The sequence below is a fragment of the Celeribacter ethanolicus genome, assembly GCF_001550095.1.
Taxonomy (GTDB): domain Bacteria; phylum Pseudomonadota; class Alphaproteobacteria; order Rhodobacterales; family Rhodobacteraceae; genus Celeribacter; species Celeribacter ethanolicus.
Map to the genome: position 1 here is coordinate 1 of NZ_LRUC01000041.1, position 57026 is coordinate 57026.

At 59.5% G+C, this 57026-nt stretch carries 53 protein-coding genes and 6 pseudogenes (1 of these 59 running past the window's edge); 39 read left to right on the forward strand and 20 right to left on the reverse strand.

What is annotated here, in order from left to right; translation table 11 throughout:
• Both NH195_RS20930 and NH195_RS15130 read right to left on the reverse strand, forming a co-directional pair.
• Positions 1–509, reverse strand: a pseudogene (locus tag NH195_RS20930) (transposase); the annotation flags it as partial.
• Between the two features lie 69 nt (positions 510–578).
• Positions 579–920, reverse strand: a pseudogene (locus NH195_RS15130) (helix-turn-helix domain-containing protein); the annotation flags it as partial.
• Between NH195_RS15130 and NH195_RS15135 the strand changes: the two are divergent.
• The 3 genes from NH195_RS15135 to NH195_RS15145 are packed head-to-tail and all read left to right on the forward strand — an operon-like array spanning position 913 to position 3426.
• A complete protein-coding gene (locus NH195_RS15135) occupies positions 913–1347 on the forward strand; it encodes a HoxN/HupN/NixA family nickel/cobalt transporter (RefSeq protein ID WP_066708721.1) in 435 nt (144 codons plus the stop codon). The pseudogene NH195_RS15130 and the gene NH195_RS15135 overlap by 8 nt on opposite strands.
• On the forward strand, positions 1334–2098 hold the full coding sequence (locus tag NH195_RS15140) for a tyrosine-type recombinase/integrase (RefSeq protein WP_081423961.1): 765 nt from the start codon (positions 1334–1336) through the stop codon (positions 2096–2098). The genes NH195_RS15135 and NH195_RS15140 overlap by 14 nt, the downstream gene beginning before the upstream one ends.
• Positions 2095–3426 carry a plasmid recombination protein gene (locus NH195_RS15145; protein WP_066708724.1) on the forward strand — a complete coding sequence of 444 codons (1332 nt, stop codon included), beginning with the start codon at positions 2095–2097 and terminating at the stop codon, positions 3424–3426. The genes NH195_RS15140 and NH195_RS15145 overlap by 4 nt, the downstream gene beginning before the upstream one ends.
• A 74-nt stretch (positions 3427–3500) precedes the next feature.
• On the opposite strand, the gene NH195_RS21280 is transcribed toward NH195_RS15145, so the two are convergent.
• From NH195_RS21280 to NH195_RS15165, 6 genes are all read right to left on the reverse strand, one after another.
• Complete coding sequence (locus tag NH195_RS21280; RefSeq protein WP_155846196.1) at positions 3501–3899, reverse strand: hypothetical protein; 399 nt, start codon at positions 3897–3899, stop codon at positions 3501–3503.
• A 363-nt stretch (positions 3900–4262) separates the two neighbouring features.
• A complete protein-coding gene (locus tag NH195_RS15150) occupies positions 4263–5066 on the reverse strand; it encodes a metallophosphoesterase (protein WP_066708727.1) in 804 nt (267 codons plus the stop codon).
• A gap of 57 nt (positions 5067–5123) precedes the next feature.
• The gene (locus NH195_RS15155) at positions 5124–5621 is read right to left on the reverse strand and encodes a hypothetical protein (protein ID WP_066708729.1); all 498 of its coding nucleotides are present in this window, start codon (positions 5619–5621) and stop codon (positions 5124–5126) included.
• The gene (locus NH195_RS21560; protein ID WP_202906513.1) at positions 5618–5785 is read right to left on the reverse strand and encodes a hypothetical protein; all 168 of its coding nucleotides are present in this window, start codon (positions 5783–5785) and stop codon (positions 5618–5620) included. Before NH195_RS21560 ends, NH195_RS15155 begins: the two co-directional genes overlap by 4 nt.
• Complete coding sequence (locus NH195_RS15160; protein ID WP_066708731.1) at positions 5782–6198, reverse strand: hypothetical protein; 417 nt, start codon at positions 6196–6198, stop codon at positions 5782–5784. The genes NH195_RS21560 and NH195_RS15160 overlap by 4 nt, the downstream gene beginning before the upstream one ends.
• Positions 6186–6443 carry a hypothetical protein gene (locus tag NH195_RS15165; protein ID WP_155846197.1) on the reverse strand — a complete coding sequence of 86 codons (258 nt, stop codon included), beginning with the start codon at positions 6441–6443 and terminating at the stop codon, positions 6186–6188. The genes NH195_RS15160 and NH195_RS15165 overlap by 13 nt, the downstream gene beginning before the upstream one ends.
• A 95-nt stretch (positions 6444–6538) precedes the next feature.
• On the opposite strand from NH195_RS15165, the gene NH195_RS15170 reads away from it, so the two are divergent.
• Entirely contained in the window at positions 6539–6763 is a 225-nt protein-coding gene (locus NH195_RS15170) for a helix-turn-helix domain-containing protein (RefSeq protein WP_066708733.1), read from the forward strand.
• A gap of 134 nt (positions 6764–6897) precedes the next feature.
• Complete coding sequence (locus NH195_RS15175; RefSeq protein ID WP_066708734.1) at positions 6898–7146, forward strand: helix-turn-helix domain-containing protein; 249 nt, start codon at positions 6898–6900, stop codon at positions 7144–7146.
• Positions 7147–7480: 334 nt separating this feature from the next.
• Here NH195_RS15175 and NH195_RS21715 read toward each other — a convergent pair.
• Positions 7481–7636, reverse strand: a pseudogene (locus tag NH195_RS21715) (integrase core domain-containing protein); the annotation flags it as partial.
• On the opposite strand from NH195_RS21715, the pseudogene NH195_RS20935 reads away from it, so the two are divergent.
• A pseudogene (locus NH195_RS20935) lies at positions 7630–8272 on the forward strand (tyrosine-type recombinase/integrase); the annotation flags it as partial. The pseudogenes NH195_RS21715 and NH195_RS20935 sit on opposite strands and share 7 nt — an antisense overlap.
• A gap of 9 nt (positions 8273–8281) precedes the next feature.
• On the opposite strand, the gene NH195_RS15185 reads toward NH195_RS20935, so the two are convergent.
• Positions 8282–9298, reverse strand: a complete 1017-nt coding sequence (locus NH195_RS15185; protein WP_066708741.1) for a nucleotidyltransferase family protein — start codon at positions 9296–9298, stop codon at positions 8282–8284.
• Positions 9299–10044: 746 nt separating this feature from the next.
• On the opposite strand from NH195_RS15185, the pseudogene NH195_RS21905 reads away from it, so the two are divergent.
• From NH195_RS21905 to NH195_RS21575, 4 genes and pseudogenes are all read left to right on the forward strand, one after another.
• Positions 10045–10746 (forward strand): annotated as a pseudogene (locus NH195_RS21905) (IS6 family transposase).
• 262 nt (positions 10747–11008) lie between these two features.
• The gene (locus tag NH195_RS21565) at positions 11009–11245 is read left to right on the forward strand and encodes a hypothetical protein (RefSeq protein ID WP_202906514.1); all 237 of its coding nucleotides are present in this window, start codon (positions 11009–11011) and stop codon (positions 11243–11245) included.
• Entirely contained in the window at positions 11239–11544 is a 306-nt protein-coding gene (locus tag NH195_RS21910; RefSeq protein ID WP_202906515.1) for an arginase family protein, read from the forward strand. The genes NH195_RS21565 and NH195_RS21910 overlap by 7 nt, the downstream gene beginning before the upstream one ends.
• A gap of 4 nt (positions 11545–11548) precedes the next feature.
• Positions 11549–11854, forward strand: a complete 306-nt coding sequence (locus NH195_RS21575; RefSeq protein WP_202906516.1) for an arginase family protein — start codon at positions 11549–11551, stop codon at positions 11852–11854.
• A gap of 405 nt (positions 11855–12259) precedes the next feature.
• Here NH195_RS21575 and repC read toward each other — a convergent pair whose 3' ends face one another.
• The 4 genes from repC to NH195_RS15215 all read right to left on the reverse strand — a co-directional run bounded on the left by repC (position 12260) and on the right by NH195_RS15215 (position 17549).
• Positions 12260–13504, reverse strand: a complete 1245-nt coding sequence (repC, locus tag NH195_RS15200; protein WP_066708742.1) for a plasmid replication protein RepC — start codon at positions 13502–13504, stop codon at positions 12260–12262.
• A gap of 175 nt (positions 13505–13679) precedes the next feature.
• Entirely contained in the window at positions 13680–14687 is a 1008-nt protein-coding gene (gene repB, locus NH195_RS15205) for a plasmid partitioning protein RepB (protein WP_066708745.1), read from the reverse strand.
• A complete protein-coding gene (gene repA, locus NH195_RS15210; RefSeq protein WP_066708748.1) occupies positions 14684–15874 on the reverse strand; it encodes a plasmid partitioning protein RepA in 1191 nt (396 codons plus the stop codon). Before repA ends, repB begins: the two co-directional genes overlap by 4 nt.
• A 277-nt stretch (positions 15875–16151) precedes the next feature.
• Complete coding sequence (locus NH195_RS15215) at positions 16152–17549, reverse strand: short-chain fatty acyl-CoA regulator family protein (RefSeq protein ID WP_066708751.1); 1398 nt, start codon at positions 17547–17549, stop codon at positions 16152–16154.
• A 152-nt stretch (positions 17550–17701) separates the two neighbouring features.
• On the opposite strand from NH195_RS15215, the gene NH195_RS15220 reads away from it, so the two are divergent.
• The 9 genes from NH195_RS15220 (at position 17702) to NH195_RS15255 (ending at position 25654) form a co-directional block, all read left to right on the forward strand.
• The gene (locus NH195_RS15220) at positions 17702–18097 is read left to right on the forward strand and encodes an acyl-CoA thioesterase (RefSeq protein ID WP_066708935.1); all 396 of its coding nucleotides are present in this window, start codon (positions 17702–17704) and stop codon (positions 18095–18097) included.
• A gap of 16 nt (positions 18098–18113) precedes the next feature.
• Entirely contained in the window at positions 18114–19631 is a 1518-nt protein-coding gene (locus tag NH195_RS15225) for an MmgE/PrpD family protein (RefSeq protein WP_066708754.1), read from the forward strand.
• Positions 19628–20797, forward strand: coding sequence for a bifunctional 2-methylcitrate synthase/citrate synthase (gene prpC / locus NH195_RS15230; protein ID WP_066708757.1), 1170 nt, complete (start codon positions 19628–19630; stop codon positions 20795–20797). The genes NH195_RS15225 and prpC overlap by 4 nt, the downstream gene beginning before the upstream one ends.
• Before the next feature lie 4 nt (positions 20798–20801).
• Positions 20802–21716 carry a methylisocitrate lyase gene (gene prpB / locus NH195_RS15235; RefSeq protein ID WP_066708759.1) on the forward strand — a complete coding sequence of 305 codons (915 nt, stop codon included), beginning with the start codon at positions 20802–20804 and terminating at the stop codon, positions 21714–21716.
• Positions 21717–21827: 111 nt separating this feature from the next.
• Positions 21828–22700 carry a LysR family transcriptional regulator gene (locus NH195_RS15240; RefSeq protein WP_066708762.1) on the forward strand — a complete coding sequence of 291 codons (873 nt, stop codon included), beginning with the start codon at positions 21828–21830 and terminating at the stop codon, positions 22698–22700.
• Positions 22701–22978: 278 nt separating this feature from the next.
• Positions 22979–23959 (forward strand): DUF1852 domain-containing protein, encoded by a 981-nt coding sequence (locus tag NH195_RS15245; RefSeq protein ID WP_066708765.1) that lies wholly within the window; start codon positions 22979–22981, stop codon positions 23957–23959.
• Positions 23960–24054: 95 nt separating this feature from the next.
• A complete protein-coding gene (locus NH195_RS15250; RefSeq protein WP_066708768.1) occupies positions 24055–25083 on the forward strand; it encodes a methionine synthase in 1029 nt (342 codons plus the stop codon).
• 68 nt (positions 25084–25151) lie between these two features.
• Positions 25152–25313, forward strand: a complete 162-nt coding sequence (locus NH195_RS21725; RefSeq protein WP_238379775.1) for a hypothetical protein — start codon at positions 25152–25154, stop codon at positions 25311–25313.
• The gene (locus NH195_RS15255) at positions 25286–25654 is read left to right on the forward strand and encodes a flavin reductase family protein (RefSeq protein ID WP_238379776.1); all 369 of its coding nucleotides are present in this window, start codon (positions 25286–25288) and stop codon (positions 25652–25654) included. Before NH195_RS21725 ends, NH195_RS15255 begins: the two co-directional genes overlap by 28 nt.
• 93 nt (positions 25655–25747) lie before the next feature.
• Here the strand turns inward: NH195_RS15255 and NH195_RS15260 are convergent, their stop codons facing one another.
• Positions 25748–27184 carry a helix-turn-helix domain-containing protein gene (locus NH195_RS15260; RefSeq protein ID WP_066708771.1) on the reverse strand — a complete coding sequence of 479 codons (1437 nt, stop codon included), beginning with the start codon at positions 27182–27184 and terminating at the stop codon, positions 25748–25750.
• A gap of 201 nt (positions 27185–27385) precedes the next feature.
• Between NH195_RS15260 and aceB the strand changes: the two genes are divergently transcribed.
• Both aceB and NH195_RS15270 read left to right on the forward strand, forming a co-directional pair.
• A complete protein-coding gene (gene aceB, locus NH195_RS15265; protein ID WP_066708774.1) occupies positions 27386–29002 on the forward strand; it encodes a malate synthase A in 1617 nt (538 codons plus the stop codon).
• Between the two features lie 92 nt (positions 29003–29094).
• The gene (locus tag NH195_RS15270; RefSeq protein WP_066708777.1) at positions 29095–30705 is read left to right on the forward strand and encodes an isocitrate lyase; all 1611 of its coding nucleotides are present in this window, start codon (positions 29095–29097) and stop codon (positions 30703–30705) included.
• A gap of 228 nt (positions 30706–30933) precedes the next feature.
• On the opposite strand, the gene hisI is transcribed toward NH195_RS15270, so the two are convergent.
• Complete coding sequence (gene hisI / locus NH195_RS15275; RefSeq protein ID WP_066708779.1) at positions 30934–31407, reverse strand: phosphoribosyl-AMP cyclohydrolase; 474 nt, start codon at positions 31405–31407, stop codon at positions 30934–30936.
• 88 nt (positions 31408–31495) lie between these two features.
• On the opposite strand from hisI, the gene NH195_RS15280 reads away from it, so the two are divergent.
• Genes NH195_RS15280 through NH195_RS15305 form a run of 6 tightly spaced genes read left to right on the forward strand, consistent with a single transcriptional unit; the run spans position 31496 to position 37413 of the window.
• On the forward strand, positions 31496–32644 hold the full coding sequence (locus NH195_RS15280) for a CobW family GTP-binding protein (protein WP_066708781.1): 1149 nt from the start codon (positions 31496–31498) through the stop codon (positions 32642–32644).
• Between the two features lie 57 nt (positions 32645–32701).
• Positions 32702–34648, forward strand: coding sequence for a threonine--tRNA ligase (gene thrS / locus NH195_RS15285; RefSeq protein WP_066708783.1), 1947 nt, complete (start codon positions 32702–32704; stop codon positions 34646–34648).
• Positions 34645–35823 (forward strand): thiolase domain-containing protein, encoded by a 1179-nt coding sequence (locus NH195_RS15290; protein WP_066708785.1) that lies wholly within the window; start codon positions 34645–34647, stop codon positions 35821–35823. Before thrS ends, NH195_RS15290 begins: the two co-directional genes overlap by 4 nt.
• A 1-nt stretch (position 35824) precedes the next feature.
• Positions 35825–36235, forward strand: a complete 411-nt coding sequence (locus NH195_RS15295; RefSeq protein WP_202906517.1) for a Zn-ribbon domain-containing OB-fold protein — start codon at positions 35825–35827, stop codon at positions 36233–36235.
• A 26-nt stretch (positions 36236–36261) separates the two neighbouring features.
• Positions 36262–36735, forward strand: coding sequence for a phosphoribosyl-AMP cyclohydrolase (locus tag NH195_RS15300; protein WP_066708787.1), 474 nt, complete (start codon positions 36262–36264; stop codon positions 36733–36735).
• A 30-nt stretch (positions 36736–36765) separates the two neighbouring features.
• On the forward strand, positions 36766–37413 hold the full coding sequence (locus NH195_RS15305) for a DUF1826 domain-containing protein (RefSeq protein WP_066708790.1): 648 nt from the start codon (positions 36766–36768) through the stop codon (positions 37411–37413).
• Between the two features lie 10 nt (positions 37414–37423).
• Here NH195_RS15305 and NH195_RS15310 read toward each other — a convergent pair whose 3' ends face one another.
• Positions 37424–38440 carry a GlxA family transcriptional regulator gene (locus NH195_RS15310; RefSeq protein ID WP_066708793.1) on the reverse strand — a complete coding sequence of 339 codons (1017 nt, stop codon included), beginning with the start codon at positions 38438–38440 and terminating at the stop codon, positions 37424–37426.
• Between the two features lie 128 nt (positions 38441–38568).
• Here NH195_RS15310 and NH195_RS15315 point away from each other — a divergent pair, with 128 nt between their 5' ends.
• Positions 38569–39732: an S-(hydroxymethyl)glutathione dehydrogenase/class III alcohol dehydrogenase gene (locus tag NH195_RS15315; RefSeq protein WP_066708796.1), complete on the forward strand. Its 1164-nt coding sequence runs from the start codon at positions 38569–38571 to the stop codon at positions 39730–39732.
• A 379-nt stretch (positions 39733–40111) separates the two neighbouring features.
• Positions 40112–40821 (forward strand): annotated as a pseudogene (locus NH195_RS20940) (IS6 family transposase).
• A 424-nt stretch (positions 40822–41245) separates the two neighbouring features.
• Here NH195_RS20940 and NH195_RS15325 read toward each other — a convergent pair.
• Positions 41246–42151, reverse strand: a complete 906-nt coding sequence (locus NH195_RS15325; RefSeq protein ID WP_066708802.1) for a LysR family transcriptional regulator — start codon at positions 42149–42151, stop codon at positions 41246–41248.
• Between the two features lie 138 nt (positions 42152–42289).
• On the opposite strand from NH195_RS15325, the gene NH195_RS15330 reads away from it, so the two are divergent.
• The 3 genes from NH195_RS15330 to NH195_RS15340 all read left to right on the forward strand — a co-directional run bounded on the left by NH195_RS15330 (position 42290) and on the right by NH195_RS15340 (position 45109).
• Positions 42290–43468, forward strand: a complete 1179-nt coding sequence (locus tag NH195_RS15330) for a cytochrome P450 (protein WP_066708805.1) — start codon at positions 42290–42292, stop codon at positions 43466–43468.
• Between the two features lie 12 nt (positions 43469–43480).
• Positions 43481–44659 carry an NAD(P)/FAD-dependent oxidoreductase gene (locus tag NH195_RS15335; protein WP_081423963.1) on the forward strand — a complete coding sequence of 393 codons (1179 nt, stop codon included), beginning with the start codon at positions 43481–43483 and terminating at the stop codon, positions 44657–44659.
• A 126-nt stretch (positions 44660–44785) separates the two neighbouring features.
• Positions 44786–45109 (forward strand): 2Fe-2S iron-sulfur cluster-binding protein, encoded by a 324-nt coding sequence (locus NH195_RS15340; protein ID WP_066708808.1) that lies wholly within the window; start codon positions 44786–44788, stop codon positions 45107–45109.
• Positions 45110–45114: 5 nt separating this feature from the next.
• On the opposite strand, the gene NH195_RS15345 is transcribed toward NH195_RS15340, so the two are convergent.
• Entirely contained in the window at positions 45115–45615 is a 501-nt protein-coding gene (locus tag NH195_RS15345; RefSeq protein WP_066708811.1) for a MarR family winged helix-turn-helix transcriptional regulator, read from the reverse strand.
• Between the two features lie 94 nt (positions 45616–45709).
• On the opposite strand from NH195_RS15345, the gene NH195_RS15350 reads away from it, so the two are divergent.
• From NH195_RS15350 to NH195_RS15380, 7 genes are all read left to right on the forward strand, one after another.
• Positions 45710–47392 (forward strand): dihydroxyacetone kinase family protein, encoded by a 1683-nt coding sequence (locus NH195_RS15350; RefSeq protein WP_238379777.1) that lies wholly within the window; start codon positions 45710–45712, stop codon positions 47390–47392.
• Between the two features lie 72 nt (positions 47393–47464).
• The gene (locus NH195_RS15355; protein WP_202906518.1) at positions 47465–48685 is read left to right on the forward strand and encodes a cytochrome P450; all 1221 of its coding nucleotides are present in this window, start codon (positions 47465–47467) and stop codon (positions 48683–48685) included.
• Between the two features lie 78 nt (positions 48686–48763).
• Complete coding sequence (locus tag NH195_RS15360; protein ID WP_066708815.1) at positions 48764–49876, forward strand: type 2 periplasmic-binding domain-containing protein; 1113 nt, start codon at positions 48764–48766, stop codon at positions 49874–49876.
• Positions 49877–49964: 88 nt separating this feature from the next.
• Entirely contained in the window at positions 49965–50498 is a 534-nt protein-coding gene (locus NH195_RS15365; RefSeq protein WP_162265881.1) for a TRAP transporter small permease, read from the forward strand.
• 1 nt (position 50499) lies between these two features.
• Positions 50500–51816, forward strand: a complete 1317-nt coding sequence (locus NH195_RS15370; protein ID WP_066708820.1) for a TRAP transporter large permease — start codon at positions 50500–50502, stop codon at positions 51814–51816.
• A 331-nt stretch (positions 51817–52147) separates the two neighbouring features.
• A complete protein-coding gene (locus NH195_RS15375; protein WP_238379778.1) occupies positions 52148–53233 on the forward strand; it encodes an efflux RND transporter periplasmic adaptor subunit in 1086 nt (361 codons plus the stop codon).
• Between the two features lie 3 nt (positions 53234–53236).
• Positions 53237–56335: an efflux RND transporter permease subunit gene (locus NH195_RS15380; RefSeq protein ID WP_066708825.1), complete on the forward strand. Its 3099-nt coding sequence runs from the start codon at positions 53237–53239 to the stop codon at positions 56333–56335.
• Between the two features lie 32 nt (positions 56336–56367).
• Here NH195_RS15380 and NH195_RS15385 read toward each other — a convergent pair whose 3' ends face one another.
• Positions 56368–57026, reverse strand: partial view of a tripartite tricarboxylate transporter permease gene (locus tag NH195_RS15385; RefSeq protein WP_066708828.1) — the 3' end only. It continues 850 nt past the right edge of the window; 659 of the gene's 1509 nt are visible here — the last part of the coding sequence; its start codon lies off the right edge, out of view — the gene reads right to left on this strand; its stop codon occupies positions 56368–56370.

Sequence of the window (57026 nt, forward strand, 5' to 3'; positions counted from 1 at the left end):
TTTGTGGTTCCAGCCAAAACCTTTGACGTTCCGCAGATGCAAAAAGCACAGACCAAACCCCCAACTCCTCTTGGCCGTTGTCAGCGCGACAAGCCAATCGGCGATCAGCTCGTTCTCAGCTCTGAGCGTCGGCTGATATCGATAGCACGTCTCACTGATGCTGAATGCTCGGCAGGCCAAAGCAATGCTGACGGACCGGTGCCGAACCGCCCACTCGGCCATCTCTCTGCGTTGAGACGGCCTTACCACTTTTTTCCAAGCGCTTCCTTCAACAGGTCGTTTTGCATGCTCTTCTCGGCATACATGCGCTTGAGGCGCTTGTTTTCCTCGTCGAGCTCTTTCATCCGCGCCATCAGGCTCGCATCCATGCCGCCATACTTCGAGCGCCATTTGTAAAAGCTCGCCGAACTCATCCCATGCTCACGGCACAGATCCGCAACCGGCACACCGCCTTCGGCCTGTTTCAAAATACTCATGATCTGAGCGTCGCTGTATTTCGATTTCTTCATCAGAATCTCCTCTTTTATCTTTCGAGAAAATTCTACTTTCAAACGCCCCTAAATTTCGGGGGGATTACCGTAAGCCTTGAGGATGCGATAGACCGAAGCCTCTGATACAAAATACTTTTCCGCATCAGTGAACTGCACGGCCAATTCGCGGGGCGACAGATCGCTTTCCAGCAGGGCCAGATCCTTGATCTTCTCGCGAACCGGCTCGGGAATGCGGTTCCAGACCCGTGACGGCTTGGGACTACGATCCTCAAGTGCCTCAGGTCCCCCGGCCAGATACCTGTCATACCAGCGATAAAATGTGGTCCTCGGGATGCCCAGCTTGTCTAGGGTGCGTTTGGTTGGCAGATGCGATCCTTCGACCAAGCGGATGATCTCAAGCTTCTCGGATGCGGGATACCTCATGCGTCTCGCCTCAGGGCGCACAGGCACATGGCAGACCATCCTATTTGGCCTCTCGGGCGGGCTGATCCCCTGCCCCGCCGCGATCACCGTGTTCATCCTGTGCCTGCATCTGGACAAGGTTGCGCTCGGCCTCACCTTGGTCAGCGACTTTTCCATCGGCCTCGCCGCCACGCTTGTCGCGGTTGGTATCGTCGCCGCGCTCAGTCTGAAAGCGATCTCCGCCCGCACCTCGCGCTTTGATGCGCTTATGGCGGCCGCCTGGCTCTCCGCCACCTACCATTTTCATACAGTTACGTTCAGACCCATTCAGCGTCAGATGGCGCTGTTTTTGTTTGATTATCTGCATTCGTTGTTGATATTAGGACTTCTTCGATTACACTCATTTCTGTTCATTAGGTGGTATGAAATGTGGTATATTCATGGTTCTGCATAGCGGCAAACTGACCAAGAATCTGGTGCGAACGCTTGGCTCCGGTCGGCACGGCGACGGGAATGGACGCTATCTCGTGCTGGACCCGAGCGACGCACGGCGCTGGATTGTGCGCGTCACCGTCAAGAGGCAGCGGAATCGGGAGGGCAAACCCCTGCGTACCGATTTTGGTTTGGGTGGCGCGGACATTGTGACGCTGAACCAAGCGCGCGACCGTGCCCTCGAATATCGCCGCATGGCGAAACAAGGCCTCAACCCGCGCTACAATGTCCGCCAAGAGGTGCCTTGCTTCGAAGAGATCGCCCAGCAGGTTCACATTGAGCGCCTGCCAACGTGGAAGAACCCCAAGCACGGGCAGCAATGGATCAACACGCTCGCCGAATATGCTTTCCCGAAGATCGGGCGCTTGCCGGTGTCGGAGGTCGGGCAGCCCGAGGTGTTACAGGTTCTGCTCCCGATTTGGACCGAGAAGCACGAAACGGCCAAGCGCGTGGCGCAGCGGATCAAGGCCGTGCTGGATGTGGCAAAGTCGAAGGGCTTCTACACAGGCGAAAATCCCGTCAGCACGATCCGCGATGCCAAGGTCTTGCCGCGCGTCAAACAGAAGGTTCAGCACCACAAGGCGATGCGCTGGCAAGATGTCCCCGCCTTCTACGCGGATCTCGCTACGCGGGACGCTACGGCGGCAAAGGCGCTGATGTTCACCTGCCTGATCACACTCGAAGAAGCGCGGGCGGCAGGGTTCCTTCGATGACGGGTTCATTCAAATCCTTCGTCCGCGCCGCGAATGTGAAGGCAGGATCGACGGGGAAAACGTCGATGGGCGGGATCGAGGCCCATGCCAAACGGCTCGACAAGACCTCGTTGCTGCGCCGTGTCCGCGCACTTGACCCCTTGGCATGGTCGAAGATGGGAGCGGGCATCAACGCGGGCGGTTGCGACCTCTGGGATGCCTTCAAGCGGCACAAGGAAGAGACCGGCGCGGTTGAACGCGGTGGTTCGTCATTGGCCCTGCACATGCTGGTGGGCGTGTCGCGGGAATGGCTGGAAGAGGACGGGCGCGATGCGCATTCAGCAGAGAACGACCGCATCCAGCGGCTGTTCGATGAAGCCAAGGCTTGGGCGGAAAGCTGGGCGGGCGAAGGCTCGGTCATCCACATGCGCTTTGATCTGGACGAGCAAGGCAGCGGCAACGTCGATCTGGTGGTCGTGCCGGTGCGTATGCAGCGGCGCAAGTCTCGCAAGAACGCGGCGGCCAAGGAGGTGCTGACGATCTCGACGCGGATGGCGAAGGAAGAGTTGCGCAAAGCGATGAAGGCCAAGAATTCCGGTCAGGCGATGCAGTCGAGCTGGAATGCTTGGTGCAAGGACCGCCTCGATCTGCGGATTGAGCGCGGGAAGAGTTCAGATCAAACACGAAGAAAGCACATCCATGCCGATATTCTGCGCGCGGAAGGCGACAAGCAGCGGGCCGAACATAACGCGGCCATGGCGGCGGTGGAGGTCGAGAAGAGGCAGGCCATCGCGCGGGCGGAGGCTGAGGCCAAGGCCGCCAGCGAAGCGCTGTTTCTCTGGGCGAAGGCGGCTAGTGGTCCCTATCACGGGCTGCTTCTAGAGGATATGAGCGAGGCCGAAGAGCAGGCCTATGACCTGCATCGCATGGTCGTAGGCCGCTATCGCGGAGCGCTGCGTGCAGAGCGCGATGGGCGGCTTTACCCCGAGCAAAGCCGCTTCCTGTCGGAACTGCGCAATGCCGAACCGGACCCCGATCGCTATGTCGCGGCGGCCCTGACCGAGGCAGTCAGCGGCGCGAGCATCGGCCTCGACATGATCCAGCGGATTTCAAAGTTGATGCGGCGGCTGTTGCAGCGCATTGTTCAAGCCGTCGATGCGCATCTGTTGCGCTATTGGACGCGCGAAGATGGCGGGCATAAATGGGATGTGACTACCGCACGGCTGTGCTTAGGATCGGCGGAACTGGTTGATCTGGAAGCGCGGACGGAGCGCGAGGCCGAAGAGCTGCGAGTGGCGGAACCTGTCTATCGTAGTTTATCTGAGAGAGTGGGCCGACTTGATCCGTAATCCATCAAGCTGTAGCGATCGGGACATTTTTTTGTTAAAAATAGCTTTGGAGGCTGGTAAGATTTCACTTCAGTTCAGCCTGGACGCACAACGCCCAAAACCAACAAAATTTGGGCAACTGAAGTGACCGCCGCCATATATAAAAACAACAAGACAAATCCGGATAGTCGTTGCCACATTTTTGCGTCTTTGGGATTCGGTATTCTGGATGCCTCCAATAGAAAAAGGCCACCAACAACTACATTAGCTACCGTAAGTGCCATCCCGATGATCGCAAGAGAGATACCAGCAAAAATACTTAGCATAATTGGCTCAATACCGAAGGGAATACTGATTGCGCCACTGGCATCGAATTGCTGTGCGATAGCTGAACGATTTTGCAATATGGCCCTGCCGGCGGTAAATGAAGTCGCTGCGATCAAATAGTTTCGAAGATGCGCAGCAACAGCGTTGGTAGTTTCAGATATCCTCATTATGACCTTCCATAAGTTGATCGGACATTTGGTTGCATCAGTGATATTCCACTTTTTAAGTGGTAACGCACTACCACTTATCCGGCGAGCCGGACCGCTCCGCTTAAGTTGTGCGCCCTGCGGGGCGGGTTTGCGCTACTAATAACGGAGATTCGATATTCATTCATTGGTGATTTCTACCGCCGCCCCCGCCTTCCCCTGCCATGTGAGAGGCGATGTCAGGCGGGGCCGGTGTGTGCAACGGTAGCCGGAAAATCCACATGAGCGAGACGCGAAGGATCGAGCGATTGTGGGGTTTCTGGCGGGGTCTTGCCCTGCGATGTGACAATAGTGCTATAGCACTATCGCCCTATCCCGCCGCGCTCAGACCTCCAGCACGAAAGCCGAATCGAACCCCACCTCCTCGCCCGGATATCCCCGTTGGTTCGTGACGAAGCGGATCGGGCCGTGATCACCTTCGACCGTCCGGCTCTCCCCCTCGTGGCTGTGGCCCCAGATCCATGTGTCTATGTCGAAGCCCCGAATTTCGTCCCAGAGATCGTTGGCAAACCCGTTGTTCATCGCGCGCTTTTCGTGACCGCCGATGGTGCGCCACGGGGCGATCAGCTCGCGCAGAGGCAGATGGTGGGTCATGACCACGGTCGGGCCATCGTGCGGGGTGCGCAGGGCGGCGAGGATCGCCGCCTTGTCCAGCGCGTGGCGTTCCAGCATGTCGTCGATGGCAAAGCGGGTATCGGGCCCGGTGCGAATGGCGCGGTAGTCCTGCATATAGGCCGAGACCATGATCCGCGCGAGGTCGTCGAACTCGGGGTAGAGTTGCAGATCCGTCCAGAGCGTCGCGCCGATGATACGGATACCCGCTATCTCGGTGGTCGCGCCATGCAGAACGCGGATGTCGAGGCCTTCGGCACGCAGTTCGGCAAGTTGACGATCTTCGTCGGCCAAAAGCTTCGACCAGACTGAGCCATAGGGTTCATGGTTGCCCCAGATCACCACCACCGGGCAGCTATATTTGCGCGCGGCTCGCGCTGAGATTTCCAGATGTCGTCCCCGCGTGTGCGTATCGCCCGCGATCAAAACCCCGTCCACTGGCGTAGACAGATCGGGCAGATCGAAGCCGCCCCAGAATTCGTCATGCAGGTCGCTCCAGACCAGAAACCGCGCCATATCGCGCCCTCTTTTGATCGTATGATAGTGCTATCGCCCTATATCACCATTACGCGCTTAGTGCAGGTAGGGCTGGATCGCATCCAGCGCCTTGGCCGATCCCATAAGGCTGAACCTGTGCGCCCGCCCGCCGAAGCCGACCTCAACCCATTTTGCCGCGCGGATGTTTTCGACGAACAGCGCGGTCGCACCCATGCCTGCGGTGGAATAGTTGTCGAACAGAACCTCACCGCCGCGCGCCTCGAAGTCCAGTGCCTCGCCGTTCGAAAAGGTGACCTGCACCCGCTCTCGTGACCCAGGAACCTGCCCGCCCAGCATCACCTTCACCGTGCAGTTATCGAAGGAGCAGGCCCCGTCCGGCCCCAGCCCGTTCACCTCGTCCGAGCGGATGATCCAGATTTCATCACCCATCTTACGGCGCGGGCTGACATCGCCCGTCGCATTGGTGAAGGTCCAGAATTCGGCCCCGCCTTCCAGCGATGCCTCGAAATACCAGCCCTCGGCCATGGCGGGGCTGGACAGCGCAATCAGTGCGGCAGTGAGTATGGCTTTCATGATTTCAGATCCTCCGGAGGAATATCGACGCCAACCTCGACCAGCGCCTGAATGATCAACTGGCTCATGGTGATGCCGCGTTTCAGAGCTTCGATCCGCAGCGCCCTGTGGCCCTCGGCGCTGATGTAGAACGAGGTGTGTTTCTGCTCGCGCGGCCCGGTCATCGGTAGGGGCTGGCCAGTCGCAGATTGGCGAAGCTGTGGATCAGGGTCGTGATGGCTTCCGGTGTCAGGCCATGCTCGACGAAAGTTTTATCCTCAAAACCGATCCGGATGTTCAGTCCGCCCTCCGGGTTCACTGCCAGCTCAAAATACGCACCATTGCACGGCGCGGCGAGCTTACGCGGGCTGGACCATTCCACAACCTCATCTGTCGGAACCAGTTTACGCTGAACACCGATGCCGCTGTCCTCCAGAATGTCGATCAGCAGATCAAGCATTTCGGCGGCAGGCTCGTTGTCCTCGACCGTCCGAGGGGCAGTTGCATACTCGATCCAGCTTGGCTCAAGGAGTGGCTGCACCAGCGACCTGAGCCGCCGCTCCACGCCCTTCGGGTCATCCAGCGTCAGCGATACCATGCCTGCCCTCCACTCTTCTTCCCACGCAGTACAAAAAACAACACCGCAGCCAGCCCAAGGAACATCGCGATCAAAGGGAGCATGACGAGAACGCCGATGAAGTCACCGCGAAACAGAAAGTTAAAGGCAATCAGGATGAATGGCAGGGAAAGTGCACCCACGAATATTACAGTCTTTGGTATGGCTGCACCCTGTCTGGCACCGCAGCCGGTGCAGATCGTGGCGTCGGGCGGGATCTCGGTCATGCAGTGGGGGCACTGGGGCATGGGTATTCTCCAACTCGTCGAATGTATGTTAAAACAGGTAGAGTTAAAAGCGTCAAAGCACAATAGCATTGTGCATGAAGACGACGCCCAAGAGCCCCCTGAGAGACATCGTTGCGCGCAACATGCGCAAGCTGCGCGCCGATCGTGGCTGGTCGCAGGAGTATCTGGCGAATAAGGCCGGGCTGAACCGGACCTATCTCAGCGCTGTCGAGCGCTCGGAGCAGAACATCTCGATCGACAATCTGTATCGGGTGGCCGAGGGGTTGGGCGTTGAGGCTTGGATGCTGCTGAAGCCTTGAGGCCTGTCCCCCCGTGCGAACGGGCATCATCTTGATCAAGTGCCTTGGTGCTTAAACGCCAGAAGAAATAACCCAAAATGGGATAGTCCTCAAGCAGGATTATCCGAATTCCGGATTTATTCGGAGTTCAAGACATGGGAAGAACCCTACGCAGTCCGGGGCATCTGGCCCTCATGGCGGCATTGAAGCAGGCGCGGTTGGACGCTGGTCTAACACAGACCGAGTTGGCAAATCGCCTAGAACGGCCTCAGTCCTTCGTCGCGAAATACGAGAATGGCGAACGGAAGGTGGAGGTCGTCGAATTCGTCCAGATTGTGAAAGCGATTGGTTGCGATGGTCGTATGATCTTAGACGATGTGGCGCGGGCGGAACTGGGTGCCTGATACAATCACTGGTGGGTTCAATCCGTTGAAACCGCTAGAAAATGAATAACAATAGGTAAGACGACTCGTCATCGGATAAGGCGAGATTTGAGGGTTTTGAGCGGATGCAGCTGCAAGAATTGTTGAACGCGGATCGCGAATCTGTGCGGAGCGAGCGTGAAAAGGGCGATTACTTCGAACGGCTGGTCCGCGTCTGCTCAGCGACAACAGCGCCTGCTACATCTCCGGTGATTTGGCCGAAGGTTGGAAGGGCAAAACATGAAGCATAGCCTGTTCTCCATCTGCTGTGCTACCGGAAGTGTCCCCGCTTGGGGCTAGATTTTCCACTCTTTAATCACAGAGGCGGGCTGGATGCGTTTGGCAATTTTATCAGCGCTGCTGGAACGTTGTTCCCAATGGCGCTGTACGGTCTCTATTCGTTACCGCCTCTACGCCAAGCCTCCAACTTTTCGGCGGTATCTTCAGGGCCCATGAACCAATAAACGTTCACCGGTACAGAAGGAAGCCATCCTGGCCGAGGACATCCTCGCGATGGTGGCCACCCTGCCCTACGACCTGCGCGGACTGCGTGATCGGGCGATCCTGCTTTTGGGGTACGCCGGAGGCCTCAGACGTTCCGAGATCGTCAGTCTCGATGTCCACAAGGACGATACAGCAGACGGCGGCGGCTGGATCGAAATCATGGAGAAGGGCGCCCTGCTCACCCTCAATGCCAAGACCGGTTGGCGTGAGGTTGAGATTGGGCGGGGATCCTCCGAACAGACCTGCCCGGTGCAGGCCCTCGAACAGTGGCTGCACTTTGCCAAGATCGACTTCGGCCCGGGCTTCGTCCGCACCTCGCGAGATGGCAAGGGCGCAACGGAGACGCAGTTGAACGACAAACATGTCGCGCGCCTGATCAAGCTCACCGTCATGGACGCCGGTATCCGATCCGACCTGCCAGAGAAAGAGCGGCTTGCCCTGTTTTCCGGCCACTCGCTGCGCGCGGGTCTCGCCAGTTCCGCCGAAGTCGACGAGCGCTATGTCCAGAAACATCCGGGCCACGCCAGCGCCGACATAGACCCGCCGCTATCAACGTCGGCGGGATCGGTTCCGGGTGAACCTGACCAAAGCCACAGGGCTGTGATCCCCTGCCCTACCCCACGATCTCCATCAGGACCGCCGCCGCATCCGGGCGCTTGTCCAGCGAAGTCGCAATCTGTTCACGCCAGCGCGGGCCCCGCTCCATCGCATCTTCATATGCCTCGCGCAGCTCGTCTGGCCGGGTCTCCGCCAGCACCTCGATCAAAAGCGCGGCCTGCGCGCGATCCTTCTGCGCCTTCAGACGATCCGCCGCCCGCCGCCGTTCAGCCACGATCAGCTTATGAATCGCATAGCGTTCCGGACGTGGGATTTGCACCAGAACGCCCGAGCGATAAAGGCTCACCGCCGGGATCGGATCTTCGATCAAGTAATCGAGATGCCGCAGCGCCATGGCGCTCACCCCCAGCGCGGGCAGATCGCGCAGGCTTTCTTCCCCCTGCGCAGGCATAAGGAATTCGACCAGCGTCTCACCGCTGCTCTGCGTCCAGCGCCAGGTGCGCGCTGGGTCAAGCGAAGGGCTCGGTGCAAATTTCAGGGATTTGAACACCTCTTCGAGCGGCGTCTCGACCCGGTCACCGATGGCAAAGGAGAGCCGTTCAAAACTCGCGATGTCCATATCGCCGGTCTGAGCCAGAGCATCCGTGCCCAACACCACGCCAAGCTCGCCCTCGTAATGGCGAAACGCGACCGTGCCCACCAACGTCCCGCCGAGGCGGAAGACCCCCGTGCGCGCAAAGGCGTTGAGCAGGCTACCGGTGGTTTGATCGGTGGGTGTGTAGCCCTCCGCCCGAAGAAGCCGGACAAGGCGTGTACGTTCGCGACGACGGGCCTCCCGCGTCTCCTTGAGCGCCCCCAGGCGTGCCAGACGATCACGTAACTCCGGGCTGTCGGGGCCGATGTAGCGCTGCGCCATATCGGAACCGACGCGGAATTTGTCGTACCAGAACACCCGTCCCTTCACGGTCACACGCGTGGGGGTGCCAATGATCTCTCCCACCTGCTCATCCTGAGCGAGACGGAGAAGATCGTGATAGGCGGCGATGCCGATGGGCGTGTGAAAGCGTGGCATAAGGCACTTATACAGCAAAGTTTCGAAACGCTGTATAACCGATTTTCATTCGCTATACAGCATAATTTTCAATTGATGTATAACGATCTATTCCCTCGGAAAAGCTCCGAATGCTCTACGCACCACCTCCGCTGCGGGCTTTTCCGTCCTATCCCTGCGTATGAGACCAAAAGCGCTTTGTTGCCGCCGCACCCATGGCTTTACCCCTACCGCCTGAGCATCCACATTCAAGAAGGAAGCAGAGCATCACCCCCTTGGGCCTCTGAAAGCACCGCAAGCCGTTTCTCAAGCATCTTCGCCTGCCCCCATTCGGAGCCGGGAAAGCCAAACACCGCGTTATAGGAGCTTGCTCCGATCTCCGTGATGACCACCGGCTTGTCGCCGACCTGCGCCTGAACTGCGACAAGGCGTTCTTCGCCCCCCCTCTACAGGCGCATAATCGAAATAGCTTACCAGATCGAACTAATCGGCCATGATTGCGGCACTTTCCGCCTTCGCCCAGCCGACCGTCAGCGCCAGATCGGGCGCAATCCGCCGCGCCACGGCGGTGATGGAGCGCAATCACGCCTCAACCTCCCCTGCCCCGTGCAGGGCAAAATCGAGATCGGCCTCGTTTTTCAGGTAGACAAAACTCACCGCCGCGGACGCGTTCGAGATAGAGCACATCTTCCGGTGTTGTCCCGTTAAGCATGGGACAGTTTCTTATTACAATATCTAGTTACAATATGTGGACATAGTTCGGAATGATGCAGAAACAGTTCATCAGCTACAGACGCCACCGCTTTCCACCGCAAATCATCGCTCATGCGGTCTGATTGTATGTTCGTTCAACCTGAGCCTCCGCGACGTAGAAGAGATGCTGCTGGACCGAGACATCGACGTTGCCTATGAGACCATCCGGCGTTGGGTCCTAAAATTTGGGCCGCAGATCGCCCGGAACTTACGCCGTCGCCAGCCCCGCCCCGGCGATATCTGGCACCTCGAAGAGCTTGTCGCGGTGATGTCGAAGCGTAAATTTTGGCCTAGCGTGCCGTCGATCAGAACGGGACCGTGCTGGAGGAAATCCTTCAGTCTAGACGTAACAAACTCGCCGCAAAGCGCCTCTTGAGATCTCTGATCAAGCGATTTGGGCTGCCCAAGAGGATCATCACCGACAAGCTGCAGTCCTATGAAGCCGCGAAACGAAACATCGCGCCGGGACTGAACTGGAGCACCGTTCCCATAAGGATTTGAATAATCGAGCTGAAAACAGCCACCTACCATTCAGAAAACGCGAACGCTGCGTACAAGGATTTCGCTCGCTTGGCGGATTGTAGAGGTTTGTTCCCACTCATTCGCCAACTCGAAATTGCTTTTCCGTCCCATCCCGTAGCCGCACTGCCATGGCCATCCGATTTCATCGGCTGGAAGCGTTCAACATCTGGAAGATCGCAGCCGGGCTTGTTTAACTTTCCATTAAGCAAACCATCTTCAGCCGCACACTAATTAACGTGACACCCCCTAGAACTCATTTATCCAAAACATCCCTGAGCCAAACATCAGGTGACGCTGACATATTCACACGAGCCGGGAAGCCAAGAGCTTTGTGAGAGTACCAATTCCCGTTTGCACACACCTTTTGGCAAGACGCTCCCACCATTCGGTAGGCTCGTTCGGGCCTCTCCAAATGCCTTCCAATATAAAGCGGACAACGCCTCCGGGATTGTCTGAATGACTGAAAGCTATGGAATAAATATCGTGACCCAGCAGAAGCGCAAAACCCTTCGTCTGAAAATGCCGCAATGGCAGGGAGGCAATCTCCCAGCTTATCATTTTGGCTCCGAACTTTTGGCCTGGCTCGCTCTGCAAAACGATAATCCGGTCGCCAAAGTGGCGATTGACACCCCGAACGATGCGCCGCTGCGCTGCCACTCGAAGAGGGCATTCTCGCAAAGTCGATTTTGCTGAAACAACATCGTGCGGCACGTGAGGCCATTGAGGCAGAATCCCCGGATCGTCTCGTCGTCTTCGGCGGCGACTGTTCCGTCAACCTCGTACCCTTTACTTATCTGAATGAGCGCTACGATGGTGATGTGGCAATTCTTTGGGTCGTCTCACACCCGGATATCATGCCCCCGCACAATTTGAGCGCGCCCACGCCATGGTCCTCAGCAACTTGCTGGGGCAGGGCGACGAGGATTTGTCCAGCCTCATGCGTCGCAAATTTGATCCGGCCCGCGTTGCCTATGCCGGGACGGACGACATGAGCGATTGGGAGCGCACCCGTTCTCGACTGGATCCGCTCCACGCGCCGCGCGTCATCTCGTCATCCACCTTGACCTCGACGTGCTCGACTCTGCGCTGTTCCGCTCGCTGCCTTTCAACAAACCGAGCAGCACCAACGTAGAATGGGCGACGACAGCGCACGGCAAATTTACAATCGATCAGGTCGTACGTCTACTGCAAGATGTTTCGAAAGAAATCGGCATCGTCGCGCTAGGCATTGCCGAACACCTGCCTTGGGAGGCAATGAACATGCGGGACATGTTGGGAAAGCTGCCGCTGCTGTCTGACTGATCCTTTTTAAAACCACCTGATGAGACGGAATTTCCGAAAATGCAGCCCCGTCTTTTTTGTGCACTGAAGAGGCGAACCGCGAAAACACAGACACAGTTCACAACTGTGAACTTAGCCTTACCAGCGCGCGCGATGCCTTCAGAACTTTACCCATTCTTGCATGGTAAGCTCCATTCACCTCGCGACTTCCGGCATGAATATCCGACCAGAGTTCACAGCTGTGAACCAAGGGCAAATAGGGCAGCGGGTTAAAACTTGGTTTCAAACACTAAAAAAGACACAAATCCGGCGCCACAGAGTCTAAACTGAAAACCAATCTAGACTCTAATCCATTCCAAAGCATGTCGTTTGAAAAGCCGGTTCACAGCTGTGAACTCATCCTTCCATCTGACACGCCACCAAACATTACGCCGCCTCTTTTCGCATAAGCGCCATAACCATCGGCCCGGAAGAGAAACCGCCATCCGCCGCTTTGGCGCTCAAGCTCCTCAGATACCCGCCCGGAGAGCGAATGTCGGAAACACGCTCGAGCATCGCCGCCAGAACGACCGAAGCCTCAACCGGCCCCATATAGCGTTTTGCTTCGTCCCAGGCGGACGGGGAAATACCCATCATAGGCCGAACCATCTCTGCGGCACGCACAAATTGGTGCCAGTGACGGATTACACCATCACTATAGCTCTGAATTTCGCGGCAGCCTCGCAAGACCAGGCCCAAGGGCAGGCTAGGCATCGGCATGTCCAGTTCCGGTGGTGCAAGATCCACTTCTACTGAAACCTCTTGTCCCTCACTTTCCTCCAGTTGATTGGGTAGGGCAGGGGAGACCACCCCAGCGTTTTTTGCCAATTCTTGGCGAAGTTCAAAATCATAAGACTCTTTATTTGAATTCTGATAGTGCTGCTCATTTTGAGACTCATTGGTGCTCATATTTTCTGAAACAGACGGCTCAAGAATATTGCGCGCGCGATCAAGGGCTGCATTCAGATCCGCCTCGATCAACTCCAGATCAGCCATATCCAATTTGCGGCGAAGGGTTCGCCCAGTGAGCGCCGCAAGATCTGAGAACTGGGTCCAAATCGAGAGGTCAGGGCGCACTTCCTCGCCATAGACGCTGAGAGACGCCAGATCGCGCCGCATGAGGCTCACAGCCTCCCTGAGACGCCGAAATGCCTCCTGTTCGGCCCTGATCCGTTCCGCAGCCTCACAGAACTCCTCAAAGCGCTGTGCGAGCGGGGTCAGATCAAAGCCATAGATGATCTTCTCCTCGCCAAAGCGGCGCACGTAGCGTTTACCATTGGGGCTGTCACGGCGGATCAAGACGCCGGCGTGGACCAGGCGGCCAAGATGGCGGCGCATCGTCGAGGCGGGCATGCCGTTCAGACGCTCACAGATCGACTTGTTCGACGGGTGCACGACCAGATTGCTGTCGTTGCCCCCCAAAATCGTCGCCTGATGAAAGCTCACCAGGGCCTGAAGCACGGTCATGTCACGATCGGTTAAGCCAAAAACCTCCCGCGCGGCGGACAGTTCGCGCAGAGCTTCCCATTTGTTGACGCCACCGGGGGGCAGCTCCGTGTTGGAGCGCGCCTGATGCTTCAAGATGACAGCATCAATGATTCGCCGAAACGGCGAGACGGGTGTGTAGGTCATATCTCATCACGAAGACAAAAAAATCCCGCTTCGCGAATCACTTTGGACTTGCGAATTCGAATGCGCGACACTACCTTGAAGGTGCTAGAAACAAGTTAGGGTCTCGTAGGGCGATGTCTTTACGGGGCCTTTTCTTTTGTCGGCTCGTGCCTCCTGTTTTGTTGTTTTCTGCTCGTCAGTCTTCGCCGCGTTCTTTCCAACGCGTGTGAAGTTCGGAAATCAAATCTTGGGCCTCGGCCATCATCCAATCGGCAAAGGCGCTGTCTTCCAGCGTGATCGCAAGCCCCTTGGCGGAGCGTTTCACCGCGCCTCCTCGGGCGCCGTCAAAGGTCAGAACCTGCTGTTGTTTTGATGCGGAGGACGTCGTCACGGGGGCGCGTTTCTTGCTGGCTTTATCGACCAACTTGGCCACCGCTTCAAACGCTGCGACCGAGAGATCGCCGGGCTCAGAGACCTGACCTTCGACAACCATCTCGACTTGCGCCCCGGTATAGACATCCTCAGCCGCCCGGATCAGCGGCTCACGATCCATCCCGACCTCCTCAATCGAACGCCCCAAGGCATCCCATCGCGGACGGCCGATGCCATGCGCCGGACCGATGGCCCGGATCAGATTTGAGCTCACCATCTCCACAATGGTCAACGCCATGGAGATCGAGGATTTCGTGACTGTCAACACCTCGGCAACCTGAGCCTGCGTGCCAAAGCCATTCTCAATAAGCTCTTGAGCAAAAAGGGCTTTTTCGATGTATGAAAGGTCGCGGCGTGCCATGTTCTCGGAGATTTGCGCGCGCACAGCGGCGGCGTCATCGAGATTGGCGACCAAGGCGCGCACCTTTTCGACCTTCTCGGAAGAGCGGATCGCTTCAAGACGGCGGCGGCCATAGACCAGCAGATACCGATCCGGCTCACTCGGGTGACGGCGCACCAGAATGGGCACGGTCTGGCCATTGGCCTCGATCGCATCGCGCAGATCGGCGACGTCCTCAGGATCGAGACGGTCGGACAGGCGATCATCCAAAACCTGTTCGGGATCGAGATCCCAGACCCGGTGACCATCGACGGCATCGCGGGCAGAGCGCAGGGCACGGTTGCTCGACATCATCGAGGTGGTGGGGGAGGGGGCTCCGGCAGCGGCAAGGCTGTCGAGCATGGACATCCGTTTTTTCTTGCCGGTGGTCATGAGCGCCCCCAGGTTTTCTGGATCAGATCCGCAATCTCATCGTTCACCGCATTCAGGCTTTCGACCGCGCGGTCGTAGGTGGAGCGGGTGAAGGCGGAGCGTTCGACCTCGTAAAGCGTCTGCTTGGTCAGGCCCGCATCCGAGATGGCGGTGGATTTGAGCATCGGCGCGTTGAGCACCGTGTCGCCGTACATGGTGCGCAGGAAGGCAACGATCCGGTTTTGCGGCGCGTCCGAGGGTTCGTAGCGGGTGAGCACATAGCGCATCCAGTCGTGAGACATATCGGCGCCGCTTTCGGCGATCACGTCCATCAGGTCTGCGGTCATGCGCAGGAACTGGGACATCGACATCACGTCGAGCATCTCGGGGTGAATGGTCACGAGCACGCCGGTGGACGCGGAAAGCGCAGACATGGTGAGAAAGCCCAACTGCGGCGGGCAGTCGATGACCACGACGTCATAGTCCTCATCGACCTGGGCGAGGGCTTCGCGCACCCGGAAAAAGAACAAACCGGCGTTGCCCTGCGACAGGGCGCGCGGCGTGTCATGTTCGAATTCCATAAGTTCGAGGTTGCCGGGGATCAGATCGAGATTGGGAATATAGGTCGGGCGAATGACGGAACGGATCGGCTCCGGGTCGTCATAGCGGATCGCATCATAAAGCGTGCCGCCGTCTTCGAGATCGAATTCGGGCTGAACGCCATGGAGCGCCGTCAAAGACGCCTGCGGGTCGAGGTCGATGGCCAGAACACGGTAGCCGAGAAGGGCGAGACGCTGCGCGAGATGGGCGGAGGTCGTGGTTTTGCCAGAGCCGCCTTTGAAGTTCATCACGCCGATGATCTGAAGGTGATCGCCTTCGCGCCGACCGGGAAGATAATCGCCCGGTTTGCGTGCTGTTTTTTCCAAAAGCTCCCGAAGCGCCTGAATATCATGTGCTGAATAGAGGCGGCGATTGCCCGGGGTCAGTTCGGGGGAGGGGCCTTTGCCATCGAGATGGAGCTTGCGAAGATAGGAGTCATTGACGCCCAGAAGGGCTGCGGCCTCGCCGGACATAAATTTGCGCATCTGTTTCGACGCGTCCGGCGGAAACAGGCTTTCTCGCTGCGAATGCAGTTGCGCGGCCAACGCTTCGGAGTGTTGACGAATGACCTCATTGAGGTCTTGGTGATTGGATGCACCGTCCGACATTGGACCTGCCCTTATTCTCATGCGCTCCGTTCCATTTCTGGACGGCTCGCTTACTTTGCTGCCCTCGTGTCCGCCCATCATGGTCGGAGCGTGTTCACGAAATTTGGCGTTTATCGCCTCTTTTCCGTGACTATTGCCGAAGATGTCAGATTCGTGCAAGTATTTTCTATATTTGGTGGTTTTGCCCCTAGAAGACACATCACTTCCCAGACCTACTTTTCTGGCCAGCATTCGTTACAGAGGGCGTCTCGACGCACGGATGGTGGGTCAGCCGAACTTACCCGCCCTCCTCCTTGCTCGAATAGGGCGCAAGTCGCGATACACCGGGGTCTGGGCGTAGCGGGCGTCCTGTCATCGGGAAAGCCCTCTGCGCACAGTTTTGGCGGTCGCAGATTTTGCAGCCCGCGCCAATCGGCGTGGCACTGTCCGGGTTCTTCAGGTCCAGCCCGCGGGAATAGACAAGCCGCTCCGCATGCGACAGATCACAGCCGAGCGCCACGGCGAATTCCTTGACCGGCGCGCCGAAGCCGCCCGTTCCGTGGCGTACCGTGCGCGCAACCCAGAGGTAACTGCGTCCGTCCGGCATCTGTGCCACCTGCGTCAGCACCTCGCCGGGGCGCGAAAAGGCCGCGTAGACGTTCCACAGCGGACACGATCCGCCGATGCGCGAAAAGTGAAAGTCGGTCGCGGACTGGCGTTTGGAAATATTGCCCGCACGATCCACCCTGATGAAGAAAAACGGCACGCCGCGCGCCGCGGGCCGTTGTAGGGTGGACAGCCTATGGCAGGTCGTCTCAAACCCCACCCCGAACCGATGGGCGAGCCGCTCGATGTCATAGCCTTCGGCCTCTGCCGCCTCAAGGAAACTGCCGTAGGGCAGGATCACAGCCCCGGCAAAATAGTTCGCCAAGCCGATACGAAGAAGCGCGCGACCGTCGTCACTTTCCATCTCGGCCTCCTCAGCCAACCGGTCAATCAGGCTCCCTTGTTCCAGAAACCCAAGCTGCGTCGCCATCTGGAAGGCCCGCTGCCCCGCTGTCAGTTGCGATGACAGATGCAAGACGCCCGCTCCCGGATCGAAACGGCGCAGCGCGCGCCTGTCATCTTCCAGCACCACGCGAATACCGTGTCGCCCGGCAAGACGGTCAATCAGCCCTTCGGCCATCCGATCGTGGCGCAGCCCACGCCCGATGCTCTCGGCCGCCTCGTCCAAGGTCGGCACATAGTTATGCTGTTCGTAGAACCAATCGCGTACCGCCTCAAAGGGGGCAGGTCCTGCCCCCAGTTCGCCGGTGATGCGCCCGTTCATCAGATCCATGCGCTCCGCACTCTCGCGCAGCCGGGCGTGCGTCGCGATGATGGCGCGGGCGACACCCGGCATGTTGGCCGCGATCTCGCGCACCTCCGCCAGCGATGCGCCTGCCCCCTGATCGGCCAGAGCCGCCCTCAGATCGGGGATGAGGCGCGCCTCTTCGGCCTCGGAGAAGAGCTGCACATCCAGCCCGAAGACGGCATTCAGTTTCAACAGCACGGGCACAGTCAATGGCCGCTGGTTACGCTCGAGCTGGTTGAGATAGCTCGGCGAAATCTCCAAGGCGCGGGCGAGCGCTGCTTGGGTCATGCTGCGCTCTTCGCGCAGCCGGCGCAGGCGGACGCCCATGAAAGGTTTTTTCATTTCTTGATCCTTTGCAACATTCGCAATTCAAAAACCATTCCTTCGCAAACCTACGCGTTTTCAGTAGTTTATATCGACTCCATCGTTGTGAAAAGCTGTCTTTGCTAATTTTGCGAAGTTCGGTTTTCACAAACCGACAGATGGAGCCCCTGATGTCCCAGACGCCCGATGGTCAGCCAGATGATCCGACTGTGATGGTTGAAATGGTCTTTCCCGAACAGGCGAACCACTACGGAACACTGTTCGGCGGCACGGCTTTGTCGCTGATGGCGCGGGCCGCCTTTGTTGCCGCCACCCGCAGGGCGCGTGGGGCGGTGGTCATGGCGCGCTCAGAACGGGTGGATTTCACTACACCTGTTCAGGTCGGGGAGCTTTTGGAGCTCCGGTCCGAGATTATCCGCATCGGCCGCAGCTCCATGAGTGTCGCCGTCACCGGCATCGCTGAAGAGATGGACACCGGAAATCGCCGCGAAGCCCTCAGGGGACGGTTCGAGATGGTGGCCGTGGATGCATCGGGGCGCCCACGCGCCCTTGCTGAAAGACTTTAAAGAAGGAAGAGACTGTATGAAGACGCATGACGTGCGGAGCTATAAATCCGCCGAACATCTGGCCCGCGAAGACCAATTGGCCTGGAAGATCGCAGAGGTGGCCGCCGACCCGGTCGCCGTGGCCCCCGAGGTGATCGAGATGATCATCAATCGGGTAATCGACAACGCCGCTGTCGCCGCCGCCTCGGTGGCGCGCCGTCCGGTGGCCTCGGCCCGGGCGCAGGCGCTGTGTCATCCCTACGCCCCCGGCGCGACCGTTTTTGGCATGCCGACCGACACCCGCGTCAGCCCGGAATGGGCCGCTTGGGCCAATGGTACGGCGGTGCGGGAGTTGGATTTCCACGACACCTTCCTGGCCGCCGAATATTCCCACCCGGGCGACAATATCCCACCGGTTCTGGCGGTCGCGCAGCATGCTGGCCTCTCTGGCCTTGATCTGATCCGAGGGCTGGCGACCGGCTATGAGATTCAGGTCGATCTGGTGAAGGGCATCTGCCTGCATGAGCACAAGATCGACCATATCACCCATCTCGGGCCGTCGGCTGCAGCCGGGATCGGCACTGCGCTGAAGCTGCCGGTCGAGGTGATCTATCAGGCGATCCAGCAGGCGCTGCATGTGACGACCACGACGCGCCAGTCGCGCAAGGGCGAGATTTCCTCGTGGAAAGCCTATGCGCCCGCCTTCGCAGGCAAGATGGCGATCGAGGCGGTGGATCGTGTGATGCGCGGCGAAGGCGCGCCCAGCCCGGCTTGGGAAGGCGAGGACGGCTTTATCGCATGGCTGCTGTCGGGGCCCGAGGCGGTCTATCACGTGCCGCTGCCGGAGAAAGGCGAGGCTAAGCGTGCGATCCTCGACACCTATACCAAGGAGCATTCGGCGGAATACCAAAGTCAGGCGCTGATTGATCTTGCCCGCCGCATGGGACCGAAGATCGGCGATCTGTCCAAGGTCCAATCAATCCTGATCGAGACCTCGCATCACACCCATTACGTGATCGGCACCGGGGCGAATGACCCGCAGAAGATGGACCCCACGGCCTCGCGTGAGACGCTGGACCATTCGATCATGTATATCTTTGCGGTCGCGCTCGAAGATGGCGGCTGGCACCACGAGAAAAGCTATGCGCCGGAGCGCGCCCGGCGGCCCTCGACCGTGGCGCTCTGGCACAAGATCTCGACCGCCGAGGATCCCGAATGGACGCGCCGCTATCACGCCCGCGATCCAAAGGAAAAGGCCTTTGGCGGGCGGGTGACGGTCACGCTTGAGGACGGGTCGCACATCGTGGACGAACTGGCGCTGGCAGATGCACATCCCGACGGGGCGCGCCCCTTCGTGCGGGCGAATTACGTCCGGAAATTCCTGACCCTCTCAGAGGGTGTGCTGAGTGCATCCGAACAACAGCGCTTTCTCGATGTGGCCGAGGGGCTTGCCGATCTCGAGGCGGGCGATCTGGGCCAACTCAATTTCGTGGTCGATACCGAAAAACTCGGCGCGCCGCGTCCGCATGGCATTTTTGATTGGAGGGAAGAATGACCGGTTCTATCAAGAAACCGAAAAAATCCGTGGCGCTTTCGGGCGTCACGGCGGGCAACACGGCGCTTTGTTCCGTGGGGCAAAGCGGCAATGACCTGCATTATCGCGGCTATGACATTCTCGATCTCGCGGAGAGCTGCGAGTTCGAAGAGGTGGCGCATCTGTTGATCCACGGCAGCCTGCCATCTGCCGCAGAGCTTGACGCCTACAAGGCCAAGCTCAAGGCGTTTCGGGGGCTGCCGAAAGCGGTGCGCAAGACGTTGGAAGCGATCCCGGCGGCGGCGCATCCGATGGACGTGCTGCGCTCCGGGGTCTCTGCGATGGGTTGCGCTTTGCCTGAGGCCAGCGATCACAACACCCCCGGTGCGCGCGACATTGTGGACCGGTTGATCGCGGTGCAGGGGTCGATGCTGCTTTACTGGTATCACTACGCGCAGAACGGCCGACGGATTGAGGTCGAGACCGAAGACGACAGCATCGCCGGGCATTTCCTGCATCTGTTGCATGGCAAGCAGGCCAGCGAGGACGAGGTCCGTGCGATGCATGTGACGCTGAACCTCTATGCCGAGCACGAGTTCAATGCCTCGACCTTTACCGCGCGCTCCATCGCGGGCACCGGGGCTGATGTCTATTCCGCCATCACGGGGGCGATCGGCGCGCTCAGAGGGCCGAAACACGGCGGCGCGAATGAAGTCGCCTTTGAGACCCAGAAACGCTACGAGACGCCGGAGGAGGCCGAAAGCGACATTCGCGCGCGGGTGGAGAACAAGGAGGTCGTGATCGGGTTTGGCCATCCGGTCTACACGGTCTCCGATCCGCGCAATGTGGTGATCAAACGCGTTGCAAGGCACCTGTCGGAAACCGCAGGGTCGATGAAAATGTACGACATCGCTGAGCGGATCGAATTCGTGATGATGGATGCCAAGCGCATGTTCCCGAACCTCGATTGGTTTTCCGCCGTCTCTTATCACCTGTTGGGGGTGCCGACGGCGATGTTCACGCCGATTTTCGTCATCGCACGCACCTCCGGCTGGGGCGCGCATGTGATCGAGCAGCGGATCGACAACAAGATCATCCGTCCCTCGGCCAATTATATCGGCCCCGAAAACCGCCCCTTCCTGCCGCTCGGCCGACGGGGCGTCGACTTTCCCAGAGCTGCGGAGTGAGACCATGACCTATTTGATTGCAGACGATCTGCCCGAAGAGAGCGCCGGTCGGCGGTTTCGCAAGGCGCTGAACGAACCCGGAATTCTACGCTTGCCAGGCGCACATAACGGTCAATCCGCGCTTCAGGCGAAGGCCGCCGATTTCGAGGCGTTGTACCTGTCGGGGGCGGCCATGACCGCGTCGATGGGCCTGCCGGATTTGGGGATTATCACGATGGATGAGGTCTGTTTCTTCATTCGCCAGATCGCGCGGGCCTCCGGCCTGCCGCTTCTGGTCGATGGCGACACCGGCTATGGCGAAGTGCTCAATGTCATGCATATGGTGCGTGCATTCGAAGAGGCGGGCGCGGGTGCCGTGCACCTCGAAGATCAGCTTTTGCCAAAAAAATGCGGCCACCTGAATGACAAGAAACTCGCCTCTGCGGCGGATATGGCGGCGAAAGTGGCGGCGGCGGCAAAGGCCTCGCGCGATCTCGTGATCATCGCCCGCACAGATGCCGCGGCCTCCGAAGGGATTGAGGGCGCGGTGGCTCGTGCGAAACTCTATGTCGAAGCCGGGGCCGATGCGATCTTCCCGGAGGCGCTGACTTCGGTCGAGATGTTCAAGGAGATGCGCGCGGCCCTTCCCGGTGTCAAACTTCTGGCCAATATGACCGAGTTCGGGCGCACGCCCGCGCTCACCGCTAAGGAGTTCGAAGAGCTGGGCTATGACATGGTGATCTGGCCGGTGTCGTCCCTCAGGGTCGCCAACAAGGCGCAGGAAAAGCTCTACGCCGCCCTTGCCCGCGACGGGGCCACTACGGCGATGATCCCGGAGATGCAGACCCGCAAGGAGCTTTATGAGACCATCGGGCTAAACACTTTCGAGGCGCTGGACAGTTCAATAGCCGCATCGGTCGCGCCGGAGTGGGGGGGCTGATTTCAAACGCTTTTGTATCGAATGTGCAGAGGATAGCTGCGCATGCTTCGGGGTTGGATATGATGTTGCATCACGATTAGATCAGAGAACTATAGCAAGGATTCACGCCTGATGATTGACCTTCAACCGCTGGCGATTTTACGTGAAATTGATCGGACGGGTAGCCTGACACAGGCCGCCGATAAATTGTTTCTGACGCAATCCGCCGTCAGCCATGCTGTTCGCCGGTTTGAAGAACGTTATCAGGTGAAACTCTGGAAGCGCGAAGGTCACAAACTGCGCCTGACTCCGTCGGGGGAGTATCTCCTGGGGCTGGCCAATCGCGTGTTGCCGCAACTGGAATATGGCGCCGTGGTGCTTGAGGATTATGCCAGCGGACGGCGCGGCGCGATCCGGGTGGGGATGGAATGTCATCCCTGCCAAGACTGGCTGATGCGTGTGCTTGATCCGTTTCTGTCGCAATGGCCTGATGTGGATTTAGACGTGACAACGGCCTTTCAGTTCGGTGGCCTTGCTGCGCTTTTGAGCCATGAAATCGACATTCTCGTCACGCCTGATCCGGTCGAACAGCCGGGGATCGAGTATCAACCCGTCTTTGACTATGAGCTGGTTTTGGCCGTGGCCGAAACCCATCCTTTGGCGGACAAAGGGCGGGCAGAACCAGCGGATCTGGCGGGCGAAACCCTGATCACCTATCCGGTCTCCCGCGAGAGGCTGGATATTTATACCCAATTTCTGATCCCTGCTCATGCTCTGCCGCGTCGTCACCGCACGGTGGAAACCACCGATCTGATGCTGCGGCTGGTGGCGTCGGGCCGTGCGGTCAGCGCAACGCCGGATTGGTTGCTGCGCGACGCCAAGGGGGTGAGGGGCGTACGTCTGGGGCAGGGGATCGCAAAGTCGATTCATTTGGGTCATCGCAAGGGGGAATGCCCCAATTATCTCAGCGGCTTTATGGAACTGGCTGCCACCGTCCAAATCTAAACAGTTCAAATCTGAACTGTGCAAATCGGTCGTCTCCCAGAGGGGACATCCGCAACATGACGGGCACTCATGTATTTCTGAGATATTCTCATTTTTATTCATGATCGACTTCGCGCATATAGCACGGAACAGCTTTGACTTTCCAAGCCCAAGGCGTTCGTACGCCACATGAGGACCACCAACTGAGATACCGAAGCCGAGCCTGGCAAGCCCTGATGTAAACGTCAGGGAACCGCTTGGTGCGCCCGGCTCTCAGGCAAATAGGATATGCGATCACTATGACCGAAGATTTTGCATTCAAAATTTCAACTCTTTGCTTCGACGAAAACTATACGCCTGCGGATCACACCCGGCTGACGACCAATTTTGCCAATCTGGCGCGTGGGGAAAATCGTCAGGAAAACCTGCGCCGTGCGCTCACCATGATCGACAACCGTTTCAACGCGCTGGCGCATTGGGACAACCCCAAGAGTAATCGCTATTCAGTCGAGCTTGAGATCATTTCCGCCGATCTGGACATCGAAGGCAATGGTGCGGATTTCCCGGCGATTGAAATGTTGAAAACCACTATCGTCGATCACAAGACAGGCGCACGGATCGAGGGTATGGTCGGGAACAGCTTTTCCTCCTATGTTCGCGATTACGATTTCAGCGTGCGCCTTTTGGACCACAACAAGGGTCGCGACGGGTTCAGTGTGCCGGAAAACTACGGCGACTTGCATGGCAATCTCTTCAAACTCTTTGTCACGTCTCCCGCCTATCAAGAGAATTTCGCAAAACGTCCGGTGTTCTGCCTGAGCGTGTCACACAATAAAACCTACAACCGCACCGCCAACGACCACCCGGTTCTGGGCTTTGAATATCTGCCCGACGACACCTCGCTGACTGAGGCCTATTTCAAGAAAATGGGCCTTCAGGTGCGATATTTCATGCCGAAAAACAGTGCCGCCCCGCTGGCCTTTTTCTTCTTTGGCGAGCTTTTGAATGATTACAGCAACCTCGAACTGATCTCGACGATCAGCACGATGGAGAGCTTTCAGCGGATCTACCGCCCGGAAATCTACAACGCCAACGCGCCCGCAGGTGTTGTGTACCAACCCAGCCTCGATCATCAGGACTATTCGCCGACGCGCATCGTCTATGACCGCGAGGAACGGAGCCAACTGGCCGTCAAGCAGGGCAAATACACCGAAGAGCACTTCATCAAACCGCACCACGACCGTCTTAAGGCGTGGTCGGCAAAGTTCGCTGCTCAATAAAGCGCTTGCACACTCCACAATCAGGCGTTTCCCGATCAGGCACAAACTCGATCGGGAAGCGCGTTTTGAACTAAAAACGCACAAGGTCTCAGATCATGAACAAACTGCTTCCCACTTCCACCGCTGGCAGCCTGCCGAAACCCTCTTGGCTGTCTGAGCCAGAAAAGCTCTGGTCGCCTTGGAAACTCGAAGGCGAGGCCCTCATTGAGGGCAAACAGGATGCGCTGCGCGTCACGCTCATGGAGCAACAGGTCGCGGGCATCGATATCGTCAGCGACGGCGAACAAACCCGCCAGCACTTTGTCACCACCTTCATCGAAGGCCTCGACGGCGTCGATTTCGAGAAACGCGAGACGGTGAAAATCCGGGACCGCTATGATGCCAGCGTGCCGACCGTCGTCAGTGCCGTGTCGCGCCCGAAATCCGTCTTTGTCGAAGATGCCAAATTCCTGCGCAGCCAGACCAAAGCCCCGATCAAATGGGCGCTGCCGGGCCCGATGACGATGATCGACACGCTTTACGACGCGCATTACAAAAGCCGCGAAAAGCTTGCATGGGAATTCGCCAAACTGCTCAATGAAGAAGCCAAAGAGCTTGAGGCCGCAGGCGTCGATATCATCCAGTTCGACGAACCCGCGTTCAACGTGTTTTTCGACGAGGTGAACGACTGGGGCATGGCCACGCTGGAGCGCGCCATGGAAGGTCTTAAATGTCAGACGGCCGTCCATATTTGCTATGGCTATGGCATCAAGGCCAACACCGACTGGAAGAAAACCCTTGGCTCCGAATGGCGTCAATACGAGTTGATCTTCCCGAGCATTCAGAAATCCAGCGTCGATCTGGTCTCGCTTGAGTGCCACAACTCCCATGTGCCGCTGGATCTAATCGAGCTGATCCGGGGCAAAAAGGTGATGGTCGGCTCCATCGACGTGGCCAACAAACCCATCGAGACCCCCGAAGAGGTCGCCGACACCCTGCGCAAAGCGTTGCAATTCGTCGATGCGGACAAGCTTTACCCCTGCACCAACTGCGGCATGGCCCCGCTGTCGCGCGAGGTGGCGCGGGGCAAGCTGAATGCACTGTCCGCCGGTGCAGAAATTGTCCGGCGCGAACTTCAGGCCTGACGGTTTTACAGTTCGGGCAAGCGTCACCGGCATGCCCGAACTGCCCCCATTTTGACGGAAACGACCTCATGTCCGACACACTTGCCCCGGAAACCATCGACCCGCGTGCTCTGCGCGATTGCTGCGGTCGTTTCGCAACCGGCGTTACGGTGATCACCACCCGCACGCCGACGGTGATCACGGCACGACGGTCAGCGCCTTTATGTCTGTCTCGCTCGATCCGCCGCTGATCGCGATCTCTCTCGATCGTCGCTCGAAAATGCTGGGCAAACTGCAGGCATCGGGACGCTATGCGGTGAATATTCTGTCGAGCCATATGCGCGCACATGCCCTGCATTTCTCCGGGCGGCGCGATGAGACGTTGCAGAACCTTTTCCTTGAGCACGATGGCTTGCCGGTCCTGCGCGAGGCCGCAGCGCTGCTTGTGGCGGATGTAGTGCAACAGGTTGATGCGGGCGATCACGTTATCGTTCTAGGTCAGGTGCGCCATCTGGATCGCGACCCGGAGGCCGCGCCGCTTTTGTTCCATGCCGGGCAGTTTGGCCAGCTTGCGTCTGATCTCGTCCGGTGAGCTTTCAGCGATAAAGCAAAATGCTTTCACGGCTGAATAGGCGGTATCTCTTCTGTATGAGTGCCCTCATCGAGGGAGGAAGGGAAGCTGAGATCACACTTCGCCCTCGAAACGGAACAGGGCGAGGCTGCGTTCGCGTTCGTTGATCGCGAGTTTGCGGTTGATCGGCGCCTGCGCGCGTGAGGCGCAGTTCCGCCGTTCGCAAAGGTAGCAATTCAGCCCGATGTCCGTCGGTTCGGTGGTCCCGAGATTGAGCCCGTCGGCGTAGACCAGACGCGCGGCATAGGAGAGGTCGCATCCCAGACCGATCGCGTGTTTCTGTGCCGGTGCATTATAGGTGCCGCCCACGCGGGTCACGGTGCGGGCAATCGACAGGTAGCTTGCGCCCTCCGGCATGCGGATGATCTGGGTCTGGACCTGTTCGGGGGTCTCGAAGGCGCCATGGATGTTCCAGAGCGGGCAGGTGCCGCCAAAGCGCGAAAACGGGAAACGGCCCGCGCTGAAGCGTTTGGAGATATTTCCCGCCCGGTCGATCCGCACGAAGAAGAACGGCACGCCGCGCGCGTCGGGCCGTTGCAGGGTGGACATCCGATGCGCCACCTGTTCGTAACTCGCACCAAAGCGGTGACCGATCAGCTCGATGTCGTAACGTTCCTGTTCGCAGGCGGCGAGAAAGCGTTTGTAAGGCATGAGCAGGGCGGCGGCGAAGTAATTTGCGAGGCTGACACGGGCGAGGCTCTGGCAGTCTTCGACAAAGCCCGCGTCCGCCATCACCGTATCCATCAGGCCTTCGTGTTCGAGGCGCGCGATCAGAACTCCCATCTGAAATCGTCGACTGCGTTGGGTGAGAAGCTCGGAGAGCATCAGCTCCTTGCGGTGCGGGTCGTAGCGCCTGAGCGCACCGCTCATGACGCTGGCCGGAAGGATGCGCACGCGGATGCCATGGTGTGTCAGCCGTTCGGTGAGGGCGACATGCGGTTCCTCGCGATGCAAGGCCATGTCGGTGGCCTGAGCTTCGGCGGCCTCGTCAATCGGGGCGATGTAGTTGCTGTTGGCGTAGAACCAGTCGCGCACCCGCTCCACCGGGCGCGCGATCTGGCCCAGCACTTCGACCTTGTTGCGATCCGTGAGCGGGTTCTCGTCGGTCTGGCTGCGCATCATGGCGTCGGTGTGCTTGCCTTGCAGACGCACCAGAGCTGCGGCGATCCGGGGCGAGGCTTGCAGCACGGCGTCGATCTCGCTTTTCGGCAGGCGCGGCAGTTCGAGCGCCGGGTCTTTCAACACCGCCTCGAAATCCGCCGTCAGTTGCGTGTCGATCTCCGGGGCCAGCTCTGAGATGTTCATGTCGTAGACCTGTGCGAGCTTCATCAGAAGTTTCGCAGAGGCCGGGCGCTGATCCGTCTCGATGAGGGTGATGTAGCTGGCGGAGACATCGAGCTGTGCTGCCATCTGCGCCTGTGTCAGCCCAAGCGATTTTCGCAGCACCTTGAGGCGGTTGCCGATGTTCAGTTTGACGCCTTTCTGGCTCATGCCTTGTTCCTCCCGTTTAGCTCAGTGTGCCGTTTCTGACGTGACAACATTACAAATCGGCCGTGAAAATGGTTACAAAAATTACAATATAACCATTTAATAACAAATAGATAGTGATATTTTTTATGACATTACTAATCTAACTACAGGAATCGCATACCGATGCATACAAAACATTGAACCGACATGAGGGAGGTGCCCATGGCTCTGGATCTGACACACTCGAAGGCGCTTGTGCTGCGCGATGTCGCGGGGGCGGAACGCGTTTTGACGCCGGAGGCGCTGGAGTTTCTCATCGCGCTTAATGCCGCATTCGCGACACCGCTGCGCACGCTTTTGGCCGCCCGCGCCTCGCGCCAGCACGGCTATGACACCGGCCATCTGCCGGAATATTTGACCGAGACCCGAGACATTCGGCGCGGGGACTGGCAGGCGGCGGGCGTGCCGGAAGCGCTTCAGGATCGCCGCGTCGAGATCACCGGCTCCGTGGACCGCAAGATGATGATCAATGCGCTGAATTCCGGGGCCAAAGTCTTTATGGCGGATTTCGAAGACGCCTCCGCGCCGCGTTTCGACGTCATGATCGCCGGTCAGGTGAACCTGATGGATTATCGCGACGGCACGTTGGCTTTCGACGATCCGAAAACCGGCAAATCCTACCGCATGGCGGAACAGATCGCGACGCTGATCGTGCGCCCGCGGGGCTTGCATCTGGAAGAGGCCAATGTGCTGATCGACGGCCAGCCGATGCCCGCCGCCTTGTTCGATTTCGGCCTGTCTTTCTTTCACAACGCTCATGAGTTGCATCGCAGCGGGCGGGGGCCGTTCTACTACCTGCCAAAGCTGGAAAACCATCGCGAGGCGCGGCTCTGGAATGCGATTTTTGTCTGGGCGCAGGATCGGATCGGTCTGTCGCAGGGCACGATCAAGGCGACCGTGCTGATCGAAACCCTGCGTGCGGCTTTCGAGATGGATGAGATCATCTGGGAACTGCGCGACCATATCGCCGGGCTGAATTGCGGGCGCTGGGATTATATTTTCAGCTATATCAAGACGCTCCGGGCGCATGCCGAGTACACGCTGCCGGATCGGGCGCAGGTGACGATGGACAAGGCATTTTTGGCGACCTACGCCGCACGGCTCGTCAAGGTCTGTCACCGGCGCGGCATTCACGCCATGGGTGGTATGGCGGCGCAAATCCCGGTGAAAGGCGACGCGGCGGTCAATGAGGTGGCGTTCGAGAAAGTCCGGGCCGACAAGCTGCGCGAGGTGCAACTGGGCCATGACGGCACTTGGGTGGCGCACCCCGATCTGGTGCCCGTCGCGATGGAGGTCTTTGACCGCCATATGCCCGAGGCCAATCAGATCAAACGCCCACGGCAATATTACCGCATTGAAGAGCACAAGCTTCTGGAACCGCATCGGGGCAGGGTCACCGAGGCCGGGGTGCGGATGAACATCTCCGTCGCGCTCGAATACCTGTCGCACTGGCTGTCGGGCAGGGGCGCTGTGCCGATCCACAACCTGATGGAAGATGCGGCCACCGCCGAGATCAGCCGTGCCCAGCTTTGGCAATGGATACGTCACGGGGTGGAGGTTGGGCTGGTCGGAAGCGGTACGCGCAAGATGGACGCCGAGTGGTTCGGCAAGCTGTTGCAGGCGGAGGTGTCGGACATTCTCGACCGGATTGGCCCGGCTGGATTCCACCGCGGGCATTACGCCTCAGCGCTGCGCCTCTTGCACGAAGCGGTGACGGCGCGCGAGATGCCCGATTTCATCACCATCCCGGCCTATGACGTGTTGAACGCCTTCAACTGATGGACCCGATCACACAGCTTTCCCCCTTTGGCGGGCCGCTCCCCAAGCGCTTGCCCGCCTGTCTGCTCAAACTGCCACAGAGAGGATATATCATGGCACAGCACAAAACCTATGCCGAGCTGCGCAAGGATCTTGAAGCCCGCTACCCGAATGGCCAGACCCCGGGCGGCGTCACCGTGGACGACATCATCCAGCTCAGGATCCAGAACACCTATGACACCCATCTCGACATCGCGCGCGGCATGGCGACTGTCATGCGTGCCGATATGGCCGCCTATGATGCGGATGCGACGAAGTTCACCCAGTCGCTTGGCTGCTGGTCCGGGTTTCATGCCCAACAGATGATCAAATCCGTAAAGCGTCTGAACGGCACCACGAAGCGCACCTATGTCTATCTCTCCGGCTGGATGGTCGCCGGTCTGCGCAATGCATGGGGCCACCTGCCGGATCAGTCCATGCATGAGAAAACCGCGGTGGCCGACCTCATTCGCGAGATTTACACTTCTCTGCGTCAGGCCGACGAGGTGGCTTTGAACGATCTGTTCAAGGAGTTGAAGCTGGCGGCGTCTGAGGACGCGCGCAAAGCGGTGATCGCAAAGATCGACAGGTTCGAGAGCCATGTCGTGCCGATCATCGCGGACATTGACGCTGGCTTCGGCAACGAACACGCGACCTACCTTCTGGCAAAAGAGCTGATCAAGGCCGGGGCTTGCTGTCTTCAGATCGAAAACCAGGTGTCGGACGCAAAGCAATGCGGCCATCAGGACGGCAAAGTGACCGTACCGCGCGAGGATTTCATCGAGAAACTGCGCGCCTGCCGGTTGGCCTTTGAGGAGCTGGGCGTTGATGATGGTGTCATCGTGGCGCGCACCGACAGTCTCGGGGCCGGTCTGACGCAGAAAGTGCCGGTCTCTGCAGCGCCGGGCGATCTGGCGTCCGACTATATCAAATGGCTCGACACAGAACAGATCACCGAAGAGAACCCGATCGCCGAGGGCGAGCTGGCGCTCTATCAGGGCGGCGAGTTCGTGCGTCCGCGCCGTCTGCCGAACGGGCTTTTCCCGTTCAAGCTGAACACCGGGCGCGCCCGCGTGGTCGAGGATTGCATTGCGTCGCTGTCGCATGGCGGGGCCGATCTTCTGTGGATCGAAACCGACACGCCGAACGTGGATGAGATCGCCGGTATGGTGAATGAAATCCGTGAGAAAGTGCCGAATGCGAAACTGACCTACAACAACTCGCCCTCGTTCAACTGGACGCTTAATCTGCGCAAACAGGTCCGCGATCAGTGGATTGAGGAGGGCAAGATCAAGGAGGACGATTACCCGGCGGGCAACGAGCTGATGAAGGCCGATTTCGACGAAACCGAGCTTGGGCTTGAGGCAGACAACCGCTTGCGCAATTTCCAGACCGATATTTCGACGAAAGCGGGCGTGTTCCACAACCTGATCACACTGCCGACCTTCCACCTCACGGCGAAGGCGATGGACGAACTGAGCCAGGGCTATTTCGGCGAGGACAAGATGCTGGCCTATGTCTCCACCGTGCAGCGTCAGGAAATCCGTCGCGGCATCTCTGCTGTTAAGCACCAACATGAGGTCGGCTCGGACCTTGGCGATACGTTCAAGGAAATGGTCGGGGGCGAGCGGGCGCTGAAAGCGGGCGGCGCGGCCAACACCATGAACCAATTCGCGGCAGAATAAGGCCACGAATGCGCATCTTCGGTGCAGTTTAGACTGCGCACCTTTGGTGCGACGAACCCATTGGCGGCGGAATAGGCTGCAAAGATACGGCCGCCGGGTTGATTGAGGGGTCTTTCCTCCCGGCATCCTCCGCGCCGCTCCGGGTTTCCGGGGCGGCGCATTTTCAGTCCCCAGAAGATCAGTCCCGGGACGAGGGTAGAACCATGATCAGACCGGGTTGCGGCGATGTCAAAGCTGTGTCGGGTTCGGCGCTTCCCCGTAGGCGGCCACCGGATCAAATGTCTTGTGATCTTCAACGAAGACCAAGGGGACTCCAGCCTGCGCACCATGGGGCACCGCCCGGTAGAAACACGACCGATAGCCCACGTGGCAGGATGCGCCCGACCCGGTGACGTCAACGCTTAGCCAAAGCGCATCCTGATCATCATCAATGCGCGCCTCCACAACCTTTTGCACCAGCCCGGAGGTTGCGCCCTTGTGCCAAAGAACCTGTCGCGCGCGACTAAAGTAATGCGCCTCGCCGGTCTCAATCGTCAGGCGAAAGGCCTCCTCCGTCATCCAGCCCAGCATCAGAACGTCTCCGGTCGCCGCATCCGTGGTGATGCAGGGCATCAAGCCGTCATCCCCAAACTTCGGGGCAAGTTCGGTGCTCTCTTCGACCTGTTCGATTGTTTTGCGTGGGGCGAAGTCCAGTTGCGTCATCAAGGTCTCTTTTCATCTGTTGCGAATGGCAATGTTATAATGTAACAACGCATGACCAAATCCAGACGCATTGTAAAGGGCACGCACTATGGCATTGGAGGACACCCGCCTTCCGGTCACTTTGCTGACCGGTTTCCTTGGCGCCGGGAAGACAACTCTGTTGACACACCTGATCCGCGATCCGCAGGCGGGGCGGGTTGCGGTCATTATGAATGAATTCGGCGATGTGGCACTGGATCACGACCTGATCGAGGAGGCGACAGAAGAGACCGTGCTGTTGCCCTCCGGCTGCCTGTGCTGCGCGATCCTCGGCGATCTGGCCACAACGCTCGGGACGCTAGGTGCGAAGCGCTCGGCGGGTGATTTACACTTCGACAGGGTCGTCATCGAAACCAGCGGCATCGCTGATCCGGGGCCAATAATCCACACGCTGGCCGCGGATCGGCAGATCGCCCAGACCTTCCGGCTGGATGGCGTCGTGACGCTGGCAGATGCCGCGACGGGCATGAAGACGCTCGATCAACAGGCGGAGGCGGTGCAGCAGGTGGCGATGGCCGATGTGCTGATCCTGTCGAAAACCGATCTGGTCGACGATTTTGACCTGATCCGGTTCGAGAAGCGCCTGGCGGGGATCAACACCACCGCCCGGCGCATCCGCTCAAGCCACGCGCAGGTGCCGCTCGGCGCGCTTTTCGGACTGTCCGCGATGCGCATGGGCGTGTCGCATGCCGAGATTGACACTTGGCTTGGGAAAATGCCGGACGCGACCCAACCGGACCCTCTGGCCGGTCTGTCTGGTCTGAAAGCCACGCTTTCAGCTCCTCTGGCATTCAACGCTATGCCGTCGGTGGCGCAGGGCCGTCACGATCACCGGATCACATCCGCCTCGATTGAGGTGGCAGAGCCCATTCCCGCCACGGTCTTCGACTTTTGGCTGAACACGTTGATTGCGCTCCGTGGGCCGAACATCCTGCGCATCAAGGGCATTCTGCACGTCAAGGGCGCGGCCTATCCCTTTGTGATCCACGGGGTTCAACATATTTTCGATGCTCCTGTGCCGCTGAAAAACTGGTCCAGTCCCGACACCACAAGCCGTGTGGTCGTCATCGCGCGCGACATGGAGGAAGCCGACCTCAAAGCCAGCCTCAACATGCTTCTGTCGCGGCCGCCAAAGAGCGCGCCGGTGCATGATCTGGCCAGTGGCATGATGGTCGAAACCCTTGAGATGCCATTTTGATCCGATGCGAGACTGTTGTTCCTCCTCACATCTCCGCACCAAAGAAAGACCCCCGCAATGTTCCATATTCACTTGCCCGATGGTGCCATTCGCGCGCTTAAACCCGCCAGCACCGCCGCCGATCTCGCCGCCTCCATCAGCCCCAGCCTTGCCAAGCGCACGGTGGCGGCGCGCGTCGATGGGAAACTCACCGATCTCTCCGCGCCTCTGCCGGATGGGGCGGCGGTGGAGCTTGTCACGCGCGATGATCCGGCGGCGCTTGAGTTGATCCGGCATGACCTTGCCCATGTCCTGGCCGAAGCCGTACAGGCGCTCTGGCCCGGCACGAAAACCGCCATCGGCCCGGCGATTGAGCATGGGTTTTATTATGACTTCGAGCGCGACACGCCCTTCACCACGGAGGACCTGCCCGCGATTGAGACGAAGATGCGCGAGATCATCGCGGCGAAAATGCCTTTCACCTGTGAGGAGTGGACCCGCGACGCGGCGCGCGCGCATTTCGAGGCGGCAGGGGAACCCTATAAACTGGCGCTTCTGGAGGCGATCCCCGAAGGGGAGCCGATCAAAATCTACCGTCAAGGCGCGTGGCTCGATCTGTGTCGTGGCCCGCATATGCGCCACACCGGCGATGCGGGCAGCGCCTTTAAATTGACCCGCGTAGCGGGCGCCTATTGGCGTGGCAACAGCAACAACCAGATGCTCAGCCGTATTTACGGCGTGGCCTTTGCCGATAAGGCGGCACTTGAGGCGCATCTCACTATGATGGCCGAGGCCGAAAAACGCGACCACCGCAGGCTGGGGCGCGAGATGAACCTCTTTCACTTCGAAGAGGTCGCGCCCGGCTCGGTCTTTTGGCATGCGAAGGGCTGGCGGTTGTTTCAGACATTGATCGGCTACATGCGGGACCGGCAGGAGGCGGCGGGCTATATCGAGGTGAATTCCCCCGACATTATGGACCGCGCCCTTTGGGAAACCTCCGGCCATTGGCAGAACTATCGCCAGAACATGTTCCTCGCCAAAACCGAAGATGACCGCGACTATGCACTCAAACCGATGAATTGCCCCGGTCATATGCTGATCTACGGGCAAGGCGTGAAAAGCTATCGCGATCTGCCGCTAAAGCTGGCCGAATTTGGCAAGGTCCACCGCTATGAACCCTCGGGCGCTCTGCATGGGCTATTGCGTGTGCGCAGCTTTACCCAAGATGACGCGCATATCTACTGCACGCCCGAACAGCTCACAGAAGAATGTTTGAAGGTCAACGATCTGGTGCTGTCGATCTACCGCGACTTCGGGTTCGAGGATGTGCGGATCAAGCTTTCCACCCGGCCCGAAAACCGCATCGGCAGTGACGAAAGCTGGGATCGCTCCGAAGCGGCCTTGCGCGCCGCGCTGGATCAGGCGGGGCATCCCTATACGATTTTCGAGGGCGAAGGCGCGTTTTACGGACCGAAGCTGGAATATGTCCTGCGCGATGCCATTGGGCGTGACTGGCAATGCGGCACGTTGCAGGTGGATTTCAACCTGCCGGAACGGTTCGGGACGACCTATGTCGCGCCTACGGGGGACAAAATGGTGCCGGTCATGCTGCACCGTGCTTTGTTTGGTTCGCTCGAACGGTTTACAGGCATTCTGATCGAGCATTATGCAGGTCACCTGCCGCTCTGGCTTGCCCCGGTCCAGGTTGTGGTTGCCACGGTGACGGGGGCGGCGGACGACTGGGCTACGGAGGTTGCAGGGGCCCTGAAAGCCGCAGGGCTCCGTGTCGAGACCGACCTGCGCAACGAGAAGATCGGGTACAAGGTGCGCGAACACGCGTTGCAAAAAATCCCGGTTCAGATCGCCCTTGGTGCCCGCGAAGCCGAAGAGCGCAGCATCTCGATCCGCCGTCACGGCACGGACAAGACGCAGTCTTTGCCACTGGAGGAGGCGCTTCAGCTGCTGGTCGCGGAGGCACGGGTGCCGGGGGTGACGGGCCACAGTCTTTGCGTGGGGAAACCATGAAAAACAAAGCTTTTATCGTCGGGGCCTATGAGCATCCGACACGGGATGCGACCGACATTCCATTGGCGCAACTGCATGCTGAAGTGGCGGCGGGGGCGCTGGCGGATGCCGGGTTGAGCCTTGCGGATGTGGACGGGTACTTCTGTGCCGGTGATGTGGCGGGCTGGGACGCGCCCGGATGCGGGCCGTTTTCGATGGTCGAATATCTGGGACTGAACCTGCGCCATCTCGACACCACGGAAAGCTGGGGGTCGGCCTATATCAACCACGTCGCCCATGCCGTGCAGGCCATCGAGACGGGCAAATGCCGCGTGGCGCTGATCACGCAGGCCGGTCGCCCGCGCGCCGAGCGCAAATCCCCCGCGCAGATGCACAGCGAACAGACGCAAAGCGCGCATGAGGCCCAGTTTGAACTGCCCTATGGCCCGGTGGTCACCAATATGTACGGTATGGTGGCCGCCCGGCATATGTACGAACACGGTACCACGCCGGAGCAACTGGCTTGGATCAAGGTCGCCGCTTCGCATCACGCGCAGTACAATCCCAACGCCGTTCTGCCCAAGGTGGTGACGGTCGAAGACGTGCTAAATTCCCCCATCGTGGCGACGCCGCTGCACCGTTTGGATTGCTGTGTGATCAGCGATGGTGGCGGGGCGCTGGTTGTCGTGCACCCGGACGTGGCACGCGACTTGGATCGGCCCAAAATCACCCCCATCGGCGCGGGGTTCACCGTCAAGCATCTCAATGGCGGCTATTTCGACATTCTGGCCTCGGGCGGTGTGAAATCCGGCGCGGAAGCCTTTGCGCAAGCGGGTATCAAACCGCAGGACATCCAATATGCCTTGATCTACGACAGCTTTACGATCACGGTTCTGGTGCAGCTTGAAAACCTCGGGTTCTGCGCGCCGGGGCAGGGTGGGCGTTTCGTGGCGGAGGGAAATCTCATCTCTGGCGTGGGACGTCTGCCGGTCAACACCGATGGGGGCGGGCTGTGCAGCAATCATCCCGGCAATCGCGGCGGCATGACCAAGCTGGTCGAAGCCGTGCGCCAGTTGCGTGGTGAAGCCCATCCCGCTGTTCAGGTGCCCGATTGTCATTTGGCACTGGCCCATGGCACGGGCGGGCAACTTGGATCACGACACGGCAGTGCCACGCTTGTTCTGGAGAGGGTTTGAGATGTCCGTTGAGATGCCTGAACAAAACTCCATCACCGCACCAGAACCGACCGCAGAAACCGCCACCTATTGGGACGCCGCCGATGAGGGGCGGCTGGTGTTGAAACGCTGCCTCGGCACAGGCAAAGCCTTTCATCCACCGCGCACGATCAGCCCCTTCACCGGTCGGGCCGACACCGATTGGATCGAGGCGGAAGGCACAGGAAAAATTTATTCGCTCAGCGTCTCAAGACGTCAGGGGACAGAGCATTGCATCGCCTATATCGAACTCACCGAAGGCCCGATCATCCTAAGCGCGCTGACCCAGTGCGATCTGTCCAAGGCAGAGATCGGACAACCCGTGCACGTCGTCTTTGAGCCTTGCGCAAACGGCAGACGTGTCCCCATGTTCACCACGGTTGCGACCGATTGAAACAAGATCACACAGAGGACTATCCTATGCAGATCACCCAAGATGACATCGAAAACGCTCTCATCACCTGGGGAGAGGGCAAGATTGCCATCTCGAAAGCTTTCGAAGAGGGCGGTATCGACGCCGCACGCGAGGTGGCCTCCGCCAATCTCGATGAGTACTACGGCTACAACCTCGGCCCGGTGCTGTTCAAGCCGACGATGACCAGTGGAGCGCAGACGTTTCGTCCGACGAAAGCCGGCGCTTTGGCCTATTTCTGCGGCCATTCCGACGAGTACCCGCTCGATAATGGCTTTGCGATCATGGGATGGCGCGCGATGGAGCGGATCACCGCGGCGAGCTTCATTCAGGGCGACGTTGCCATGTGGATGGGATGGATCAAGCTGACGAACAAGGATGGTTCTGTCACCACTGTCGACAAGAGCTTTGGCTACAAAAAGGATGCGGCCGGCAAGATGCGCATCGTGCTGCACCATTCGTCTTTGCCCTACCAACCGTAACCTTCCCATATATCAGAAAAGAGTGCCCGGATGTTCCTTGAAATCAGCGACAATCTCACCGATTGCATCTCGGTCGTCTCCACACCCAAGGGCCTTCTGGGCATTCACGAACCGGCCTGCGCCGCGGCGATCTGGCAACGTGATCCGCTGCCGCGTTTCCAAAACTGGATCGAGGCCTTGCCGCCGGAGAAATTGCCGAAAGCGCGGCTGATCTTACGGCCCGATGCAGTCTGTGAAGCGTTGTTGAATGTGGCATGCCAGTGCGGGACGCCGGAGTGTCCGGAGCGCGACATGCTGATCGAAGATGCCTCTGCGCTGGCGGCGATTTTTGCCAATGTCATGCAGGCCGAATACCTGCGTCTGCGGCTTGATGTCGTTGACACGAATGCCTGTCGCAAGTTCCACATTGACGCTGTGACTGCCCGGCTGGTCTGCACCTATCGCGGGACAGGCACGCAATACGGTCTGTCTGAGAATGGCCAAGATCCTGCGGAAATCGTCACGGTGCCAACCGGCGCACCGATTGTCTTGCGGGGGACGCGCTGGCCTGAAACGCCGCTCTCAAGCCTGTTGCATCGCTCGCCGCCGATTGCCGGAACGGGGGAGACGCGGCTCCTCTTGGTGCTCGACCCTGTGGAGGACCCTGCGGAGGAGGCAGAGGGCGCCTACCTGCATTGAGGCGCTGATGCTATTCGGACCCCGCCGTCGCAAACCGGGCGCGATAGTCGCGCGGTGACAGGGAAAAGCGGCGGCGAAAGGCTTTGCGCATCTGCTCGTCCGACTGAAACCCGGCCTTATACGCCACGCTTTTCAGTGGCAGGTCGGTATCGAGCAGCAAGGCCTTGGCGCGGTCACAGCGCAGGCCTTCCAGCATGGTCATCGGTGAGGCGCCGAATTCCGACGTGAACGCCCGCGACAGGCTGCGCACGCTCATGCCCTGCGCGCTGGCAATTTCGTCCAGTGTCAGGGGATGATCCAGACGCTCACTTATCCAGTTCAACACGTCGCTCATCCTGCTTGTCCCCGACATTTGCCCGGCCAGCAATGTGCTGAACTGAGATTGCCCGCCCGGTCGTTTGAGGTACATCACCATGTCGCGCGCCACGGCCAGGGCGATGTCGCGCCCGTAGTCCTGTTCGACAAAAGCCAGGGTCAGGTCAATCGCCGCCGTCACACCGGCGGAGGTCCAGAAATTGCCCGCCTGCACAAAGATCGCATCGGGGTCCACTTGCAGCTTTGGAAAGCGTTGGCGCAGCCTGTCGGCATAGTTCCAATGGGTCGCGGCACTCTGGCCCTCCAAAAGACCGGCCTCGGCCAGAAAGAAAGAGCCGGTGCATAAGGCCGCGCAGCGCGTGACGTCGCGCCCATTTTCGCGGCACCACGCCACCAGCCTGTCTTCATTGCGCAGCACCTCTTCGATCTTGGCCGCGCCTGCGATCAGGACCGTTTCTGGGGTGCCGAGGTCGTCGAGGGCGACCGTGGCGCCCAGCGTCATCAGAGTGTCGGAGGGGATCGGACCAGCGGTAGGGGCCGCGATGGTGACGTCATAGCCGCCCGTATACCCGGCGGCGGCAAGATGCTGCGACGCATAGCTTAGTACGCTCAGCGGGCCTGTTGCCTCCAAGGTCTTGAAGCCGGGGTAAACAATCAGTGTCACCTGTCGTCGCTGGTTCATCCCGGGGGCAAGGTCGTGATCTGTCGGCATCGTGTCGTGGTTCCCCGGATGTGGCCAGTACGGCCCGGTGTTTGGCCAAATGGGCGGGGTCAGATCGCTGGACCGCCCGAGGTGATACTATAACATCTCTGGATCACAGATTAACAGAGAGAACAGCCATGAAAATCCGCGCTGCCGTTGCTTGGGAAGCCAACCGTCCGCTCGAAATCGAAGAGATCGACCTGGACGGTCCCAAGGAAGGCGAAGTCCTCATCCGCATCGTCACCACCAGCCTGTGCCACACCGATATGTTCACCCTGTCGGGCGCCGATCCCGAGGGTCTGTTCCCGGCGGTGCTGGGCCATGAGGCCGTCGGCATTGTCGAAGAGCTTGGGCCGGGTGTCACCTCGGTGAAACCGGGCGATCACGTCATCCCGCTTTACACGCCGGAAGACCCGAACTGTCCCTATATCAAATCCGGCAAAACCAACCTCTGTCAGACCATCCGCAAGACCCAGGGCCAGGGCGTCATGCCCGATGGCACCTCGCGATTCAGCTATAAGGGCAAGATGATCCATCACTATATGGGCACCTCGACCTTCGCCGAATACACGGTTTTGCCGGAGATTGCGCTTGCGAAAATCTCGAAAGAGGCGCCGCTTGCGAAGGCTTCGGTCATGGGCTGTGCGATCCCGACGGGCATGGGTGCGGTGCGCAACACCGCCAAGGTCGAAGCCGGGGCGACGGTCGCCGTTTTCGGTCTGGGGGCTGTGGGCATGGCCGTCATTCAGGGCGCCAAGATGCAAGGCGCGTCGCGCATCATCGGCATCGACACCAACCCGAACAAATTCGAATTGGCCCGCAGCCTCGGCGCGACCGAATGCATCAACCCCGCGGATTTCTCCAAGCCGATTCAGGACATCATCGTCGAGATGACCGATGGCGGCGTGGATTATTCCTTTGAGTGCATCGGCAACGTCAATGTCATGCGTTCGGCGCTGGAATGCTGTCACAAGGGCTGGGGCGAATGCACGGTGATCGGCGTTGCCGGTGCCGGTGAGGAAATCGCCACCCGTCCGTTCCAGCTTGTCACCGGTCGGGTCTGGCGCGGGTCGGCCTTTGGCGGCGTCCTGGGGCGGAGCCAGTTGCCAGGGATGGTCGATGAATGGCTGCGTGGCGATTTCGATGTCGATCCCTACATCACCCACAATATGACCCATGACCAGATCAACACGGCCTTCGATCTCTTGCATGCCGGGAAGTCGATCCGCTCCGTGATTCACTTCCAACCGGGGGAAACGATGCTGGTCAATGATTTGCCGGGTGTCATTGTGCCTGCGTGATCTGGTCTGCGAAAAGCCCGAAATTATAGCGGGCCTTTCGCATCAGATATAGATGAGGCACGTCAACGCTTGATATATTGCATTGCGGGCCACTTTAGTCGAGATCACACGTAGGGATGTCCCGACGAGGGTTATCATGCTGCCCAACAAGCACCTCAATCTGCCGCATGATCGGGGCTTTCGTGCTACTGACACGCCGTTCCCTTCAACTGTGACAATCTCCTTTGGATTGTGCGGTTTTGTAGTTATCTTGGCTCTCCGTTTACCTCATCAGTACGCTGGACAATTTTTGTGGGAGAGGACCAGTTTTGCCGGTGAGAATTGGTCTGAGGGCAGTATCAGGTTTGTCACGGGAGGGATGGGTGGCTATGTTCCTCTGATGATATTATCGTCTGATCCGACCCGCCTGAAAGGGCATCGCTTTCCCCGCAGCGTCATCGGCTATGCGGTTTGGCTATACCATCGTTTTGCGCTCAGCCTGCGCGACGTAGAGGACGTTTTGGCTGAGCGTGGGATCAGCGTCAGCCATGAAACCATCCGGGTCTGGTGCCAGCGGTTTGGGCCTCAGTTTGCTGCGGCGATCCGGCGGGATCGGCCCAGCCCGACCGATAAATGGCATATGGATTAAATGGTCATTTCCATCGGCGGTCAGAAGCACTGGCTGTAGCGCGCGGTTGATGCCAACGGCGATACCATTGAAATCCTTGTACAAAGCCGCCGAAATAGTCGTGCTGCGACGCGTTTTATGAGGAAGCTGATGAAACGCTGGGACGCTCCCCGGGTGATCGTGACTGACAAGCTGCGCAGTTATGGCGTGGCAATCCGGAACCTTTGCCCCGGGATCGATCATCGCAGCCACAAGCGTTTGAATAACCGATGCGCGGTTTCACATCGCCATACACGACGACAAGAGAAGGTCATGGGGCGTTCAAATCCCCTCGGCAGGCGCAAATGTTCCTGTCGGTTCTCGACCAGACCGCCGCGCTCTTTCGTCCTAAACGCCACCGCCTTTCTGCAATTTCATACCGTCACGCCAGGGCTGATGCGTTCGGCCTCTGGGCCGGTATGACCGAAGCTATAGCTCCTTGAGAGAGTGGCAGCACCGTTATCACTCCAAGTTCAAACAACATGACAATGCCGCAGAAATTGTTCTGCGGGCAGGGAAGATGGCTGTGCTCGGCATTGTTGCGGGGCGGTCATTTCGGATTGACGGTTCGCACGACCTCGTCAGGGTTCTCTTGGTCATCCCAGCCGCCCCGATTGCCGCGAAGCGGATCGGCTTGGATCTTAACGTCAGGTCTTGAAAATCATAAGGAGAGGTAACGCTAAGAAGGTTAGCATTCTGGACGATTTCGACGACACGTTCAGACATCTACTGAGTTTCCGGATGCTCGACGGGCATGATGCCACCTATGAGCGGAGCGGTTTGCAGATGAGGCCGTTCTTGCGCGCAAGGTGTAAGAGGCGGATGCCCTCGTGCTCTTTCGCGACCGCACACCGATCACGGCGTCGCTCATCCGGTTTGGTGAATGGTCTCGACGATCTTGCTACGCACCCATTTGTGCATGTCGGAGGTCTGCGTGCGGGCGGTCCAGACCATCTGAATTGCGACGGTCGATCTGACGGGGCATGGCGTCACGTAGAGGCCGTCGCCAAATTGACGAGAGAGGCGTTCCGGCACCGTCGCGATCAGTTCTGTTCCCGCGATGAGATTTTGAATGCCTGCGGGGCTCGGCGTACGAATGGCGATGGAGAGGGTGTGTCCCGCGTCTTCGAGAAATTGCATGTAGCGCGATTTCCAGTGGCCGCCGTAGGTGATGTAGACATGCTCCAACGCGAGATAATCCGTCAGCGTCAAATTCCTTTGCGTGGCGGGATGGGCTGGGTCCATCACGCAAACATAGGGGTCCTCGTAGAGTGTGCGCGTATAAAAGGCGGCACCAAGCTGAACGAAGGGGCCGATCAACACATCGGCCTCCATCCGCAAGAGCTTGTCATGCCCGATATAGGAGGCGTCGATGATTTCGATTTTCATCTGCGGGGCTTCGGCTCGGATCGCGTGGGCGAGATGGGGAATGATCAAGGCCCGTTCGTAATAGTTGCATGCGATCGAAATCGTTTCGCGGCTGTTTTCCGGGTCGAACCCGCGTTCCGTCGTCAAGTGGGCAAAGCGCACCAAAAGCTCCTGAGCCTCCGTGACCACCTCTTCGCAGCGCGCCGTGGCGATCAGTTTGCGCGCCTCCCGCACGAAAAGCGGATCATCGAACACGCCTCTGAGCTTGTCGATGGTATAGCTGACAACCGATTGATTCATATTGAGATCTTCGGCGGCACGGGTGAAAGACCCGAAGCGGTAGACACGGACTAACACCTCGAGGGCGCGGAAATCCGTGGCGAGACTATCGATTGTTTTAGGCACCTAGGTTGTCTTTCATTGGCGCGGCTTCATCTGTTTGCGATCTACTTTTCAGATGTCTTATATCTATTCTATCGGGTTGCTGGATGAAAGCCTGATCGTTTAACTGGGTGCACTACAGCTTTGGGAGGAGACCTGTAGATGCTCGATTTGCCAATCAATGAGGCGGTCACATTGGCCGACCTCACACGGGACCCCTATCCGATTTACAAACGGATGCGCGCCGAGACGCCTGTCGTGCGCATGGCGCAGACCAACCGGATTCTCGTGACCCGCGCCGAACATACCAAATGGATCAAGGAAACGCCGGAGATTTTTAGCTCCGACGATCCGACCACGCCGATGAAACCGGCGTTTCAGGCCCAGACATTGATGCGGAAAGACGGGGCGGAGCACCGCGCCGAACGCATGGCGATGCAGCCCGCCTTTTCGCCGAAAGTGATCCGCACCGACTGGGCCGATCTCTACACCCGTCTGGCCGAGGACTATGTCTCGCGCCTGCCGCGTGGCGAAACTGTCGATCTGTTCCGCGACCTTTGCGGCCCCATCGCAGCGCGCATCCTCGCGCATATGCTTGGGCTTGATGAGGCAAGTGACGAGGACATGCAGCGCTGGTCCCAGACCCTGATCGATGGCGCCGGAAACTTCGGCTATGACCCGAAGCTCTTCGAGCTGTCAGATGCGGCAAATGCTGAGATGAACGCTTTGTTTGACAGCCTGATTTCGCGCCATCGCGCCGAGCCGAACAATTCGGCCTTTTCCACCATGCTCAACGCCAGAAATCCGATCCCAATGAGTCAGGTCTACGCCAACCTCAAGATTGCCATCGGCGGTGGCATCAATGAGCCGCGCGATGCGCTGGCGACGATTGTCTATGGGCTTTTGACCAACCCCGACCAATTCGAGGAGGTCAAACGCCAGGCCCTCTGGGAAGATGCTTTCGAGGAAGGGGTGCGCTGGGTCGCGCCGATTCAGGTCTCCGGGCGCCGCACCACACAGGAAGTGCAGATCGGCGATGTTTTCGTCGGGCCGGGTGAGGCGGTGATGACGATTCAGGCGTCGGCCAACCGCGACGAGACGATCTATGGCGAGGATGGCGAACTGTTCAACATCTTCCGCGACAAGCATCCGCATCAGGCCTTTGGCAGCGGTCCGCACCATTGCGCGGGCGCTCAGGTCGCGCGTCGGACCCTGGGGCAGATCATGCTGCCGCTGCTGTTCGACCGCTTTCCCAACATGACACTCGACGATCCGGCAAAGGTGATCTGGAGCGGCTTCGGTTTTCGTGGCCCGCTCAACCTTCCGGTGACATTGAACTGAGGCCGTAGGAAGATGGACCAGATGCACAAATCCGATCAGATCGTGATCATCGGCGCAGGGCAGGGCGGGCTACAGGCCGCTGCCTCCTTGCGGCAGGAGGGCTATGAAGGGCGCATCGTCCTGATCGGAGAGGAAATCGCCGCGCCCTATCAACGCCCGCCACTGTCCAAGGCCTACCTCAAGACGGGCGACGCGAGCCGTCTCGCGCTGCGGCCCGATAGCTTTTACGAGACGAACGGGATTGAGCTGCATCTCGGACTGCGGGTCGAGGCGATTGACCGAGCCGCACAACGTGTCCGCGCCAGATCGCAGGACATTCCCTATGATCATCTCATTCTTGCCACCGGCACCCGCACCATGCGCCCGCCGATCCCCGGTCTGACCCGCGCGCGGGATTTGCGGACCTTGTCCGATGCGCTGGCGCTGCGCAAGGCCCTGCCGAAAGCGGAACGGGTCGGCGTGATCGGCGGTGGCTTCATCGGCCTCGAATTCGCAGCCGTGGCGCGTGAACTTGGCTATGAGGTGACGGTTGCCGAGGCGGGACCCCGCCTGATGGGGCGCGCGGTGTCACCTGTGATGTCCGACCGTTTTGCCGCGAAACATCGCGAGATGGGGGTCGAGGTCCTCTTGGCCGATCCGGTGAGCGCGGGGACGGAAAGCGGCTTTGCTCTGGCCAGCGGTCGTGAGGTCGCGGCGGATTTCATCCTGCTGGCCGCCGGTGTCGTGCCGAATGCGGAACTGGCATCTGAGGCGGGGTTGCCGGTGCAAAACGGGATCGTGGTTGATTCCCGCCTTGTGACGGCGGACCCCGCGATTTCCGCACTTGGTGACTGCGCGTCTTTCCCCGATCCGAACAGCGACCAACACGTGCGGCTCGAAAGCGTTCAGGCGGCAACGGATCACGCGCGGCTGATCGCGAAACGGATCGCAAAAGGGGATGACAGCCCCTATCGCGCGGTGCCGTGGTTCTGGTCCGATCAGGCCGATTGGAAGCTTCAGATCGCCGGGCTGGCCGCGCCGACGGACGCCTGCGAGGCTCTGCCGGATGGCACTGTCCTGCGTCTGGACGGTGACCATGTGACAGCGGTTGAAACCGTCAACGCCGCAAAAACCCACATGAAAGCACGCAAGCTGATGGGGCAGGGCGAACGTCTTCGCCGCGAGGATTTCCTGCCGCTGGCAACCCAGTAGGTCCCGCTTCACCCGTGGGCTGGATGGCTGCACGACCCGAAACTACAGGACAGGGGCCGTCTCCCATCCGATAAGTTGCAAATTAAACAGATTGATATATAAATCTAGAAAACGGAGGAGTTTAAGATGGTCAAACTCATCTTTGAAAACGCACAAGGTTCGCGACAGATCGTCGATGCGCGGGTAGGCGACAACATCATGTTCACAGCGGTGAGCAACGGCATCGCGGAAGTGGTGGGGGAATGTGGCGGCGCCGCGATGTGCGCGACCTGCCATGTCTACCTCTCCCCGGAGCTGGCCGAGATTGCCGACCCGAAACAAGAGATCGAAACCGAGATGCTCGATTGCGCCGCCGCCGAGGTGACGGATTTCAGCCGCCTGGGGTGTCAGGTTCAGATCACTGCCGAAATGGAAGGTATGGTCGTCCACCTGCCCGAAAGTCAGGTGTAACCGGATCAGCGCCGCGCAGGCTCGTGTAGCAGGCTTTGGTCGAGCTGTTCGACTTTCGGAAGATTGTCGGCCAGCCGCTGCAAGAGCGCGAACAGCATCTCTCGGTCTTTATCGTCAAACCCGTCAAGGAGGGCGGCCTCGCGGCGATAGGCAATCTCGATGATCTCGTCATGAACCTTCGCGCCTTCGTCGGTCAGCCACAAAAGGCGCTTTCCCATCACGAGACGCGCGACGGCCAGACCTTCTTCTTCGAGCTTGCGGGTCGAACGGCTGACAACGGATTTGTTCATCGAGACCATCTCGGAGACACGCAGGGCCTGAATGCCGGGTTCGTTCCGAAGCGCAGAGAGGATACGCCACTCGTTGAGACCGAGATCGAAGAGCGAGAGATAGAGCTGGGACGCGCCCCACGAGAGCCGGTTGTTGATGAGGGACAAAAAATAGGGCGCATAGGTTTCGGCGCGAACCGAAAGATTGCGTTCGGTGACAATGGTCGGCTCGGACATGCGGGTGCTCCTCGGTGGTGCCCAATGGATAACGAAGGCAGAGTTTAATTGCAAACTGCACAGCGCAGGGCGCAGTAGGGAGACATGGGAGGAAATGATGAAGAAACTGATCAATGACGTACCGTCCGTGGTGCCGCAGGCTCTCGAAGGGCTGGTGAAGACCTCGACGGGACTGCGACTGATCGAAGGGACGACCACCGTGGTGCGCGCGGATGTCGAGGCGGTGATTGCGGCGGGGAAAGTGGCGCTGATTTCCGGCGGTGGCTCCGGCCACGAACCGGCGCATGCGGGCTATGTCGGCCCCGGTCTTTTGACCGCAGCGGTGGCCGGAGATGTCTTCGCCTCGCCCTCGACGGACGCGGTTTTGACCGCGATCCGGGCGGTGGCCGGACCGGGCGGCGTGCTGTTGATCGTCAAGAATTACACGGGTGATCGGCTCAATTTCGGGCTGGCCGCCGAGATCGCGCGCAGCGAGGGGATCGAGACCGATCTGATCATCGTGGACGATGACAGCGCCCTCGGCTCTGCGGAAGAAACGGCGGGACGCCGCGGCATTGCCGGCACGGTTCTGATCCACAAGATCGCTGGCGCTGCGGCGGAAGAGGGGTCGTCTCTCGCAGAGGTCAAAGCCCGCGCCGAGGCGGCTGTGGCGGAGACCGGTTCCATGGGCGTCGCGCTGACCCCCTGTGTTGTGCCCGCAGCCGGAACGCCGAATTTTGAACTGGGTGCAGGTGAGATCGAGTTGGGTCTCGGCATCCACGGCGAGGCGGGGTTAGAGCGCACAGCCCTCTCACCCGCCCGCGAGCTGGCCCATGCGCTGGTCGAGAAAATCGTCACGGATCGCGGGTTCACCCCCGGGGACCGGGTTGCGCTTTTGGTCAACAATCTGGGAGCGACGCCGCCGATGGAAGTGTCGATCATGGCCGGAGATGCGCTTGAAACCTGTGCCGATAAAGGCCTCGTGGTCGAGCGGGTTTGGGCCGGCACATTCCTTACCGCGATCGACATGGCCGGTGTGTCGCTCTCTCTCATGAAACTCGACGATGACCGGCTCGGGGCGCTCGATGCCCCTGCAGCGTCTCCCGCCTGGACTTTGCCCGGACATCCTGCCGAACCCGCAACGGTGAGCGGACCTGCAAAGCCGGTCGTGTCCCCCTCAAAGATGCAGGGCGATGTCACGGCGGTTGCTGTTGTCATGGCGGCCTGTCGCGCAATTGTCGGATCGGAACCGGAGCTGACGCGCATGGACCAGATCGTCGGCGATGGCGATATTGGCCGGTCTCTGGCGGGCGGGGCCACCGCCTTGATGGAGGCGCAATCCGAGCTTGAAACCTTGTCGGGCGCCGCACTTTGGCAGCGGATCGGAGACATCGTTCGGGCCTCGACCGGCGGCACATCCGGCCCGCTCTACGCCATTCTCGCTATGGGTGCGGCCAATGAGATCAAGGGCAAAGAGGCCTCGTCTCTGGACCTGATCGTCGAAGGATTTTCCGCCGGTGTGGCGGCGCTCTGTGCCTTGGGTGGCGCGGCACCGGGCGATCGCACCATGGTCGACGCCCTCGTGCCCGCGCGAGATGCGATGCACGCGGCAAAAGATGCGACAGAGGCCCTCGGACGTGCTGCCGAGGCGGCCGAGGCGGGCGCGGCAGCAACAGCGGATATGCACCCGCGCAGAGGCCGGTCGAGCTATGTCGGCGCACGTGTTCTGGGGCATCGCGATCCGGGGGCGCAGGCTGTTGCGATCTGGCTGTCCGCCGCCGCGACAGCGCTGCGGTGAGACGGGTCATTTTACGAGAAATCAGTTGAAGGATAAATCAGTTGCACTTTAAACTGATTATGGGAGGAGACGATGTCAGCAATGTTTGAAGAGAGCCGGACGCAGTCCCGCCCGGAGGTGGATCTCGATCCGTTCAGTCAGGAGACAAGGGACAATCCCGAGGCCTTCGACCGCGCGGTGCGCGAGGCGGGGCCGGTTGTTTGGTTGCCAAAATACGGCGTCTGGATCACCGGACAGGACGCTGTCGTGCGCGAGGTGTTTTCCGATTGGCGACGCTTTTCTTCGGCCTATGGCACAGGGCTGACCAATGTCGTTCGCGAAGAACCGTGGCGCAAACCCTCCGTCATTCTCGAAGCCGATCCGCCGACGCATACGCCGAACCGCAAGGTGCTCGCCCGCATCCTGTCAAACGCGGCTCTGCGCAAACTTGCGGAGGATTTCCGCGTTGAAGCGGAACGTATGGTCGATGCCTTAGTAGAGCGCCGCAGCTTCGATCTCGCCGAAGATTTGGCCTTTGCCTTTCCCTTTAAAGTGCTGCCCGATGCGGCGGGCCTGAAACCCGAAGGGCGGCATCATCTGATGCCCTATTCGACGCTGAATTTCAACGCGATGGGGCCGAAGAACGATCTTTACAAAGAGGCTTTGAAGGTCGTCGAAGAGCAGGGGACGTTTGAATATGTCGCCGCTCAGATGGATGAAAAGAATATCCTGCCGAACAGCTTCGGGGCCGAGATTTACGCGGCGGCCCATGCCGGGGACATCACCCATGAAGAAGCCGGGATGCTCGTGCGCGCCTTCATTTCCGCCGGGATCGACACGACGGTCTTTGGCATCGGGATGACGCTGATGGAACTCATCGCGCGCCCCGATCAATGGGACATGCTGCGCGCCGATCCCGGTCTGGCTCGCCCGGCCTTTGAAGAAGGGTTGCGGTTCAGGGCGCCCAGCCCGGTGATCGGACGCACGACCTCGGGGCCGACCGAGCTTGCGGGTGTCTCTCTTGGCGGGGAGGAAAAGGTGTTGATGTGGCTCGCCGCAGCCAACCGTGATCCGGAGAAATGGGACAAGCCCGATGAATATGACATCACGCGGCGTCCTGTCGGCCATCTGGCGTTCGGTATCGGCATTCATGGCTGCGTCGGCCAGATGGTCGCCCGCCTCGAAGCCGAATCCGTGCTCAAGGCGCTGAGCGCGCGGGTCAAACGCATTCATCTGGCGGGGACGCCAGAGAAGATCAATATCAACTGGCTCAGGGGGTATCACTCGATCCCAGTCGAAGTTGAGCCAGCCTGACAAGAAGTCCACGAAGGATAACGCAACCTACAAATCGCGAGCGTCGGAGGAGGACGCAAGCAAGGGAGGAAACGCACAATGAAAACGACACTCGGACTTGGGGCGCTTGTTGCGCTCGGCATCACTGGCGCGGCCGTAGCAGAGACGCCGATTTATGGCTCCTGGCCGCCCGCATCGGATTATCTCAACACGGACACTTTGCCCGGCGCCTTTTCGATGATCGAAGAGGAAACCGGCGGCGATGTCACATGGGAGCTGATCGCGGGGGGACAGCTGGCGGACGGGCGCGGGTCTCTCGCTGCCGTTGGAGACGGGCTGATGCAGGGCGGTTTGCAGATCCCGGTCTATACGCCGGAGGCGATGCCATCTCTCACCTTGCTCTATTCGGTCGTCGTGCCGGGGGACGATCCCGTGGCCGTTGCAGGGGCCGTCACCGAGACGATGTTCCTGAATTGCCCGGATTGTGTTGCAGAGGCGAAAGACAACAACGCTCTGCCGTTCGGGCCTTTTGCCTCGGCCTCTTACCGACTGATGTGCACCTCGCCGGTGGCCAGCATGGCCGATCTGAAAGGCAAACGCATCCGTGCAACGGGTGGCTATGCCGAAATGGCCTCCATGGGGCGCGCGACGCCGATGGCGGTGACGTTGACCGAGGCGGTGAGCCTGTTGCAACGCGGTGGGCTTGAATGTCTCATGGCGGCGCGCGAATGGCTTCAGACCTATGGCTATGGCGAATATGCCAAACAGGTGACGGACCTGCCTTTGGGTGTGGCCTCTCCGGCCGTTGGTTTTTTGATGAACCGGGAGACATTTCTCGACATGTCGTCCGAGGCGCAGGCCGCCCATTTGCGGGCCTCGGCCTATGTCACGGCGAAACACACCATCGGCAATTACGTGGACCGCGACCGCGAAAGCTTTGCGCATCAACAGGCCGAGATGGGGGTTGAACTTGTGACACCCGCCGACGATCTGACCGACCTGGTCAATGGTTTCATCGACAAGGACCGCGCCCGTTTGATCGAGAATGGCAAGGCACTTGGGCTGTCCGATCCGGCAGCTCTGATCAACACCTATCTGGCGAATGTCGAAAAATGGCGCGGCTATTCCGAAGAGATCAACGGCGATGTCGATGCCTTTGCCGCGAAGCTTTGGGATGAAGTCTATGCCAAGGTCGATCCCGCCGATCTCTGATCCGGGGCGCTTTCCGCTGCGGGCTGGCGCGCACGCTGGCTCGCTCTGATCCCACATTCCAATTGCGAGGGCTTCGATGGAACGCCTGATGAAGTTTGCGTCGCGCCTTGCCGACGTATTGTTCTGGATTGCGCTGGTCGCTGGCGCGCTGATGATGACACATGTGACGGTCGATGTGATCGCGCGCACCGTGTTCAACCACCCGCTGCCGGGAACCGGAGAGATCACCGCCTCCTATTACATGATCGCCGCTGCGTTCCTGCCGCTCGCCTGGGTGAGCCTGCGGGACCAACATGTGACGGCGGACCTGTTCGTCGATCAGATGGGTCCGCGGATGCAAAAGATCGTCACGGTACTGACCGATCTTTTGACGTTGGCCTATGTGGCGATTTTTGTCTGGCAGACATGGTTGTCGGCCCTGTCGAAAACCATGCGCGGCGAGGTTTGGGAGATTTTCGGGGGCTATCTGCCGATCTGGCCAACGCGTTGGCTTTTGCCGATTGCGGGCGGGGCGATGTTCCTCGTGCTGCTCCTAAAACTGATCCTGCGGCTGTCAGGGAAAGCCGAACCACCGCATAAGAAAGATCACGTCCCGGATATGCCCAGCTCGGAGGGGGTGTGACATGGATACTTTGTATTTCGGTCTGACGACGCTTGCGATCCTGTTGACCCTGATCGGGTTGCGCGTGCCGATCGGCGTGGCGCTTGGCGTGGTGTCGCTTGGCGGACTGGCCTTTGTGCGCAACACGCCGATTGCCCTGTCGATCCTGCGCGAGACGCCGTTTTCCTTTGCCGCGAGCTGGGATTTGACGGCGATCCCGATGTTCCTGTTGATGGGAGCCATTGCCAATCAGTCGGGCATCTCGACCGCCCTGTTCCGTGCCGCGCGGCTTTGGTTCTCGGCCCTGCCGGGCGGGTTGGCCGTGGCCGCAAACATCGCTTCTGCGGGTTTCGCCGCCGCCTGCGGATCGTCCCTTGCCTCGGCGGCGGCGATGGGGCGGCTCGCCATTCCAGAGATGCTCAAGGCGGGGTATAACAAGGGGCTCGCCACCGGGGTTGTCGCTTCGGCAGGAACACTCTCGGCGCTCATTCCGCCCTCTATTTTGCTAGTTTTGTATGGTGTTTTTGCAGAGGTGTCGATTTCCCGACTTTTGATTGCGGGGGTAATTCCCGGCATTCTCACGGGGTTTGCCTATGTGGTGATGATCCTCATTCGCTGCAAGCTGAACCCCGATCTGGCACCGAAACTTGACGATGCGGAACTGGCGACACTCAAGCGGGACCGGATGTCTGCGCTCAAGGAAACATGGCCACTCGCGATGCTGATTTTTGGCATAATCGGTGGGCTGTACGGCGGAATCGTCACCCCGACCGAAGCCGGTGGTGTTGGGGCGGCGCTGGCTTTGACGATTTCGATCCTGCAAGGCCGGATGGACACACGACGTTTCACCGAAGCGCTCAAAGAGGCGATGGCGGTCACTGCACAAATCTTTTTCGTCGGCATGGGCGCGGTGATGTATACACGGCTTTTGTCACTCACCGGCGTCTCGGGGCTTTTGGTCGATATGGTCGGCTCTTGGGCGGGGGATCCGCTTTTGATCGTCATCGCGCTCTCCGTCATCTACCTGATCCTCGGCATGTTCCTCGACCCTCTGGGCATCATGCTGATCACCATGCCGGTGTTCCTGCCGATGATCGAAACGCTGGGGCTCGATCTGATCTGGTTCGGCATTATCGTCGTGAAATACATCGAGATCGGGATGATCACGCCGCCGATGGGGATGAATGTCTTCGTTGTGAAATCAGTGGTCGGAAGCGAGGTGCCGATCTGGACGATTTTCCGGGGCGTCGGATGGTTTCTGGCCTGTGAGGTCGTGGTGATGGTGCTGTTGATCGCCGTCCCCTCGATCACGCTGTTCCTGCCGGACCTGATGCGCTGACGGCGACCCCACCTGAGAGCCTTGGGCGTGGGCCGAAGCAGGCCTGCGCCAACCAGACCCTGCATCTCGTGTCCGGCCATACCGGGTGTGGTTCACTTCGATAAGTGATGCGCCTGCCGCAGGAGCGGCAGATGTTCTCCGTTTTGTTTTTTCTTGCGACAGAGATTGTCACTTTCTGCGTATAATCTTCTTGTCGCAATAGTTTGCGCCCGAGAAAAGCGAAGGAAGCCCTATGTCTGTCGCCAGAAAGATCCTGCAAGTTCCTATTTGCGTGGCGCTTGCGGTGTGTCCGATCAACCTATTTGCGCAAGCGGGGCCGACAGGCGGCGGGATGACTGAAGTCGGGGTCATGGTGCTTTCCGAGACGGAGGTGCCCTTTACGACGACTTTGCCGGGGCGTGCCGTGGCGAAGGAACAAACAGAAATTCGTCCGCGTGTCGAAGGGGTGATAGAAGAGATCGCCTATACAGCCGGGCAACGTGTCGAAGCCGGAGATTTGTTGTTCCGGCTCGATGCGGAGACCTATGAGGCAGCCTATGCCTCTGCCGAAGCGGCACGAGACAGTGCCGAGGCGACATTGATCACGGCGCAGGCGGCCTATGACCGTTACACGAAACTCGAAGGTGTGGGCGCCTCGACTTCTGATCTTGAAAGCGCGCGGGCGACATTGGCGCAGGCCAAAGCGAGTGTGAAAAGCGCCGAAGCCGATCTCAAACAGGCGCAGCTCGATCTCGACCGGGTAGAGATCCGCAGTCCCATCGCCGGCATCCCCGATGTGCCCGAATTTTCGGTCGGCTCTTTGGTCACTGCCAATCAAAGCGATGCGCTGACCACGGTCACGCGACTTGACCCGATCTATGTCGATGTGTCCGAAAGCTCCGCGCGGCTCATGCGCATCCGCGAACAGGTCGATGCCGGGACTTTGACGCCGGGCAAACAGCTCGACGTGACACTGACGCTTGAAAACGGCGAAGTTTATGATGGGAAAGGCACCCTGATCAGCCCCGGCGTGACGGTTTCGACCACCACCGGATCGATTGATCTGCGCTTTGAATTCGACAACCCCGATCGTCTGATCCTTCCGGGTCAGTTCCTCCGCGTGGATGTCACGCTTGGGACGTCGAAGGCGATTTTGGTGCCGCAGCGTGCGACGACGCGGCAGTCGGACGGGACGCTAACGGCCTTTGTCGCAGAAGACGGGACTGCGCATCAGGTGACGCTGAGCTACAGCGAGACCGCCAATAATGCGTGGATTGTTACCGATGGGGTTTCGGTCGGGGATGAGATCATCCTTGATGGGCTCACCAACCTGACCGATGGCGCGACGATCACCACGGTGCCGGTGACAATCAATGATGCTGGCGTGGTTGAGGATGCCGCTTCGGACGATTCTGATACGACGACTGAGGCTGACTAAGCCATGGTTCGCTTTTTCATCCACCGCCCCGTCTTCGCCTGGGTTCTCGCCATCGTGACGATGCTCGCGGGCATCTTCGCCTATACCCAGCTTTCCGTGTCGCAATATCCCGATATCGCCCCAACGACCGTGCGTATCTCCGCCAGCTATTCCGGAGCCACGGCCGATGCGGTCGAAAACTCCGTGACCTCCGTTCTTGAAGATGCGCTGACTGGGATCGACGGCGTGCTTTATATGCAGAGCTCGTCGAGCGAGGGCTCCTCCTCGATCTCACTGACCTTCGACGAAAGCAACGATCCGATTGACGCGCAAAACGAGGTCCAATCGAAAATCTCGCAAGTTGAAAGCCAGCTCCCCGACGCGGTTCAGGATTCCGGGGTCACCGTGTCGCGGTCTTCCTCCTCGATCCTGATGGTCGGCGCGATTGTTTCCACCGATGGCAGCTATTCCACGATCGAGTTGGGCGATATTCTCGACAATCAGGTTTCCGGTCCTGTGCAGCGCACAGAAGGTGTTGGTGGGATCAACAGTTTCGGTTCCGGCTATGCGATGCGCATCTGGCTCGATCCGCTCAAGCTTGCGCAATATAACCTGACGCCCGCTGACGTGACCGATGCAGTTCAGAACCAGAATACCACCGTGTCCGTCGGGTCTTTGGGCGAATTGCCCGTGGTCGAGGGCCAGCAATTCACCGCAACGATCACCGCGCAAAGCCAGCTCACCTCGGTTGAAGAGTTCGAGAATATCCTTCTTACGACCGAAGAGGGCGGGAGCAGCGTCGTCTTGGGCGATGTCGCCGACATCGAAATCGGGCAGGAGGATTACGGCTCCGACGCGCGGTTTAATGGCGCGAATGCGGCGGGTTTCGGCGTGAACCTCGCCACGGGGGCGAACGCGGTCGACACCGCCAATGCCGTGCGCGCGACGCTCTCCGAACTGGAGGCCTCTCTGCCCGCAGGTGTGGAAATCCAATATGCCTATGACACCTCCCCCTTTGTCGAATTGTCGATTGAAAAGGTTTATCACACGCTGATCGAGGCCATCGTTTTGGTGTTCTTCGTGATCCTCGTGTTCCTGCAAAAATGGCGGGCAACCATCATTCCGATCATCGCCGTGCCAGTCGTTTTGGCCGGGACTTTCGCCGTGCTTGCGGCCCTTGGCTATTCGATCAACACGCTGACGATGTTCGCCATGGTTCTGGCCATCGGGCTTTTGGTCGATGACGCCATTGTCGTGGTCGAGAACGTCGAACGCACCATCGAGGATGACGGCCTTGCGCCTATGGCGGCGACCGAGAAAAGCATGGGGCAGATCACCGGCGCGCTCGTCGGCATTGCGCTTGTGCTCTCCGCCGTGTTCCTGCCGATGGCCTTTTTCGGCGGCTCCACGGGGGTGATTTACCGGCAGTTCTCGGTGACGATTATCACGGCGATGGTGCTGTCGGCGGCGGTTGCTTTGATCCTGACGCCCGCGCTTTGCGCCACGATCCTCAAGCCCGCGAAACACGGCGAAGGCCTCGCCCCCGCACGTTGGTTCAACCGCAATTTCGACCGGGCGAATGGGGGCTATACCTCTGCCGTTGCGCGTATTCTCAAGCGTCCATTCCTTATGATCCTTGTGCTCGCGGCGTTCCTCGCCGGCGCCTGGGGCGTCTACACGCGTCTGCCGTCGTCCTTCCTGCCGCAAGAGGACCAAGGCGTGTTGATGGTCATGGTCAACCTGTCTGAGGGCTCCACCACGCCGCAAACCGAAGAGGTGGTGACCCAGGTCGAAGATTACCTGTTGAACGAGGAAAGCGCGGTCGTGGACAGTACCTTTGCGACGCTGGGCTTTGGCTTTGGCGGCACGGGGCAGAACACCGCGATGCTCTTCGTCAAACTCAAGGATTTCGATGAACGCGAAGGCGACGATCTGTCGGCCTCCGCCGTGGCGCAGCGGGCGACGATGCATTTCGCGGGGCTGCGCGCGGGGCAGGTGATGTTCATGCAACCGCCCGCCATTCCCGGCCTTGGCAATACCTCGGGCTTCTCCATGGAGCTTGTGGACTATGGCAACACCGGGCGTGACGCCCTGATCGCGGCGGCTGAAGAGGTGGAAAGCTTGGCCAATCAGGACGGTCGCCTGCAAAACATCGACGTCTCCGGCGTCGACAGCGAAGCCGTTCTCAAACTGATCATCGACCAGCAGAAAGCCGAAAGCTTTGGTGTCTCGGTGAGTGAGGTAAATTCGATCCTCTCGACCATCTTTGCGGGGTCTTCGGTCAATGATTTCGATTTCAATGGCTCTCTGCGTCCGGTGATCGTCATGGCAGATGCCAGCTACCGGATGCAGCCAGAAGACATCGAGGACTGGTATGCCCGCAACGCCGATGGCGACATGGTCTCGTTTGCGTCCTTCGTGACGACCGAATGGGTCTCCGTTTCGCCGACGCTGTCGCGCATGGATGCGATCGATTCCATCGAGATCTCCGGCTCCCCGGCCGATGGCACCAGCTCGGGCGAGGCGATGGATGCGATCCAGGCCCTCGCCGAAGGTTTAGACGGCGGCTACGGCGTGGCGTGGACGGAGCTGTCCTACCAAGAGCAGCAATCCGGCAACCAAGCGCCCTATCTCTACGCGCTCTCCGTGCTGGTCGTGTTCCTCTGTCTCGCAGCCCTTTATGAAAGCTGGTCGATCCCGTTCTCCGTGATGCTCTCCGTCCCGGTCGGTGTCTTTGGCGCGCTTTTGTTCGCGTGGCTGTTCGATCAGTCGAATGACGTTTATTTCAAGGTCGGCATTCTGACGACCATCGGCTTGGCCGCGAAAAACGCCATCCTGATTGTGGAATTCGCGCGTGGCCTCGAAGAAAAAGGCATGCCTGTCGTAGAGGCTGCGATCGAAGCGGCCAAGCTGCGTTTGCGCCCGATCCTCATGACCTCTCTGGCCTTTATGCTGGGTGTTCTGCCGCTGGCAAAAGCCTCGGGCGCTGGGGCCTCGGCGCAGAACGCCATCGGCTTTGCCGTTCTGGGCGGGATGGCCGCGGCGACCTTCATCGGGATTTTCATGGTGCCAGCCTTCTACGTGATCATTCGAAAATTCACGTTGTCATGTGCGGCAAGGTAGCGGCGGCAGATCTTCGCGGGGGGCGTAGGGCCTCAGGTCTCCGCCTCATCCGCTTCGGGTGCGCGACGGCGCAGCACCTGTACCACGGCCATCACGATGAGTGCGCCGGCGGCGAGGATAAAGGCCGCGGCGATCGGGCGTTGCAGGAAGACCATCGGATCGCCTCGTCCAATCAGAAGGGCGCGCCGCAGGTTGGTTTCGATGAGAGGTCCCAAGACGAACCCCAACAATAACAGCGCCGGGTTGAACCGTGCCAGCGAGAGCGCGTAGCCGATGACACCGATGAGGGCGACGGCGAAGATGTCAAAGCTTGATCCTCGTACCGAATAGACGCCGAGGCTGACAAAGATCAGGATGGCGGGGTAGAGCCATCGGAACGGGATGCGCAGCATCGACACCCAGATGCCGATCAGAGGCAGGTTGAGCACCAACAGCAACAGGTTTCCGATCCCGAAACTCGCGATCAGGCCCCAGAACATGTCGGGGCGCGCGTCGAGCATCAAGGGGCCGGGCTGTACGCCGTGAATCACCAAGGCGCCCAGCATAAGTGCCATGATCGGATCGCCCGGAATGCCAAGCGAGAGCGTGGGGACGAAGGCGCTGATCGCGGCGGCGTTATTGGCCGCCTCGGGCCCCGCGATCCCTTCGACCGCGCCCTTGCCGAATTGCTCTGAGCGGCGCGAGATGCGGC

Coding starts and splice junctions, on each gene's coding strand:
- NH195_RS15280 (WP_066708781.1), top strand. CDS start 31,496: ATGGCATTGGAGGACACCCGCCTTCCGGTCACTTTGCTGACCGGTTTC.
- NH195_RS15305 (WP_066708790.1), top strand. CDS start 36,766: ATGTTCCTTGAAATCAGCGACAATCTCACCGATTGCATCTCGGTCGTC.
- NH195_RS15140 (WP_081423961.1), top strand. CDS start 1,334: ATGGTTCTGCATAGCGGCAAACTGACCAAGAATCTGGTGCGAACGCTT.
- NH195_RS15315 (WP_066708796.1), top strand. CDS start 38,569: ATGAAAATCCGCGCTGCCGTTGCTTGGGAAGCCAACCGTCCGCTCGAA.
- NH195_RS15250 (WP_066708768.1), top strand. CDS start 24,055: ATGAACAAACTGCTTCCCACTTCCACCGCTGGCAGCCTGCCGAAACCC.
- NH195_RS15380 (WP_066708825.1), top strand. CDS start 53,237: ATGGTTCGCTTTTTCATCCACCGCCCCGTCTTCGCCTGGGTTCTCGCC.
- NH195_RS15345 (WP_066708811.1), bottom strand. CDS start 45,615: ATGTCCGAGCCGACCATTGTCACCGAACGCAATCTTTCGGTTCGCGCC.
- NH195_RS15240 (WP_066708762.1), top strand. CDS start 21,828: ATGATTGACCTTCAACCGCTGGCGATTTTACGTGAAATTGATCGGACG.
- NH195_RS15185 (WP_066708741.1), bottom strand. CDS start 9,298: ATGCCACGCTTTCACACGCCCATCGGCATCGCCGCCTATCACGATCTT.
- NH195_RS15355 (WP_202906518.1), top strand. CDS start 47,465: ATGTCAGCAATGTTTGAAGAGAGCCGGACGCAGTCCCGCCCGGAGGTG.
- NH195_RS15150 (WP_066708727.1), bottom strand. CDS start 5,066: ATGGCGCGGTTTCTGGTCTGGAGCGACCTGCATGACGAATTCTGGGGC.
- NH195_RS15330 (WP_066708805.1), top strand. CDS start 42,290: ATGCTCGATTTGCCAATCAATGAGGCGGTCACATTGGCCGACCTCACA.
- NH195_RS15165 (WP_155846197.1), bottom strand. CDS start 6,443: ATGACCGAGATCCCGCCCGACGCCACGATCTGCACCGGCTGCGGTGCC.
- repA (WP_066708748.1), bottom strand. CDS start 15,874: ATGTCGGACGGTGCATCCAATCACCAAGACCTCAATGAGGTCATTCGT.
- NH195_RS15225 (WP_066708754.1), top strand. CDS start 18,114: ATGAAGACGCATGACGTGCGGAGCTATAAATCCGCCGAACATCTGGCC.
- prpC (WP_066708757.1), top strand. CDS start 19,628: ATGACCGGTTCTATCAAGAAACCGAAAAAATCCGTGGCGCTTTCGGGC.
- NH195_RS15335 (WP_081423963.1), top strand. CDS start 43,481: ATGGACCAGATGCACAAATCCGATCAGATCGTGATCATCGGCGCAGGG.
- NH195_RS15370 (WP_066708820.1), top strand. CDS start 50,500: ATGGATACTTTGTATTTCGGTCTGACGACGCTTGCGATCCTGTTGACC.
- NH195_RS15310 (WP_066708793.1), bottom strand. CDS start 38,440: ATGCCGACAGATCACGACCTTGCCCCCGGGATGAACCAGCGACGACAG.
- NH195_RS15220 (WP_066708935.1), top strand. CDS start 17,702: ATGTCCCAGACGCCCGATGGTCAGCCAGATGATCCGACTGTGATGGTT.
- NH195_RS15135 (WP_066708721.1), top strand. CDS start 913: ATGCGTCTCGCCTCAGGGCGCACAGGCACATGGCAGACCATCCTATTT.
- NH195_RS15350 (WP_238379777.1), top strand. CDS start 45,710: ATGATGAAGAAACTGATCAATGACGTACCGTCCGTGGTGCCGCAGGCT.
- NH195_RS15160 (WP_066708731.1), bottom strand. CDS start 6,198: ATGGTATCGCTGACGCTGGATGACCCGAAGGGCGTGGAGCGGCGGCTC.
- NH195_RS21280 (WP_155846196.1), bottom strand. CDS start 3,899: ATGAGGATATCTGAAACTACCAACGCTGTTGCTGCGCATCTTCGAAAC.
- repB (WP_066708745.1), bottom strand. CDS start 14,687: ATGACCACCGGCAAGAAAAAACGGATGTCCATGCTCGACAGCCTTGCC.
- NH195_RS15300 (WP_066708787.1), top strand. CDS start 36,262: ATGCAGATCACCCAAGATGACATCGAAAACGCTCTCATCACCTGGGGA.
- NH195_RS15255 (WP_238379776.1), top strand. CDS start 25,286: ATGTCTGTCTCGCTCGATCCGCCGCTGATCGCGATCTCTCTCGATCGT.
- repC (WP_066708742.1), bottom strand. CDS start 13,504: ATGACCTACACACCCGTCTCGCCGTTTCGGCGAATCATTGATGCTGTC.
- hisI (WP_066708779.1), bottom strand. CDS start 31,407: ATGACGCAACTGGACTTCGCCCCACGCAAAACAATCGAACAGGTCGAA.
- NH195_RS15175 (WP_066708734.1), top strand. CDS start 6,898: ATGGGAAGAACCCTACGCAGTCCGGGGCATCTGGCCCTCATGGCGGCA.
- NH195_RS15340 (WP_066708808.1), top strand. CDS start 44,786: ATGGTCAAACTCATCTTTGAAAACGCACAAGGTTCGCGACAGATCGTC.
- NH195_RS15145 (WP_066708724.1), top strand. CDS start 2,095: ATGACGGGTTCATTCAAATCCTTCGTCCGCGCCGCGAATGTGAAGGCA.
- thrS (WP_066708783.1), top strand. CDS start 32,702: ATGTTCCATATTCACTTGCCCGATGGTGCCATTCGCGCGCTTAAACCC.
- prpB (WP_066708759.1), top strand. CDS start 20,802: ATGACCTATTTGATTGCAGACGATCTGCCCGAAGAGAGCGCCGGTCGG.
- NH195_RS21565 (WP_202906514.1), top strand. CDS start 11,009: ATGACTGAAAGCTATGGAATAAATATCGTGACCCAGCAGAAGCGCAAA.
- NH195_RS15155 (WP_066708729.1), bottom strand. CDS start 5,621: ATGAAAGCCATACTCACTGCCGCACTGATTGCGCTGTCCAGCCCCGCC.
- aceB (WP_066708774.1), top strand. CDS start 27,386: ATGGCTCTGGATCTGACACACTCGAAGGCGCTTGTGCTGCGCGATGTC.
- NH195_RS15170 (WP_066708733.1), top strand. CDS start 6,539: ATGAAGACGACGCCCAAGAGCCCCCTGAGAGACATCGTTGCGCGCAAC.
- NH195_RS15245 (WP_066708765.1), top strand. CDS start 22,979: ATGACCGAAGATTTTGCATTCAAAATTTCAACTCTTTGCTTCGACGAA.
- NH195_RS21725 (WP_238379775.1), top strand. CDS start 25,152: ATGTCCGACACACTTGCCCCGGAAACCATCGACCCGCGTGCTCTGCGC.
- NH195_RS15260 (WP_066708771.1), bottom strand. CDS start 27,184: ATGAGCCAGAAAGGCGTCAAACTGAACATCGGCAACCGCCTCAAGGTG.
- NH195_RS21560 (WP_202906513.1), bottom strand. CDS start 5,785: ATGACCGGGCCGCGCGAGCAGAAACACACCTCGTTCTACATCAGCGCC.
- NH195_RS15270 (WP_066708777.1), top strand. CDS start 29,095: ATGGCACAGCACAAAACCTATGCCGAGCTGCGCAAGGATCTTGAAGCC.
- NH195_RS15295 (WP_202906517.1), top strand. CDS start 35,825: ATGTCCGTTGAGATGCCTGAACAAAACTCCATCACCGCACCAGAACCG.
- NH195_RS15360 (WP_066708815.1), top strand. CDS start 48,764: ATGAAAACGACACTCGGACTTGGGGCGCTTGTTGCGCTCGGCATCACT.
- NH195_RS15290 (WP_066708785.1), top strand. CDS start 34,645: ATGAAAAACAAAGCTTTTATCGTCGGGGCCTATGAGCATCCGACACGG.
- NH195_RS15215 (WP_066708751.1), bottom strand. CDS start 17,549: ATGAAAAAACCTTTCATGGGCGTCCGCCTGCGCCGGCTGCGCGAAGAG.
- NH195_RS15375 (WP_238379778.1), top strand. CDS start 52,148: ATGACTGAAGTCGGGGTCATGGTGCTTTCCGAGACGGAGGTGCCCTTT.
- NH195_RS15365 (WP_162265881.1), top strand. CDS start 49,965: ATGAAGTTTGCGTCGCGCCTTGCCGACGTATTGTTCTGGATTGCGCTG.